This window comes from Chryseobacterium sp. SIMBA_028, assembly GCF_046535285.1.
Taxonomy (GTDB): Bacteria; Bacteroidota; Bacteroidia; order Flavobacteriales; family Weeksellaceae; genus Chryseobacterium.
In genome coordinates, this window is record NZ_JAWRWZ010000009.1 from 57,672 (window position 1) to 115,342 (window position 57,671).

The 57,671-nt window shown below is 35.0% G+C and carries 48 protein-coding genes and 1 pseudogene (2 of these 49 cut by a window edge); 7 read left to right on the forward strand and 42 right to left on the reverse strand.

Annotated elements, in window-relative coordinates; genetic code table 11:
- Positions 1-344 carry the end of a 30S ribosomal protein S2 gene (gene rpsB, locus SCA31_RS13190; protein WP_045501217.1) on the forward strand. The gene continues 418 nt to the left of window position 1, outside the view, so the window shows 344 of its 762 coding nt (coding positions 419-762); the start codon falls outside the window, past its left edge; the stop codon is at positions 342-344.
- Positions 345-492: 148 nt separating this feature from the next.
- Here rpsB and SCA31_RS13195 read toward each other — a convergent pair whose 3' ends face one another.
- The 9 genes from SCA31_RS13195 to tsf all read right to left on the reverse strand — a co-directional run bounded on the left by SCA31_RS13195 (position 493) and on the right by tsf (position 15,198).
- Positions 493-930 carry a DUF6759 domain-containing protein gene (locus tag SCA31_RS13195; RefSeq protein ID WP_410697459.1) on the reverse strand — a complete coding sequence of 146 codons (438 nt, stop codon included), beginning with the start codon at positions 928-930 and terminating at the stop codon, positions 493-495.
- Positions 931-937: 7 nt separating this feature from the next.
- Complete coding sequence (locus tag SCA31_RS13200; RefSeq protein ID WP_410697460.1) at positions 938-1,615, reverse strand: DUF6759 domain-containing protein; 678 nt, start codon at positions 1,613-1,615, stop codon at positions 938-940.
- An 18-nt stretch (positions 1,616-1,633) separates the two neighbouring features.
- The gene (trmB, locus tag SCA31_RS13205; protein ID WP_410697461.1) at positions 1,634-2,311 is read right to left on the reverse strand and encodes a tRNA (guanosine(46)-N7)-methyltransferase TrmB; all 678 of its coding nucleotides are present in this window, start codon (positions 2,309-2,311) and stop codon (positions 1,634-1,636) included.
- 98 nt (positions 2,312-2,409) lie between these two features.
- Positions 2,410-3,183: a DUF6759 domain-containing protein gene (locus tag SCA31_RS13210; RefSeq protein WP_410697462.1), complete on the reverse strand. Its 774-nt coding sequence runs from the start codon at positions 3,181-3,183 to the stop codon at positions 2,410-2,412.
- A 259-nt stretch (positions 3,184-3,442) separates the two neighbouring features.
- Positions 3,443-4,234, reverse strand: coding sequence for a hypothetical protein (locus tag SCA31_RS13215; protein WP_410697463.1), 792 nt, complete (start codon positions 4,232-4,234; stop codon positions 3,443-3,445).
- 195 nt (positions 4,235-4,429) lie between these two features.
- The gene (locus SCA31_RS13220) at positions 4,430-7,825 is read right to left on the reverse strand and encodes a T9SS type B sorting domain-containing protein (protein ID WP_410697464.1); all 3,396 of its coding nucleotides are present in this window, start codon (positions 7,823-7,825) and stop codon (positions 4,430-4,432) included.
- 113 nt (positions 7,826-7,938) lie between these two features.
- Positions 7,939-10,749, reverse strand: a complete 2,811-nt coding sequence (locus SCA31_RS13225) for a gliding motility-associated C-terminal domain-containing protein (RefSeq protein WP_410697465.1) — start codon at positions 10,747-10,749, stop codon at positions 7,939-7,941.
- Between the two features lie 78 nt (positions 10,750-10,827).
- Complete coding sequence (locus SCA31_RS13230) at positions 10,828-14,175, reverse strand: gliding motility-associated C-terminal domain-containing protein (RefSeq protein WP_410697466.1); 3,348 nt, start codon at positions 14,173-14,175, stop codon at positions 10,828-10,830.
- 195 nt (positions 14,176-14,370) lie between these two features.
- Positions 14,371-15,198 (reverse strand): translation elongation factor Ts, encoded by an 828-nt coding sequence (tsf, locus tag SCA31_RS13235; RefSeq protein ID WP_410697467.1) that lies wholly within the window; start codon positions 15,196-15,198, stop codon positions 14,371-14,373.
- A gap of 143 nt (positions 15,199-15,341) precedes the next feature.
- On the opposite strand from tsf, the gene SCA31_RS13240 reads away from it, so the two are divergent.
- Positions 15,342-16,127 carry a DUF6759 domain-containing protein gene (locus tag SCA31_RS13240; RefSeq protein ID WP_410697468.1) on the forward strand — a complete coding sequence of 262 codons (786 nt, stop codon included), beginning with the start codon at positions 15,342-15,344 and terminating at the stop codon, positions 16,125-16,127.
- A 54-nt stretch (positions 16,128-16,181) separates the two neighbouring features.
- Here SCA31_RS13240 and SCA31_RS13245 read toward each other — a convergent pair whose 3' ends face one another.
- The 15 genes from SCA31_RS13245 to pdxA form a co-directional block, all read right to left on the reverse strand.
- Positions 16,182-17,138 (reverse strand): acetyl-CoA carboxylase carboxyltransferase subunit alpha, encoded by a 957-nt coding sequence (locus SCA31_RS13245; RefSeq protein WP_109622416.1) that lies wholly within the window; start codon positions 17,136-17,138, stop codon positions 16,182-16,184.
- 49 nt (positions 17,139-17,187) lie between these two features.
- Positions 17,188-18,696: a glutamate--tRNA ligase gene (gene gltX / locus SCA31_RS13250; protein ID WP_410697469.1), complete on the reverse strand. Its 1,509-nt coding sequence runs from the start codon at positions 18,694-18,696 to the stop codon at positions 17,188-17,190.
- Between the two features lie 221 nt (positions 18,697-18,917).
- Complete coding sequence (locus SCA31_RS13255; RefSeq protein WP_410697470.1) at positions 18,918-20,798, reverse strand: glycosyltransferase family 2 protein; 1,881 nt, start codon at positions 20,796-20,798, stop codon at positions 18,918-18,920.
- A 5-nt stretch (positions 20,799-20,803) separates the two neighbouring features.
- Positions 20,804-21,841, reverse strand: coding sequence for a glycosyltransferase family 2 protein (locus tag SCA31_RS13260; protein WP_410697471.1), 1,038 nt, complete (start codon positions 21,839-21,841; stop codon positions 20,804-20,806).
- Between the two features lie 6 nt (positions 21,842-21,847).
- Positions 21,848-23,035, reverse strand: coding sequence for a glycosyltransferase (locus tag SCA31_RS13265; RefSeq protein ID WP_410697472.1), 1,188 nt, complete (start codon positions 23,033-23,035; stop codon positions 21,848-21,850).
- Between the two features lie 3 nt (positions 23,036-23,038).
- The gene (locus SCA31_RS13270; protein WP_410697473.1) at positions 23,039-24,025 is read right to left on the reverse strand and encodes a hypothetical protein; all 987 of its coding nucleotides are present in this window, start codon (positions 24,023-24,025) and stop codon (positions 23,039-23,041) included.
- 4 nt (positions 24,026-24,029) lie between these two features.
- Positions 24,030-24,776: a glycosyltransferase family 2 protein gene (locus SCA31_RS13275; RefSeq protein ID WP_410697474.1), complete on the reverse strand. Its 747-nt coding sequence runs from the start codon at positions 24,774-24,776 to the stop codon at positions 24,030-24,032.
- A gap of 385 nt (positions 24,777-25,161) precedes the next feature.
- The gene (rocD, locus tag SCA31_RS13280) at positions 25,162-26,412 is read right to left on the reverse strand and encodes an ornithine--oxo-acid transaminase (RefSeq protein WP_410697475.1); all 1,251 of its coding nucleotides are present in this window, start codon (positions 26,410-26,412) and stop codon (positions 25,162-25,164) included.
- A 201-nt stretch (positions 26,413-26,613) separates the two neighbouring features.
- Positions 26,614-27,504, reverse strand: coding sequence for a tyrosine-protein phosphatase (locus tag SCA31_RS13285; protein WP_410697476.1), 891 nt, complete (start codon positions 27,502-27,504; stop codon positions 26,614-26,616).
- A 543-nt stretch (positions 27,505-28,047) separates the two neighbouring features.
- Positions 28,048-29,079: an MAC/perforin domain-containing protein gene (locus SCA31_RS13290; protein ID WP_410697477.1), complete on the reverse strand. Its 1,032-nt coding sequence runs from the start codon at positions 29,077-29,079 to the stop codon at positions 28,048-28,050.
- A gap of 383 nt (positions 29,080-29,462) precedes the next feature.
- Positions 29,463-30,818 (reverse strand): acetyl-CoA carboxylase biotin carboxylase subunit, encoded by a 1,356-nt coding sequence (gene accC, locus SCA31_RS13295; RefSeq protein ID WP_410697478.1) that lies wholly within the window; start codon positions 30,816-30,818, stop codon positions 29,463-29,465.
- 91 nt (positions 30,819-30,909) lie between these two features.
- The gene (gene accB / locus SCA31_RS13300; RefSeq protein WP_410697479.1) at positions 30,910-31,389 is read right to left on the reverse strand and encodes an acetyl-CoA carboxylase biotin carboxyl carrier protein; all 480 of its coding nucleotides are present in this window, start codon (positions 31,387-31,389) and stop codon (positions 30,910-30,912) included.
- Between the two features lie 127 nt (positions 31,390-31,516).
- The gene (gene rpmF / locus SCA31_RS13305) at positions 31,517-31,720 is read right to left on the reverse strand and encodes a 50S ribosomal protein L32 (protein ID WP_007843326.1); all 204 of its coding nucleotides are present in this window, start codon (positions 31,718-31,720) and stop codon (positions 31,517-31,519) included.
- A gap of 67 nt (positions 31,721-31,787) precedes the next feature.
- On the reverse strand, positions 31,788-32,324 hold the full coding sequence (locus SCA31_RS13310) for a YceD family protein (RefSeq protein ID WP_410697480.1): 537 nt from the start codon (positions 32,322-32,324) through the stop codon (positions 31,788-31,790).
- An 84-nt stretch (positions 32,325-32,408) separates the two neighbouring features.
- Positions 32,409-33,500: a 4-hydroxythreonine-4-phosphate dehydrogenase PdxA gene (gene pdxA / locus SCA31_RS13315; RefSeq protein WP_410697481.1), complete on the reverse strand. Its 1,092-nt coding sequence runs from the start codon at positions 33,498-33,500 to the stop codon at positions 32,409-32,411.
- A 48-nt stretch (positions 33,501-33,548) separates the two neighbouring features.
- On the opposite strand from pdxA, the gene SCA31_RS13320 reads away from it, so the two are divergent.
- Genes SCA31_RS13320 through SCA31_RS13330 form a run of 3 tightly spaced genes read left to right on the forward strand, consistent with a single transcriptional unit; the run spans position 33,549 to position 36,296 of the window.
- A complete protein-coding gene (locus SCA31_RS13320) occupies positions 33,549-34,133 on the forward strand; it encodes a riboflavin synthase (protein WP_410697482.1) in 585 nt (194 codons plus the stop codon).
- A gap of 1 nt (position 34,134) precedes the next feature.
- Positions 34,135-35,589, forward strand: coding sequence for an ATP-binding protein (locus tag SCA31_RS13325; protein WP_410697483.1), 1,455 nt, complete (start codon positions 34,135-34,137; stop codon positions 35,587-35,589).
- Positions 35,589-36,296: a tRNA1(Val) (adenine(37)-N6)-methyltransferase gene (locus SCA31_RS13330; protein WP_410697484.1), complete on the forward strand. Its 708-nt coding sequence runs from the start codon at positions 35,589-35,591 to the stop codon at positions 36,294-36,296. Before SCA31_RS13325 ends, SCA31_RS13330 begins: the two co-directional genes overlap by 1 nt.
- A gap of 42 nt (positions 36,297-36,338) precedes the next feature.
- Here the strand turns inward: SCA31_RS13330 and SCA31_RS13335 are convergent, their stop codons facing one another.
- Positions 36,339-37,049, reverse strand: a complete 711-nt coding sequence (locus SCA31_RS13335) for a cell division ATP-binding protein FtsE (RefSeq protein WP_106914457.1) — start codon at positions 37,047-37,049, stop codon at positions 36,339-36,341.
- Between the two features lie 154 nt (positions 37,050-37,203).
- On the reverse strand, positions 37,204-37,362 hold the full coding sequence (gene rpmH / locus SCA31_RS13340) for a 50S ribosomal protein L34 (RefSeq protein ID WP_034701860.1): 159 nt from the start codon (positions 37,360-37,362) through the stop codon (positions 37,204-37,206).
- A 234-nt stretch (positions 37,363-37,596) separates the two neighbouring features.
- Between rpmH and SCA31_RS13345 the strand changes: the two genes are divergently transcribed.
- The gene (locus SCA31_RS13345; RefSeq protein WP_410697485.1) at positions 37,597-38,601 is read left to right on the forward strand and encodes a DHH family phosphoesterase; all 1,005 of its coding nucleotides are present in this window, start codon (positions 37,597-37,599) and stop codon (positions 38,599-38,601) included.
- 92 nt (positions 38,602-38,693) lie between these two features.
- Here the strand turns inward: SCA31_RS13345 and SCA31_RS13350 are convergent, their stop codons facing one another.
- The 15 genes and pseudogenes from SCA31_RS13350 to tilS all read right to left on the reverse strand — a co-directional run bounded on the left by SCA31_RS13350 (position 38,694) and on the right by tilS (position 56,575).
- Positions 38,694-39,506 carry a patatin-like phospholipase family protein gene (locus tag SCA31_RS13350; protein WP_410697486.1) on the reverse strand — a complete coding sequence of 271 codons (813 nt, stop codon included), beginning with the start codon at positions 39,504-39,506 and terminating at the stop codon, positions 38,694-38,696.
- Positions 39,507-39,569: 63 nt separating this feature from the next.
- A complete protein-coding gene (locus SCA31_RS13355) occupies positions 39,570-40,352 on the reverse strand; it encodes an alpha/beta fold hydrolase (RefSeq protein WP_410697487.1) in 783 nt (260 codons plus the stop codon).
- Positions 40,353-40,477: 125 nt separating this feature from the next.
- Complete coding sequence (locus SCA31_RS13360) at positions 40,478-41,002, reverse strand: ExbD/TolR family protein (RefSeq protein ID WP_410697488.1); 525 nt, start codon at positions 41,000-41,002, stop codon at positions 40,478-40,480.
- Positions 41,003-41,200: 198 nt separating this feature from the next.
- A pseudogene (locus SCA31_RS13365) lies at positions 41,201-41,371 on the reverse strand (T9SS type A sorting domain-containing protein); the annotation flags it as partial.
- Between the two features lie 18 nt (positions 41,372-41,389).
- Positions 41,390-42,730 (reverse strand): T9SS C-terminal target domain-containing protein, encoded by a 1,341-nt coding sequence (locus SCA31_RS13370; RefSeq protein ID WP_410697489.1) that lies wholly within the window; start codon positions 42,728-42,730, stop codon positions 41,390-41,392.
- 135 nt (positions 42,731-42,865) lie between these two features.
- Complete coding sequence (locus tag SCA31_RS13375) at positions 42,866-44,938, reverse strand: cytochrome c biogenesis protein CcdA (protein ID WP_410697490.1); 2,073 nt, start codon at positions 44,936-44,938, stop codon at positions 42,866-42,868.
- Positions 44,939-45,365: 427 nt separating this feature from the next.
- Complete coding sequence (locus SCA31_RS13380) at positions 45,366-47,771, reverse strand: TonB-dependent receptor domain-containing protein (protein WP_410697491.1); 2,406 nt, start codon at positions 47,769-47,771, stop codon at positions 45,366-45,368.
- A gap of 20 nt (positions 47,772-47,791) precedes the next feature.
- Positions 47,792-49,969, reverse strand: a complete 2,178-nt coding sequence (locus SCA31_RS13385) for a peptidase domain-containing ABC transporter (RefSeq protein WP_410697492.1) — start codon at positions 49,967-49,969, stop codon at positions 47,792-47,794.
- On the reverse strand, positions 49,962-50,771 hold the full coding sequence (locus SCA31_RS13390) for a glycosyltransferase family 9 protein (RefSeq protein ID WP_410697493.1): 810 nt from the start codon (positions 50,769-50,771) through the stop codon (positions 49,962-49,964). Before SCA31_RS13390 ends, SCA31_RS13385 begins: the two co-directional genes overlap by 8 nt.
- A gap of 143 nt (positions 50,772-50,914) precedes the next feature.
- Positions 50,915-51,697: a hypothetical protein gene (locus tag SCA31_RS13395; protein ID WP_410697494.1), complete on the reverse strand. Its 783-nt coding sequence runs from the start codon at positions 51,695-51,697 to the stop codon at positions 50,915-50,917.
- 7 nt (positions 51,698-51,704) lie between these two features.
- On the reverse strand, positions 51,705-52,904 hold the full coding sequence (locus SCA31_RS13400) for a radical SAM protein (protein WP_410697495.1): 1,200 nt from the start codon (positions 52,902-52,904) through the stop codon (positions 51,705-51,707).
- Between the two features lie 70 nt (positions 52,905-52,974).
- Positions 52,975-53,181 carry a hypothetical protein gene (locus tag SCA31_RS13405; protein WP_410697496.1) on the reverse strand — a complete coding sequence of 69 codons (207 nt, stop codon included), beginning with the start codon at positions 53,179-53,181 and terminating at the stop codon, positions 52,975-52,977.
- A gap of 315 nt (positions 53,182-53,496) precedes the next feature.
- The gene (locus SCA31_RS13410; protein WP_410697497.1) at positions 53,497-54,408 is read right to left on the reverse strand and encodes a helix-turn-helix transcriptional regulator; all 912 of its coding nucleotides are present in this window, start codon (positions 54,406-54,408) and stop codon (positions 53,497-53,499) included.
- Complete coding sequence (locus SCA31_RS13415) at positions 54,401-54,970, reverse strand: GNAT family N-acetyltransferase (RefSeq protein ID WP_410697498.1); 570 nt, start codon at positions 54,968-54,970, stop codon at positions 54,401-54,403. The genes SCA31_RS13410 and SCA31_RS13415 overlap by 8 nt, the downstream gene beginning before the upstream one ends.
- 273 nt (positions 54,971-55,243) lie before the next feature.
- The gene (tilS, locus tag SCA31_RS13420) at positions 55,244-56,575 is read right to left on the reverse strand and encodes a tRNA lysidine(34) synthetase TilS (protein WP_410697499.1); all 1,332 of its coding nucleotides are present in this window, start codon (positions 56,573-56,575) and stop codon (positions 55,244-55,246) included.
- Positions 56,576-56,662: 87 nt separating this feature from the next.
- On the opposite strand from tilS, the gene SCA31_RS13425 reads away from it, so the two are divergent.
- Entirely contained in the window at positions 56,663-57,496 is an 834-nt protein-coding gene (locus tag SCA31_RS13425) for an OmpA family protein (RefSeq protein WP_410697500.1), read from the forward strand.
- A gap of 51 nt (positions 57,497-57,547) precedes the next feature.
- Here the strand turns inward: SCA31_RS13425 and SCA31_RS13430 are convergent, their stop codons facing one another.
- A protein-coding gene (locus tag SCA31_RS13430; RefSeq protein ID WP_410697501.1) for a hypothetical protein crosses the window boundary here: on the reverse strand, positions 57,548-57,671 show its 3' end. The gene runs 125 nt beyond the window's last position; 124 of the gene's 249 nt are visible here — the last part of the coding sequence; the start codon falls outside the window, past its right edge; its stop codon occupies positions 57,548-57,550.

Genomic DNA, 57,671 nt, shown 5'->3' on the forward strand with positions numbered 1-57,671 from the left:
AAAGAGCTAACTTAGAGAAAAACTTAGGTTCTATCTCTGACATGGTTAGACTTCCTTCTGCAATCTTTGTAGTTGATATCTTAAGAGAACACATCGCGGTAACTGAAGCTAAGAAATTAGGTATTCCAGTTTTCGGTATCGTTGATACAAACTCTGACCCTAGAAAAGTTGACTTCGTTATCCCAGGAAACGATGATGCTTCTAAGTCTATTGATATGATCTTGAGCATTGTTTCTGATTCAATCAAAGAAGGTCAGTCTCAAAGAAAAGCTGATAAAGAAAAATCTAAAGAAGAAGGAGAAAAAGTGTCTGCTGATACAGATGCTGATTTCGATGCAGAATAATTAAAGATTTTCTTTAATATAGGAAAAACGCTGAACTTAGGTTCAGCGTTTTTTATTTTTATAGAGGTTTAAATAGTTAGGTTGTAGCTAGGTCAGCCTATTGAAAATAGAAATAAAAAGAAAGGCCACAGAATTCTGTGGCCTTATGTTAGTTTCTAAGTGTTATAGAATAGGAGCTTGTTATATACTTTGTCGATTGATAGGATGAATTACAAACCATTCCTGAAAGTCTGTAGTTTTGATTTTTAGGAACCATGGTATAGCCTATCTTTCCAGCCCCTATGGGAATCTTCTTAATGAAGCCGTTTCCACTTACCGTAAGGACCATATTACAAGAAGATTTATTCTCTACTGAAATGGAGGTTCTGGGATTGCCGGGATCGTCATTATTAAGAAGATCGCTGAGGACTTCTGCCGTTTCTGGTTTATAGGTTTTTATAAGCTCGTTATATTCTCTTACTGTATTGGCTACACTTCCGCCAGAGTTATTGGCAGGGTAGGGGTTTCTTATGGGATAACCGCCATAGTTGGCGCTACAGCTGGTAAGAATTAATGAAATTCCTGTGAGAACTAATAGCTTTTTCATACCTATTCTATTTTTTACTTTTCTTTTTTAGGGGTTTTTCCGGTTTGGCAGCAGGCTTTTGTTCAGCTACTGGCTTTTTCGGATTATCAATGGTTACAAAGATACTTTTTTTTACCTCTTTCTGGGAAAAGTACTTCATATCACAAACGTTACTGTTGAGAGTATAAGAGCCTTTGTTTATCACAATGAAACTTTCTCCATGTGCAGGAACGGCAAGATTATAGTAATCTTTTCCTTCTATTCGAAGAACAATGTTGCAGTCTGAGTTGTTTTTAAATAAAAGAACCACCTCCTTTTTGGTAATATCCTCATTTAGCATTGCATTCAGGAGTTTTTCTGTTTTCTCTTTATGCTCAATGGATGTTTCGGCAATTAACCGCTTAAATTCCTCCGCTTCTTTTGAACTGGGGTCTTTCATAGCATTCTTAGGAATATCAGCCAATACAGGCCTTGCTTCCATGGGTTTGGCCGTAAGTGCTCCTTTGGTCCACTCAGAATTTTTTAGAGCAATGAGTTTAGGTTTTAGTACACTCTTTTTCGGATCGTCAGGGTGTGCATTCTTTAGATATTCTTCAATTTCCTTGATATTTGTGCTTTTTAGGATGTCTTTACTGCTTTTTTGTGCGTAGGTAAAGGCTGGGGTAAGGAAAGTGAAAAATAAAATCGTTAAAAATTTTTTTTTCATCAAAAGTTATTTATTTCATCAGCTTATTCGAAATTTTATATATGTAATTGTTTTTCCTTTAGCCGAAAATAGTTCCTCATAATATGTTTTGATGTCTCTCAGATGTTCTGTATTAGGGTCATATTCAGGGGCTCCATAGATGTCATGGTGAGCAGAAATAATTTCATGTCCTGCACCTTGTAGGTAGCCCAAAGTATATCCGTGAAGAAATTCTGAATCTGTTTTTAAATGGATAATACCGCCGGGTTTAAGGAATTTTTTATATCGGCTTAAAAAGTCTGGATGAGTTAATCTGTGTTTGGTTCTTTTATATTTGATCTGTGGATCCGGAAAAGTAATCCAGATTTCATCTACTTCATTTTCAGCAAAGAAATGGTCAACAAGTTCAATTTGTGATCTTAAAAAAGCGACATTATTCATGTTATTTTCAACAGCTTCTTTAGCTCCAAACCAAAATCTGGCACCTTTAATATCAATTCCGATAAAGTTTTTTTCAGGAAATGTTTTTGCCAGTCCTACAGAATATTCTCCTTTTCCGCAACCTAATTCCAGAACTATCGGATTGTTGTTTTTAAAGAAGTTTTCTCTCCATTTTCCCTTAAGATCAAAGCCGTTTATAGCATCTTCTCTTGTTGGTTGGATTACATTTGGTAATATTTTGTTTTCTGCAAACCTTGCTAATTTATTTTTGCCCATTGAGATTTATAAAATGTTTGCAAAAATAGTAAAATTTGCATAGAATATGGCTCTTTTAAAGCTAAAAGACCTATGAAGAAACGATGATATTGTTTTGGTTACTTTGCTGTTGCGCTTCCCAGAGCTACCATAATTGGTTTTTGAATGGTTTTTTGTGAGGCATACTGAGCTCCGCAGACTAAGCTTGTGAAAAGATACTGTCCTTTTTCTATCACTATAGAGTTATCACCATGAGCAGGAATGGCAAGCCTATACTTGGTGGTTCCGACTCCTTCCATTCTTACAATGATATTACAGTCAGAATTATTTTGAATAAGAATAATGCACTCCTTAGCATTAGGGTCGTTATCAAATAAGGAATTAAGGATCTTTACGGTTTTATTTTGATGTTCAATAGGAGAGACGGTCATCAGCATATTGAATTCCTCAGCTTCAGCATTGGGTATGGCTGCATTAGCGGATGTATTTACAACAAAGGTATTTTGAGTTGTGCTTGGCGTATAAACGGTAGTAGATTGTTTTGCCGCAAGTTCAGCCTTGTACTTTGCGATTTGTTTCTGTTTGATGATGGCATTCATTTCATCAAAAGTAATCTTCGTAGAGGGTCTTCTTCTCAGTAGGGCAAGCATTTCCTGCATATCTTTTACTTTCTGATCTTCAGGGTGGGCATTTTTGATGTATTCTTTCATCAGTTCCATAACCCTTGGTTTCAGGACAGACCGTCTTGGATCATCAGGATGAGCATCTCTTAAGAAAGCATTGATTTCATAGATGTTATTGCTTTTTATAATTTCGCTGTAGTCTTTCCCTTTTTTTTGGGCAGACAGACTGAAAAACAAGACTGAGCTAATAAGTAAAAGTAATTTTTTCATTAATAAATATTAAGTTAAAAATGGTATACTTTCTCTTAATTTGTGTTTAGATCGATTAGTTTTTACTATGATAACGAGATCGTATTGTTTTTATTTTAAACACTTAATTGTGACATAAATTTAAGCATATTTTTGAATATTAAATACAAGTATTTGATAAATTTTGAATAGTCGGTATTGAATGGTAAAAAATAATCCATGTAAGGGATACATGGATTATGGTCTATATGAAATTTTGGTTTCTTTTTCAGATCAGATTTTATTTGGTGACTACCTCCTGAAGGTGAGAATTTCTTAATCTTTTTTGGTAGATAGGCACATATTTCTCAATAGGTATTTTTATTGCTTCGAAGTTTCCGGCTAATACATAAGGCTGTATATTTTCTGACGTATAAACAAACTGAAGGAAGTTGTCAATCAGGTTTTCAGGAATTTTGAATCTGGTGAAATAATCTTTACCTAGATAATTCTTTATCTGGGTAACAGAACTATTCATCTTTTCATAGGCCTGATAACGTTGTTTTTTCTTTCTTTCTCCTGAAAGCATATCATAGATGCTTCCCAGACTTAAAGTAAGTCCGCCATCTCTTAGTCCTGCAACCGGAAGTTCAGGGGGTGTACCGTCTCCTTTAGGTTCTGGAAGTCCGATTACTTTCTTAATTGCTAATCCTTTATCTTCTTTCCTTAATGAATTTACATCATAACGAAGATTTCCTGTAGGTTTGAATCTGTTGAGTACAATTTCCTGAATCTCATAATATGCAATCTTTAGTTCTATAAGATTTTTCTGACCCAGCAATTGTGGAGTCATCTTGATGTCTTTTCTTTCGGTAACAATAGAGGTAAAACGGATAACATCCCCCGGATTTGCGGGAACATTAAAATTACCATTATAATCCGTAAGAACAGTCTTTTGCGTGTTCAGATTGGTAACATATACCTGGTTAAGATACAAGATAGAATTATCCCTTAGAAATACTTCTCCGGAATACATTTGAGCATTGATTTTTGCCAGAAAAACCAATAGCAACAGAGTAAACAGTTTCTTCATATAATTGGCAAAATTACATAGAAATACAGCAATTTGTGTCTCATTAGATAAAGAATAGTGGTTAAAGTTATATTAAACTTTAGGATTAAATTGTTAATGAGTGTTATAAACCTCGTTTTAATTCAAATGAAGGCCTAAAAAGCAAGAGGCTGAAAGAAAGTTTTGGTGATTTGCTTTCTTTCAGCCTATGATTTTTTACCTGTGTTTTACCAGCAGCCAGCTTGAATATTTTATGGAAACTGTAGATCCGTATTCCGTCCAGGTGATAAAATACCAATAAGTAGCAGTAGGAACATATCTGCCTCCGACTCTTCCATCCCAGGTATATCTGTTTTCCGGGGTTCCTCTGAAGATTTCGGCTCCATATCGGTCAAAGATCCGGAATACAAGATTATCATTGGCCATTAAAGCAGAATAGTCAATGCCTTCGTTACGGCCATCACCATTAGGCGTAATGGTATTGATAAGATTAATGATGGCAAATTCCTTTTTAACTTCTCCACATACCTTAGAATCTCTTACCATCACATAGTGTGCTCCTCTTGGTACATTATAAAAGATATTTGAACTCTGCCAGACAACGCCATCCAGTGAATATTCATAAGGAGGTGTACCTCCGGTTACTCCAACTTTTACTGTAGTTCCATCAATTTCAATGGAAGTAATTTGAGGAAGCTGATATTCTGTAACGTTTACAAGCTGTTTATAAACACATCCATTGAAGGTAAGCTCTACCCAATAGCTTCCGGCAGGAACGTTGGTGATTGAGTGAGTGGTTGCACCGGTACTCCATAGGTATTTTTCAAATCCCGGGCCGGCATCCAGTGTTGTCGTTGCGTTTGGACAAATGGTCTGGTCTATCAGTATATCTGATTTTTTGGGGATCTTAATGGTGATTTTAATAGAAGCGACTTCCGGACAGACTCCATTTTTTTCAAAACGAATATAAAAAGTCTGGGGAGTTGTAATATTGATTGTTGCAGCAATTGGGTTGATGTCATTTTGAGCATCTGACAAACTTCCATGAAATGTATAAGTTACATTGGGATCTGTCGTGAACATAGGAATGAACTGAGCAAGGTTTACAGATTTTATTCCATCCAGATCATCATCACACACAGTATCTGTAACGGATCTGCTTGATAATGGTATTCTTGCTCCGATACTGAACTGTAAAGGTTTAATGACTGATGCACAACCATCAGGAGAATCTACTCTGATGTAGATGGTTGTTGTTGCTGTATAACTCCAGATATTAGGAAGTGTGTTGGCATTTCCTGCATTGGCATTGGCTAAGTTTGCATAATATCTTACTGTAAAATACGTCGGGTTATTAAGAACAATACCTGTGATATTGGATAGTATGATATTGACTGTTCCATCCATATTATCATCACAGAAAGTACCGTTGTAATTATCCACAACTACGGCCTTGTTGTAAAGAGAAAGAGTGATCTGTGCGATACTTTTACAACCCAGACTATTTTTTACCACCGCATATACGATGGTTCCGTTAGGTGTAGTATAGGAATTGGCTGTTGTAATCAATGCAGTAGGATTCTCCGTTTGAGCATCGAGTAGAGTGGGATAATAGGTGATATTGACAGGGGTATTTGCTGTTACATTGGCTGTCGTCAGATTAAATGTTCCTTGCCCATTGATATCACAGGCTTTCATGGTTACATTGGTAACGGTAATCGCTTTGATATTGATGGTTACTGTCACGGTTTCACAATCCGGGAAGTCCGGATCATTGCCACAGAAAGTATAGGTGAATGTATCTGTTCCGGCTGTACCCGGAGTATTAACTGTATAGGTAATGATTCCTGTAGCAGGGTTTATAACTGCTGTGCCAAGTGCGGGAGGAGTGGTTATGGCAACTGTAGCAGGGACAGGAATTTGGGTTGAGCTACTGAATGTAGGGGGGATAGTCTGGCTGGTACACACATCATAGGAGGTAGCGGTAAGTTTGGTACAGTTCAATACTTTAAACTGTTCAGTAACTAATGGAGCACAGCTGCCCATGGTCACAGAACAGGTATAATATCCGGACTGTGTGGGAGTAATGGAAGAACCGGTAGCACCAGAAACAGGATTTCCGTTTCTATACCATTGATAGGTGTCATAAATGATGGGATCTACAGTAAGTACAATTCCCGGGGCACAATTTCCTCCTGATTTTATAATAACAGGCTGTGTGGGAAAGCCTGCAAAGAATCCTCCATATCCTACCGCATCACTCCCTGCAGTAATACCTGCAGTGATTGCTTTGTTTGAAACTATAGTGATTGTTCCTGTAGTATTGGGTATTCCATAGGTCACCCAATTATTGGTTCCTGTCATATTGTAGGGGCCGGTTGAGGCTGGTGGATTTACACCATTTACGGTAACCGTTGCCCCTCTTTCTGTAATAAGATTCAGCTTTGTAGGAATGTTGAGAATTCCCAATGGATTTCCATTGGAATGAACAAAGTTTTCATCAATAAAACCAAGCTCATTGATCTGCTTTGGAAGATAGCAGTTTAGAGCAGGAATAAAATTAAAACCTCCGGTAGCTACTTCATTTCCTGTGTTGGAATCTCCTGATAAAATTTGGTAGACATAGGCATTTTTAGAAGTCTTAATATATAAGTTATAATGTCCTCCGCCTTGAAGCATATATTTGGTGTCAGGGATCACAAAGTATTTTCCGGTGTTGAGGGTCGCAATAGGAACCAGCTCATTATTTACATAAATTTGAGTATTATCTTGAGTTGCGACAATGATTGCACCTTCCATATTGGAGCCAATAGTTCCGTTGCCTTTTACAAGGGCAAATTCATTTCCGAGTCGGTCAACCGGTACAGCCTGATCCATTAAAATATCAGAGCTTGTAGAGAAATTTCCTGCATATTGTCCATTGAAGTTTCCATTGGTAACATTCACGGGTTTGTTTGAGGTGATTTTAGCACCGATAAATCCATCAAGATTTCCGGCCATGTCTCCAATTCCATCAATGATATAAGATTGTCCTTTGTTTAAGGTAATCGTCATTGTGGGGTTAGTAGCGCCTGTAGTTCCATTTGAAAACTGTACCTGTGGGCCGTAGCCGGTAATGGTAACAGTCGTGTTGTCTTCAGTTGCCAGAATACTGGTCATGAAGTTTAGAATGTTATTGCTTACGGTAATAGGAGCAAAAGCGGTAAAGAAATTTTTTCCGGTAGAAGGAATGCCTTTGGAAGTAATTATTTCTGCATGATTATGTACTGAAAACCTTAAGTTAGCGTAAAATGGGAATTCTGCTTTCAGGTATAACCCTTTTGTTGTGGGGGTGAATACATCTGATTGTTGGGTGGTAATAATATAATTCCTTAAAACATCAAATTTCTGTGGATTGTTTTTACTGATATTTACAGTTCCGATCAGAACATTATTGTTATAAATATTCACAGGGAAAGGTGTCGTTCTGCTGGTAGACAGATAAAGTTTCTGGTAGGGGCTGGGCGCTCCTGATCTATCTACCATTGGAGCAAACCAATGTTCTCGGTCCAATTGTGCAAAAACAGAGGTGAAAGTATAGAGTATAAATAAAAAAGATAGAATTTTCTTCATTCAGTAAGGGTATTTATCACAAATTTAATAATAAAAAGTGTTGGATTGTTGAAAATACAATAAAAAAACCGCGATTTTGAAGTCGCGGTTTTGAATGTTTTATTTTGAATTTATTATTCTCTGTTTTTTACTAAAATCCAGCCTGTGTATTTTACCTCAGTCTTTTCTTTATTAGCCTCATTCCAGGAAACGTGATACCAGTATGTACCAGTTACAAGCCTCTTGTCAAAATGCTTTCCATCCCACTTGTAATTGTTGAATTTAGTTCCGGTAAATATCATGTTACCATATCTGTCATATACTACAAAAGATAGGTTGTCTTTATAGGCAAGTTCACTGTAATCGATGAAGTCATTTACATTATCTCCGTTAGGGGTAATGGCATTCAATAGATTTGGAACTGTAATTTCTGTTGCAACAGGTGTACAGTTATAAGCATCTTTTACATAGAATGTGTGCTGGCCTCTGGTTAATCCTGTGAAAGTGTTAGAATCCTGCCAGTTTGCAGTTCCGTCCACAGCAAATTTATAAGGAGCTTTACCCCCCGCTACAATTACTGTTGCACTATTATTGTTGATTTCGATTTGTTGAATTACAGGATCTTCGGCTTTCTTCACTCTTACCACTTGAGTAAGGAAACATCCGTTTTTACCAAGTATTACAGAATATTCACCAACTCCAACATTTCTGATTCCAGATGTAGTAGCACCATTATCCCAAGAATAAGAATCATATCCAGGCCCAGCATCTAAATCTGTTTTAGCATCCATACAAATATATTTATCTACTAAAATCGGAGACTTTTTGATTGGAAGTGGAATAAGTTCAATTTTTGAAATAGCCGTACATCCTTCAGCAGTAGATACTTTTACATACACAAATCCGCCAGTTGAAGGGAAGTTGTCAGGTTCTGTTATTTCATTGATGCCTGCATTCAGGTCAGTTAATGAACGATAGTATTTTTTTATTGCTGCTCCGTAATCTGTAATCTTAGCCTTAGTTAAATCAAAATAAGCATAAGGAGCTACGTCATACCAACAAGCTTTAATAATATCGTCTTTTACAACAAAAGGAATAACATTAAGCTCTAGAGTAACTTCTTCACAGTCTGTAAACTCTACAGAGTCTCCACAGAATGTATAAACAATTTTATCTGGTCCCTCATAGTTAGCATTCGGAGTATAAGTAATTGTTCCGTTTGGATTTACTACTGCCGTACCTTTAGTAGGAGGGGTAAGTATTTTTACGGTAGTTGCTACCGGAGTCTGTGTTGAAGACGTGAAGGTAGGTGTAATAATTTTAGTAGCACAAACTGCGAGGTTTTGTTTTGTAATTTTTAAACAGTTTTGTACTATATAGACAGGTGTAGTAACAGGAGGACATGTTCCCATTGTTACTTTTACAGTGTAATTTCCAGATTGTGTAGGAGTATAGCTATAAGATGTTGCCCCTGGGATAGCCACTCCATTTCTGAACCACTGGTAGGTTTCATATCCATCATCTACTTCCAGAATAATACCCGGAACGCAGTCTCCTGTTTTTTTAGCAATTACAGGAATTGAAGAGAATCCGGCAAAGTAACCTCCATATCCAGCAGAGCTGTATCCTCCGTTAATACCAGCTGTTACAGCTTTTGTAGAGGTTATAGTAAGGTTGTCAACCACTCCAGATATTGCATAAGTTACCCACTGTGTATTTCCCGTAAGAGGATATGGACCTTCAGCCGCAGTAGGGGGAGTGCCATTTACCAATACAGTGGCTCCTGTTTCAGTTAGAATATTGAGTTTTAATGTAATGTCATCTATAACACCGGGCATTTCATTGATCTTACCAATTTCATCAATTTTTCTTGGTAGGAAACAGTTCAATGGCGGTATATAGTTGAATCCATTGGTGGCTGCATTATTATCTATTCCTATGAATTGATATAGATATACATTCTTGGATGTTGAAATAAGCATGTTAGAATGATTTCCAGCCCCAGGTTGTGTTACATAGCTGGTTTCATTAATTCTGTACCAACCTCCTGCGTTAATAGTTTCAACAGGTGTTGTAGATCCATTCAGATAGATTTCAGTATTGTCTTCAGTAGCAACAATAAGTCCACCTTCCATATTCAATGAAGGATTGGTAGATCTTGTTTTTACCATGGCAAAAGTGTTCCCCAGTCTATCAACGGGAACAGACTGGTCAAGAATAGGGTCAGAACCACTTGTAGGTGTTGAAAAGTTACCGTTGCAACTTCCATTAGTAAGGGTTACTGGTTTGTCAGCAACTACCTTGGCACCTATAAATCCGTTTTTATTGGCTGCAGTAGCTCCACTTCCGGTAAAAATAAAAGATTCTCCTTTGTTTAAAACAAATGAATGCGAGTTTCCAGGAGGTGTTCCGTTAGTGAATACTAGCCCTGGAGTATTCCATGATACTGTTACGCTGGTATTATTTTCAGTAGCCAGAATTCCTGCTGTAAAGTTGTAAAGACTATTAAGGTCTGTATTAGGGCTGGCAGCCACATAAAACTGCTTACCAATTCCGGCTTTTCCTTTACTGGTAATAATTTCACCGTGTACAGATTGTGCCAATCTTAAACTACAATAAAAAGGCTTTTCCCCTTTTAGGTAAAGCCCTTTACTACCTACATTAAAAGCTTGGGTAGTCCCATTGGCAGATATAATGGATGCATCTACATCAACAGTTTGTGGGTTTCCTTTACTGATGGTAACCGTTGTAAGAACGTTATTGTTATTGAGTATTTGTACGGGAAAGGGAGTTGTGGAATCTGTGGATAGATACAACCTGTTTTCAAATTCCCCTACAGAGGGACTTGTGTAATAAGGTGCAATCCAATGTTCAGTATCCCTTTGCGCAAAGAGGGTATTAATTGTTAAAAAAAGTAATACCAAACTGAGTAGAAATCTTTTCATGTGTATGGAATTAGGATTTCTACAAAATTAAAATAAAAAATCAAATACCTTTAATAAATTATAAACAAATGTTAAAAATTACTCACGATTTTTAATTAAAAGCCATCCTGAGTATGAAACTTGTAATTTTGAATCTGGCTCAATCCATCTTATTACATACCAATAGGTTCCTGTAGGAAGATTTCTTCCATTTGATCTTCCATCCCAAATATAATTTTTATCTGAAGACTTATAAACAGAGGATCCGTAGCGGTCTGCTACTTCTATGGATACGTCTTGTTTTATTCTTAATTCAGAATAATTAAGGACATCATTGATGCCATCTCCATTAGGCGTAATTGTATTGATAAGATTAATAACTAAAAACTCCTTGGTAATATAACGACATCCGTCTGAACCTATTACATATACCGTATGAAGCCCCCTTGATAATCCTGTAAAAACGTTAGATGACTGATAATCTAAACCATTTAATGAATATTTATAGGGAGGAGTTCCTCCGGTTACATGAACTGTTGCTGTAGTACCGGAGACATCTATTCTTGTAATCGTTGGAGATTGTGCTGTAGTTACATTTACCTGTTGGCGATACACGCACCCATTGAATCCAAGGTCTACATAGTGACTTCCTGCATTGGCAATAATAGTTTGGGTATTTGCTCCATTACTCCATAAATAAGATGAAAATCCAGGTCCTGCATCCAATAGAATCTTTTCGTTGGAACAGATGATCTGATCATGAAGCGTGTTAGATTTTTTAGGAGCTTTTAAAGTAAGTGTTAATACACCAGTATCAGGACATCCTGTGCTACTTTGAAATCTCATATAAAATATACCTGTAGAAGTAATAGTTTGTGAAGCTGCAATAGGGTTGGTTCCTGCCTGAGCATTGGTAAGTGAAGCATGAAATGATAAGACTACTGCCGGATCTATTGTAAATAAAGCCTTGTAGTCATTAAGGTTTACAGATTCTGAACCATTAAGATCATTGTCACAGATATCTGTTTTCGCGTTGTTTGTTATTAAAGGAATCTTATTACCAATGGTGAAGTTAATTTGCCCCAAAGCTGGCGGGCAGTCTCCTATATTAGCTGTTACTCTTACATATACTGTAGTACTGGAAGTATAGGTCCAGTTGGCAGGAAGAGTATTGTTATTTCCTGCATTGGCATCAGCTTGGGTAGGATAATATTTGACAGTAAAGTTGGCTGAGTTCACTACAATTTGTGGGGTTACATTATTGAAATTAACATTCACTATTCCATCTAGATTTTCATCACAAATATTAGCATTGAAGCTACTGGTGTTAATGTTAGGAGTAGGGTAGGTGTTTAATGTAATGGTAGACACTTTAGAACATCCATAGATAGACGTTACATTAGCATAGACAGTTCCTGACGGCCCTGAATAAGCCGTCGGAGTAGCTATTGGTCCTGTTAAATTGGCATTTGTAAAGTAAGTTACCGTTGCACTTGTATCCGGAGTTACATTGGCATTCTTCAGGTTAAAAGTTCCGTTCCCATTGGCAGCGGCACAAGAAAACAGACTATCATTAGTTGCCTGAAGAACATGGGTATTTACTACAATTTTAAAATATTCAAATGCTGCCGGAGTTCCATTTCCCTGGATATAATAAGTAAAAGTATCCGTAATATCAGCAGTAATACCTGCATTGGGAGTATAAGTAATTTGTCCTGTTGCTGGGTGTATTGCCACGGTTCCATTAGCAGGCGGTACTATAATACTTGTATTAGCCGGAACCACTGTCTGGCTAGAGCTTGTAAATACCGGAGTAATTACTTTCGTATTACATGATCCGATATCATAAGTTGTGGTTGTAATAGGAGGACATACCGTATAATCATACTCTGCAGTCATTCTGGACTCACAACCGGTCTTAGTAATATAGCAGGTATATATTCCGGATCCGTATACATCAGGGTTGATGGTAGGTGTTGTAGCACCCGGAATTTCAACTCCGTTAAGATACCATTTATAGGCATCATGTCCCGGATCTACTTCCAGAAGTACCCCATTGTAGCAATCACCGGTTTTGGAAATCACCGGAATAGAGGAAAATCCAGCAAAATATCCTCCATATCCTACGGCTCCATTTCCTGCAGCAATTCCTGCAGTAACAGGTTTTGTGGAAGTTATAGTAACATTTCCTGTTACATTTGACATGGAGTAGGTTACCCAATTTAGATTGCCATTTACTGAAGCAAATCCTGTAATGGGGTTTCCGTTAACTGTTACTGTTGCTCCCGTTTGAGTAATGATATTAAGTTTTGTATTATAAGCAGTACTGCCTATCATATTAATGAGCCCTATCTCATTGATTTCTTTAGGCAAAAAACAGCTTAAAGGTGGTATAAAATTCATCCCTCCTGTCTGATACACTGTGTTTCCTGACGCACCGGCAAGAAGTTGATATACATACACATTTTTGCTCGCTGAAATATTCATGTTATAATTTCCATTACCTTGGTTGATGTAGCTTGTAGCCTCAATCATGCGATACTCTCCGGCATTAAGGTTAACACCGGGTAATATATTTCCGTTAATGGTAAGGGTAGTATTATTTTCTGTAGCAATAATTAAGGCTTTTTCCATCCCTACAGTATTGGGACCATTTCCTTTTACCATTACAAAATCTTTTCCAAGCCTCTCCGTAGGAACAGCCTGGTCCATCAATATATCTACATTGGTACTGTTTTGGGTTGTATAGAGGCCGTTGAAGTTTCCATTAGTTACAGATACAGGTTTATTGGCGACCAGTTTTGCACCGAGTAATCCTTTTCTGTTATTCATGCCGCCCATATCACTATTTACATCAAGGATATAAGATTTCCCTTTATTGATCGTAAATGTTCTGGAAGGCATTACGCTGCCATCAGCAAAAACAATGTTAGAACTATATCCAGATAAAGTTACGGTGGTGTCGTCTTCTGTAGCAGTAACTCCTACGGTGGAATTTACATGATCTTTTGGAGAAGTAGTGGGAGCAGTCCCTATGAAAAAAGTTTTCCCGACTCCGGCCATTCCTTTAGAGGTAATAATTTCAGCTTGTTGAGGAACTGAAAATCTAAAGTTAGCAAAGAATTTTTTAGATCCTTTTACATGCAGTCCCATAGTATTCTGGGTAAATAGATTGCTCATGGTGGAAGCAATCATATAAGTGCTTGGAACTGTAAGTTGTACGGGATTTCCTTTACTTACCTGTACGGTAGAAAATACAATGTTATTATTAGAGACCTGTACAGAAAACGGAGTCGTCTCGTTGGTTGAGAGATATAAATAACATTGCGGGGGAATATTTCCCTGAAGAGAACTTGCAGACATGGGAGCAAACCAGTGCTCAGTATCCAATTGCGCATTAACAATTAAGCAAATAAAAGTGAAAATAGCTAGTAGAAATTTTTTCATGCGTTATTATAAGGGGCCGCAAATCTAAGCATTAATAATCACATTTTTATGCAAAAAAAACTTTGAAATTTAGATTATACTACAATTGTTGAATATTTAAAATTCACTTCATTTTACGTTCATACTGATTGAAGTTATGTCATAAAAAATCCCGATGAAACTCATCGGGATTAAGTATTTTCTTTGAAAGAAAGATTAAGCTAAGCTTATTCTTACAAATCCTGTTACTTTAAGATCTGCGTTTACAGATTTTACATAGTCAGCTACAGAAATAGAGCTGTCTTTGATGAAATCCTGGTGTACCAAAGTGTTGTCTTTGTAGAATCTCTGCATTTTACCTTTCAAAATATTGTCGATAATGTTTGCAGGCTTCCCTTCTTCAACAAGTTTGTGTCTTTCGATCTCTAATTCTTTATCAATAGTTTCCTGAGAAACAGAAGTCTCATCAAGAGCAATTGGGTTCATAGCAGCAGCCTGCATAGAAACAGCTTTAGCAGCTTCGTCAGCTCCTTCTACTTTAGCAGAAAGTGAAGTGATAGCAGCAATTTTGTTTCCAGCGTGGATGTAAGCTCCTAAGAAAGGTCCTGTAATTCTTTCGAATGCACCGATCTCAATTTTCTCACCGATCACTCCTGTCTGCTCGATTAACTTCTCAGCAACAGTCATTCCGTGGAAATCTGTAGCCAATAATTCTTCTTTAGTAGCAGCGAAAATAGCCATTTCAGCTAATTCATAAGCAAGCTCGATGAAAGCTTCGTTTTTAGCAACGAAGTCAGTTTCACAGTTTAAAGAAATTACAACACCTAACGTGTTATCTTCGTTTACTCTTGCGATTACTGCACCTTCACTTGAATCTCTGTCAGCTCTGTTAGCAGCAACTTTTTGTCCTTTTTTTCTAAGGATATCTACCGCTTTTTCGAAGTCTCCTTCAGCTTCAACTAGAGCTTTCTTGCAGTCCATCATACCTGCACCTGTTTGGTTTCTTAATTTAGCTACGTCTGCAGCAACTGGTGTATAAGACATAATATCTATTATTTTTTATTTAAGATTAGTATTAATTTTTAGCTTAATTTTAGAGCAGTGCAAAGATAATGATTTTAATGATAAACTAAAAAATGACTTTTCACGTTATTAATATATTTAATACTATTTTAAAGATTTGATTAATGAAAAAAATCTTCCTTCTCCTATTTATATGCGTTTTTTCTCTTGGATTTTCTCAAAAAAAGAAAAAATCAAAATCTAAAGCTGTTGTAGAAAAAGAAACTGTGATTATTTATACAGAGCAGGAAGCCGAGACTTCTAAAGAGGCGAGAGTGATTGCCGGCTTCATAAAGCAGAATCCCGGTCATGCGAAAACAGATTACTTGAAAAAAAGATTGATGGATATTATTATGGCTGATAATTCTCCGGAAGCCAAGCCTACAATAAAGCCAATCAGTAAAGAGAAAATTGAAAAGATTGTAAAAAACAATGAGTTAAACAGTGGTAAGGTGCTTGCCAGTAATAATACATCAGGTAATACTACTAAGGCTGCTACCACAAGTAATACCAAGAATACGGATAAAATTAATGATGCTATTAATGCTTTGAAAGAAGAAAGACGAGTAACTTATGCATCAGCAGGATCTGCTAAGAGTGCCGGAACAGCAAAGTCTGAACCAAGTAATGATGCTAAAAGAACGGCAGCAATGTTGACCCATATTTTTAATACCGATATAAGTTCTAAAGAAGCTTATATTAATATTAAAAACAGATCCAGTTGTAATTTAATTGTAAAAATCAGTGGTAAGAAATACTACAATCTAACAGTTCCTGCAAAAGGACAAAACTTTATTTTGATAGATAAAGGAGAATATGTGCTGACAACAATGGTGTGTGATGCAAAATATTCTTCATTAAAGAAAATTACTCAGGATATTGAGATTGCACTCAATGTTGCTGAGGATTAAAGAAGAAGGCTAAAGTAAAAAAGGTTAAGAAATTTTCTTAACCTTTTATTATTTTTATCCTTTAAACTGTCCCATCGCAATGAACTTGTCCTGTCTCTGGGTTTCAAGCTCCTGTCCTGTAAATTTGGAAAAAGCTTTGATATTTTGTAAAATAGAATTTTTCAAGTTTAAATAAGTGGTCTCCTGATCGTAGTGAGCGCCTCCAAGTGGTTCTTCAACGATTCCGTCAATGAACTTTTCTCTTAAGGCATCCTGAGGAGTAAGGTTTAATGCATTGGCTGCATCTTCCTTATGATCCCAGTTTCTCCATAGAATAGAAGAACAGCTTTCTGGTGCAATCACAGTATACCACGTATTTTCCAACATATATACCTTATTACCTACACCTATTCCTAAAGCTCCACCACTTGCTCCTTCACCAATGATGTAAGTGAAGATTGGAGTCTTTAGCTGAACCATTTCAAAAATATTTCTTGCAATAGCTTCACCTTGTCCTCTCTCTTCAGCTTCTAATCCTGGATAAGCTCCCGGTGTATCTACCAATGTAACGATAGGAATGTTGAATTTTTCAGCAAGCTTCATTAGTCTTAAAGCTTTTCTGTATCCTTCAGGATTTGGCATTCCAAATCTTCTATGCTGTCTTTCCTTAGTCGTTCTTCCTTTTTGAGTCCCAATGATCATTACTTTCTGACCATCCAGGGTAATCAATCCTCCAATCATTGCCGGATCATCAGCGAAATTTCTGTCTCCGTGAAGTTCTAAGAAACTGCCTTTGTCTGCCATTCCGTTAATGTAGTCCAGTGTATAAGGACGGTCCGGATGACGGGACAGTTGTACTCTTTGCCAAGGTGTAAGATTTCCATAGATTTCTTTTTTCTTTTCTAAAATCTTATCCTCAATCTGGCTGCATGCTAATTTTACATCAACACCACTTTCTTCTCCTACTAAAGAACACGTCTGGTATTGGTCCATCAATTCTTTGATAGGAAGTTCGAAACTTAAATATTCCATTTCTTGAAGTAAATTAAATCTTTCAAATGTATGAAAAATTATGTTAATTCTATTTAAAATTATTTATAGCATTGCTTATTCTAGAGGTACTTTCCTCTTTACCAATGATTTCCAGAATATCCGGAACATCTGGTCCTTTCAATTCTCCTACCAAAGATAAACGTAGAGGCATCATTACCTTACCCATTCCCAAGCCTTTGTTTTCCGCGAAATCATGCATAGCCTGCTTTAAGGTTTCTGCAACAAAGTCTGTAGATTCAAATATCGTGGATAATTCTCCCAAAATAGCAGATGTTTCGTCATTCCATGCTTTTTTAGATGCCTTTTCATCGTAAGAAGTCGGAGCTTCAAAGAAGAACTTTCCATTTTCATAGATATCCTTAGGGAAAGTAGCTCTTTCTTTCATCAGGTGAATCACTTTTAAAAGCTTTTCATCAGAAACAGCAGAAAGATCAAGATCTGTATTTTTAAGGATCTGAAGAAGCTCTTCATCAGACTTCATCTGAATATACTGGTGGTTAAACCATTCTGATTTTTCCTTACTGAATCTTGCTCCAGCCTTGTGTACTTTATGAAGATCAAATTCCTTAATCATCTCTTCTAAAGGAAGAATTTCCTTATCATCAGCAGGAGACCAGCCCAATAACGCAACCATGTTGATAAATGCGTCTGGAAGATAGCCGTTTTCTCTATACCCTTTAGAAATTACACCTGTTTCAGGATCCTTAAAGTCAAGAGGGAATACAGGGAATCCGAACTTATCACCATCTCTCTTGCTTAGTTTTCCTTTTCCTTCTGGTTTTAGAATTAGGGAAAGGTGTGCAAACTGTGGAGCTTCCCACTGCATTGCTTCATATAATAAAGTATGTAATCCTAAAGAGGGTAACCATTCCTCACCTCGAATTACGTGAGAAATTTCCATTTCGTGATCATCAATGATGTTGGCGAAGTGGTAAGTAGGCATCCCGTCATTTTTTACAAGAACCTTGTCATCCAATGTATTGGTATTTACTGAAGATTTTCCACGGATAATATCCTCAAGATTCAATATTCTGTCTACAGGCATTTTAAATCTTACTACATACGGCGTTTTTGCATCCAGTAATCCTTGAACTTCCTCTTCAGAAAGAGCAAGACTGTTTCTTAAACGGTTTCTTGTTTTGTTGTCATAAGAGAAAACATCACCTTTCGCTTCGAATTCTGCGCGGATGGCATCCAGCTCTTCTGGAGTATCAAAAGCGATGTAAGCATAATCTGTTTTTAGGATCTGCTCTGTATATCTGTCGTAGATGTCTCTTCTTTCAGACTGTCTGTAAGGGGCAAATTTTCCTCCTTTCTTAGGACTTTCATCAGGGATGATTCCACACCATTCTAAAGCTTCTTCAATGTATTCTTCAGCTCCTTCTACATATCGTGCGGTGTCTGTATCTTCAATTCTTAATACAAACTCTCCTCCTTGATTTTTAGCAAAAAGATAATCATATAATGCGGTTCTTACGCCTCCCAAGTGCAAAGGTCCTGTAGGACTTGGAGCAAAACGGACTCTTACTTTCTCCATTTTCAATTTAAATTTTTGCAAATTTACTTAAAATTATGCGTTTATAGAGATGATTTATCAATTCGTCTTGGCTTTTTTGTTTTTAAGTTCTACATCTAAAAAAGAAAAAAGGGTGGTCAATGACTTGTCAAAAATGATATAGGAATATGATTGAATTTAATTGAAATCATGAAAAAGGCTGTCTGAATAATTCGGACAGCCTTTTTTGTATTGTTGTAATATTACTTCTTTTTTATTCCTATGATTTTTAAAACCTTGTTGATTTTATACTTCATAGTTCTTTTATAACCCAGCAGCTTGATTCTTTCCATCAACTGTAGGTTTTCTTTCATGGTAGCCAAAAGATCCTGTTTGAAGAATTCTCTTAATAAATCTTTATCTACAATTACCTGTTCCAGCTTATCAAGGGCTTTTATTCTATTTTCCTGCATGAAAAACAAATTGTGTGTCATGCCAGCAGAATTCATTCTATAGGCCAAAAGATATTCTGGAACAAAATGAGTCTCCGGTGTATTTTCATAAGCCTGAAGCCAGAAAAACCAATCTTCTTTAGCTTTAAGTTCTTCGTTGAACTTGTATTTTTCTACAATATCCCTGGAAAAAATAGCACAGTGAATAGGAATTGAAAAGGTATTATCCCACTTCAGCAAAATTTCTTTTTGGTTGAAATATTCTGTCTTCAAAATGCAATGGGGAGGAAGAACCGTTTGAGTAGCGCTATCAAATCGCTGGAAATCTGTGATCACAATGGTATTTGTTTGATTATTGATCTCTTTAACAGATTTCTCAAATTTTTCATTGTATAAATAATCATCACAATCCAAAAACTGAACAAAGTCACCTGTAATATTTTGAATCCCTGTATTTCTTGCAGAGCTTAAGCCACCATTTACTTTTTTGATGTACTTTATTCTGTTGTCCTTTTTCTGCCAGTTCAGGGCTATATTTTCAGTATTATCTGTACTTCCGTCATTCACCAAAATACATTCCCAGTTTGAATAAGTCTGGTTGACTAAGGAATTGATGCAATCATCCAGAAAAATAGCCTGATTATAGCAAGGAACGATGACAGATATCTTGATGGAATTATTCATGTTTACTGGTTCTTTTATATTTTTTTTGTCCTGGATTATTTCTCTGATCCAATTACTGAAACCATATTGTTTTACAATTTCCTCAGGTAATTCGTGATAAGGAGTGTGTAAAAACTGATCAATATTGCTGTAATTGTTATTTTCTACAACAAAGATATTATCAGGATGGTAGAAATTGTATTTCTTTACCATTATATTATCAGTGATCACTTTTTTCTTGTAGTACATTCCCTCAAAAAAACGAATGGAAAGTCCATTATGTAAAGGATCTACAAAATCTAAAAGCACATCGGAATCCTTTACCAGTTCCAGGTTTTCTTGAAAGCTTATCCTGTTCTGGATGTATTTGATCTTTTCATTTCTTTTTTCAGGTTCCTTAAAGTATTGGATGAAAATGGATAGTTCTACGTGCAGATCAGAAACTTCTGCAATGAACCTATCTATCTTTTCCTCACGGCTTTTCCAATATAATCCCACGAAATACAGTCTAGGTTTCTCTGTGTTGTATTCCTTATGTGCAGGAGGGAGATGATCAAAATAAAAATTAGTAATAGACTTAATATTGGGTTGGGAGTCTACATTTTCAAAACAGAAGAATGAGTCAAACAGATTGAAGTAATTTTTAATTTCAGGGAATTTCTCAATGCCATCCCATTGATAAGCAATAAGCTTTTTTGTTTTCTTTTTTAAATTTTGGATAAAAGAAATAGGAAAAATATCCGGACGAATTACTAAAATATAATCTAATTCTCCTTCAATGGCTGAAATACTTTTGTTAAGGTCTTCAAGAAAGTGTCTGTTGATAAGATCCTGCTTGTATTTCTTGTTTCTCAGAATGTTTTTAATAAAAAAATTTTTTATACTTTCAGAGCCTTTGTATCTAAATTTTGAAACCTTATCTGTAATTAAATAGGGGGCAAACCCCTCTTTTTCCAAATTATCTAAAAATAGTTTGGGAAAATCAGAATAATCCGGCATTACCAAAAGAAATTTTTCTTTCTTTATCACGTTACTTATTTTGAATTAAAGATACTGAATAATACTATTTTATAATGTTTTCTGATACTATTGACAGGGGAATTAAAATATTCTCTTTTTATAGTGTCAGAATCTTTTAAACTTACATGATTGAGAAATCTAAAATATTTTTTTTCAGTATTACTTAGCTTAATATTATCCTTAAATTTAGGATTTACTTCTCGGAATGTCCTTTCCATTTCCTGAATCGCTTCTGCTGAGTAATTTCCATGGTGCTTATAATTTCCAATGATGATCTTTTTCAAATAAACAATATAATAAGCAATAATACTCTGATCAGGAAACTTCAGGTAATATTTCTCGTAAATAGTTTTGATCACGCTAAGATACCCAAGCAGATTTTTGTCACTGTTTTTTTTGGTAATCGACTGAGAGTTATCTGCTGTGTAGTGGTAAGTAACCTCCGGTATAAAAGTAACATTTTCTGCAGCAAACATGACCTCAAAAAACCAAAGTTCATCCTCATGATAAATTTTGCTCAGGAATTGTAAACTATTTTTCTTCAGAAATTCTGTTTTGTAAAGTTTATTTTGAGCCATTGGACTTAATCCTTCGGTTATGTTTTTAATAAGAACCTCAGAGTGCTTATTTTCAATAGCCTGTTTTTTTTCCAGATGGGGTAAGTAGGAAAGGATCTTTTTTTCTTCCCAGGATACAAGTGCTGTTTTTCCTACAATAATATCCTCTTTGCCGGTATAGGCGGATAGCAGAGATGCTATGGCATTGGAAGGAAGGAAGTCATCACTGTCACAAAAAAATATAAAATCTCCGGTAGCTTTTTCCATTCCAAAGTTACGAGTGTCAGACAGGCCTTTATTCTCCTGGCTGTAAACCTTGAATCTTGTGTCAGAAAAAGTATTAATTATATCTAAAGTATCATCTGTGCTCCCATCATTAATGATGATACATTCAATATTTTTATAAGATTGGCTTTGAAGGCTTTCAAGAACCTCTTTTACATAATAGGATGCATTATAGCAAGGAACAATGATGCTTACTAGAAAGTTGCTCATGGGTGGTTATAGTTTTTTTAACGTAGTACTTACAGCCTCTATTGAAAAAGGTTTTAAACTATCGACAGAATTCTGGCTTAATGTATTCCAAAGTTCTTCATTATTATTCAATTGAATAATAGCTTCTGCAAAGCTGTTTTCTTCATTGGCAATCAATACATTTTTTTTGTCAATCAACTGCATTCCTTCAGCTCCTATATCTGTGGTAACCACTGGAAAAAAGTATTCAAAAGCCTGTCCTATCTTTCCTTTTACACCAGCTCCAAATCTTAAAGGAGCAACCATAATTCGGGAATTCATAAAATACTCTTCCACACTTTCTACAAACCCCAGAAATTTAAACTTAGGATATTGATTGATGTCCAGCTTATCAGCAACATTACCAATGACGCTTACTTCTAGTTCCGGATTGGTCTTCCAGACGATGGGCATTATTTTTTCGTATAAAAATTTTACCGCATCAATATTAGGCTCATGGATAGATCCAATGAAAATAATTCCCTTGCTTTCATGAAAACCTTTTCTGTCTGAAATATCAATCTTAGGGTAGTGGATATTGGAAATCGTAATGATTTTATTTTTATCCGCATATTGGCTCATAATTTCCTTTTCCTTGTCAGAAATAGCGATGATGTAATCTAATTGTGGAGCCAAAACAGTTTCCAAATGGAAAAAGTGTTTATAGTTTTTCTTTAAAGAAATACGAGTGGGCTCTATTTCAATGGCTCTTTTATATCTTAAAAAATGAATATCCACCATGTCATACATAAACTTTGTATGGGGCAGAATATTTTTCATTTTTTTGTAGAACAAATTCAGGGCAAGAGGCCCATTAAACCAAACGTAGTCAATATTTTTAGAAGAAGAAAGAAAAGCGTAGATGTTTTTATACTTGTTGTTCTCTACAAAAACAATGATACCCTGCTGCTGGTAAAACTTTACATAGCTACTGTCCTCAAACATATGAGGAGCAAACAAAATACAGTTATACCCTAATTCCTTATAAATCAGAATGATTTCTTTCAGTCTGTTGGAGCCGGAATCCTTATCATGAGTGGGGAAGTCCCTTGAGGTAAAAAGAATTGTCTTTTTCGATTCATCATACAGATGAATATTGATGATATCCTGAGTTTGAAGATCTTTAAGCCTCTTCTTTCTTTTAAAATGTTTTTTTATATCCTTTAAGATTCCCATCCGTTAGCTTTTATTTTCTAATCCAAAAACCTTGTTTACCCAGCTGTCCAATGTATATCTTTCATAGATATCCTCCGGAATTCTTTGATAAGGGCTTTCAAAAAAAGATCTGTCAAGATTAGTGATATTTTTATTTAAAATCAAAATGTTATTCGGATTGTAAAAATCATAGGTTTTAATAGATTCATTATCTGTGATGATTTTCTTTTCCAAAGACATGGCTTCAAATACCCTGAAGCTTAAGCCATATTGGCCCTCGCGCATCAGATCAAGCAAAACCCTGGAGTTTTTATAATATTTTGGAAGATCGTTATGCGGAATCTTTTTGATGCTGAAGATCAGGAAAAGGTTTTTGGGGATCTTGATAAATATATTGGTCAACTGATGTCTCCATGATTTCTTTCCAATTACCATAATCTGGAATTTTAACTCCAGATCTATGAGTTTTTTTGCCAATAATTTTACCAATGAAACCCTTCTGCTATCATAAGATGTGATGTAGAAAAGATCCATTTCAGGATTTTGGTTTTCCGTTGGAGTATAGGGTAGATAAATGTAATTGGTTATTTTTTCAAAACCATGTTGCTTTACATCTGCAATATCAAAGGAGAATATCTTATCAAAAAGATATAATTTGTCTTCTACAGGTACTCTTTCAAGATTATCATAAAGATAAGTGATCAGTCTGTCTGTATATTTTCTGATCTTTTCAAGAGTGGAAAGATCAAAGGTATCCGGATTTAAAACCAATATCTGGTCCTGATGTCCTAGTTTTGCTAGGGAATCAAGAACATATTTTTGTCTTTTTTCTGTCTTAAGGTTCTTGTTTAAAAAAGTCTTGCTTAAGGCATTTACAGCCCTTTCGTTAAAGTTGGAATGGGTTACGGTACTTATTTTTATATGATGGGACTCAATACCTCGTTTGCATAGTGCTTCAACAATATACTTATCATAATCCCAGAAGTCATAACTAATGATACAAATCTTCATTCAACTAATTTTGCTCTTTTTTTAATGATTCATAGGTTTCAAACACACTTAAGGATTGCAGATAGGAAAGCTGATAGCCCTCTTTTCCGTCTAGAATACCAAGTCTCATTATATAGGCTTTAAAAAATTTAAAAACAGTTTTAAGATATTGAACCAAAACACTGTACTTTTTCCCTTTTGCAGCCAGTTCTTTACCCTTTAATATTCCGTAATGAATCATTTTCTTTTTGTAGGATTCATAATCTGAAACGGAGTAATGTAATAATTTATTTTTTAAAATCCCAATGCTTCCGTTTACCTCAAGTGTTTCATGCACCTTTTTGCCGGCCATATATCTTGCCTTCGATTTTCTGAAAAGTCTGAAGTTTTTATCAGATTGAGTTCCTGAGAAATGTATCGGTTTTTGGGCAAAAAAGAATTTCCTGTAAAAATAATAAGCATCTTTTTGCTCGGGTTTGTTCAATTCATCTATAATCTCTTGCTTCAGAGCGGGAGTAATTCTTTCATCTCCGTCCAGAAACAAAACCCAATCATGAGTTGCAGCATCCAGGGCAAGATTTCTTTGCTTTGTAAAGTCCTCAAATTTGTTTTGAATGACCTTTACATTAGGGGATTTTTTTGCAATATCTACAGTTTTGTCCGTACTGAATGAGTCTATTATGATTATCTCATCACAGAAATCGAAACATTCCAGGACTTCCTGTACATTTTTTTCTTCATTGTATGTTATGATTAAACCACTTATTTTCATCACAACGTATTGTTAGACAGAGATGTAATTACAATCTCGTTTAATATCATTTTTAGTCAATTTTTATCTGTCAAAGATAAGTTTTAATTTGAATTTTATAGACGGGTTCTAGCCATTTATATCCATTCTATATATCCTTTATAAATATAATATAGGGAAATAAATCCAATTTATTATAATTTATAATGCAAATTCGAGTCCTAAATTTCGTTATAGTAAGAATATCATTTTTTTAACATGAGTTTAACGTAATTCAATCGGGATTTTATATTCTTGCGTTGGATATATAAAGTATGGGTATGATCTTTAGCAAACCATACCCATATTTTTTATGATTCAACAATTAAAATGTTGTTGCCCATTTTATGTTTTGAGAAGAAAATTCTTATTTATTATATTCAAGAATAGTCTTTTCGATAATTTTTACACAATCTAGTAATTGCTCTTCAGTAATTACCAATGGTGGTGCCAATCGGATGATGTTACCATGGGTTGGTTTTGCCAATAATCCATTTTCCTTTAATTGTAAGCAAAGATTCCATGCCGTGGAACTGTCCGGGGTATCGTTGATCAAAATGGCATTTAAAAGTCCCTTTCCTCTTACCTTTGTGATAAGATCTGTTTTTTCAATTAGCTTTTCAATTTCAGCTCTGAATAATTGTCCAAGTTGTTCTGCTCTTTCGGAAAGTTTTTCATCTGCAACAACATCTAATGCTGCTACAGCTACAGCGCAGGCAATTGGGTTTCCGCCAAATGTAGAACCATGTTGTCCAGGCTTGATGACATTCATGATTTCATCATTTGCCAATACTGCTGATACGGGATACATTCCCCCTGAAAGAGCTTTTCCTAGAATTAAGATATCAGGTTGTACATTTTCATGATGACAAGCAATGAGTTTACCTGTTCTTGCAATACCTGTCTGAACTTCATCAGCAATGAAAAGAACGTTGTACTTTTTACACAGTTCAGAAGCATTTTTAAGGAAATTTTCATCAGGAACATATACTCCGGCTTCTCCTTGAATAGGTTCTACTAAGAATGCTGCAATATTTCCAGCTTCTCTGCTTAGAACTTCTTCCAATGCTGCAATATCATTGTATGGAATTTTAATAAATCCTGGAGTAAAAGGCCCATAGTTTTGATTAGCATCAGGATCATTGGAAAAAGAAACAATAGTTGTGGTTCTTCCGTGGAAGTTATTTTCACAAACGATGATCTTTGCGGCATTTTCTGAAATACCCTTTACTTCGTAGCTCCATTTTCTGGCAAGTTTTACAGCCGTTTCTACTGCCTCAGCTCCGGAATTCATTGGTAAAACCTTATCAAACCCGAAAAGAGTCGTTATTTTTTGCTCATATTCTCCTAACTTGGAGTTGTAGAATGCTCTTGAAGTTAAAGCTAGCTTCTGAGCCTGCTCTACCAATGCTCCTACAATTCTAGGATGAGAGTGGCCCTGGTTCACAGCAGAATATGCTGAAAGAAAATCATAGTACCTGTTGCCCTCTACATCCCAAACGAAAACACCTTCGCCACGGTCCAGAACTACTGGAAGAGGGTGGTAGTTGTGTGCTCCATGTTTGTCTTCAAGGTCAATAAAATACTGTGAGTTTTTTGTTTGTTCTGCTGTTGACATATGTTTGGTTTTTTACAAATTTAAGCATTATTAATGAGATGCAGGAACAAAAACGTAATGCAGTACACGGGTGTAATTAAAGTGTATTTTAAGGTTGTGCTATGCCGTTTTAGAAAATATTTCTTGAGCATCTCAGCAGTTGCAGGTTTTATATCTTTAGAACTTGAATTTTTTTGTTTTGCTGTTTTTAAAGTAAATTTTTTATTGAGGAAGAAGATTCTTTTTAATTTTCTCCTGTGTGGCTTTGTCAATATTCAGTCCTTTTTCAAAATAATTTTCTATTGAACCATAATTGTTTTGAACGGCCGTAAAAGCAGCATCAAGGTACTCTTTTTTCACGCCCAAAATATCGAGGATAATATTTTTTTCTCCGCCAGCGGATACAAAGCTTTCGATTTCTTTTTTGTATGCAGGAACTAAGTAGGTATTTGAATCTAGATAATTGCTGTAAATCTGATCTTTAGGAGTTCCTAGCAAGCTCAAAAGAGAGGCGGCAGCCCAGCCTGTTCTGTCTTTTCCAGCCGTGCAGTGAAAAAGAGCGGGTAGATTTTTCTCATCGGCTAGGGAGAGGAAAAAATCATGATAGGCTTTTTTAGCACTTGGCAATACTATAAGGTCCACATAAATTTGTTTAAATAGTTCAACGGCTTTACCGTTGCCCAGGGCCTTATTAACTTCTATAGGATTTTGTAATGTTTTTCCTAATGTGGCAGCACCTACAGTACTGGCATCTGCTAAGACATTCAGCCAGACTTCTTTTACGTTTCCAGGAATTTGATCCGGAAATTCTGATCTTTCTGCGGCTGTCCTTAAATCGTAAACGGTTTTTAAATGCAGAGCATCTATTTTCGATTCATCTTTTGTAGAAATTGGATTCAGCTGGTTGGAGCGGTATAGCAGATCTGTTTTTATTTTTTGGCCGTCTGCTGTATCGTAGCCGCCCAAATCTCTGAGATTAGGGATAGACGGGATGTTAAGATTAGCTCCTGCAATGATTGTATGTGTGGGTTCTGTTTTTACTGTTTTGTTGCAACCTGAAATTGGGATCATCATTAATAATATAATAGTTTTTTTAATACGGTTTTTTTTCATCATATTGTTTTTAAAAGCAGAGTTTACTTCGTTTACTCACATTCCGTTTTTCTCTTCTATGCCTACGAATTTACAATATTATGGGCGGGTATTAAGTGTTTCTAAATCATTTACATTATATTGTTTAAAGAGATTGATAATTTACTTTTATTGTTTTAAAAAGAAAAAAGAAAAAAATGTAAATTGATTCTTTTTTTTCATCGTTGCTTCAGATCAAAGCAGAGAATCTCCATTTTATTACGCGGATTATTTAGATAGTAGAGCATCAAACGTTGAAGTTTTATATGATAGCATTTAAAATTTTGGAAGAGATTATTCAATTGTATTTTTTTAACTGCAATTTCGCCTACAATATTCCTCAAGGATGTTTTCTCAGTGAGGTAAACTAAAATATAGAAAACTGAAGACCTTACAAAGTGTTTTCCCTGTTTTGAAGATGAAACGGGGAAAGTAGTGAAAAATGGTGTAAAATTTTTTGATATAATAAATAGGGCTGTTTCACATGTGAAACAGCCCTATTTATTATATCAAAATTGATTAATCTTAATGAGATGCTAAAAGTACCTGGTTGCTTGTTAAGTACTGATCAACATATGATTTTATTTGAGCCTTTTTTGACGGATCTTTTATTAAATCATAAATCAATACCAAACCATTAGTTCCGAAATCTACCAGTACAGAATTGTCTTTTGTAGAAGTACTTTGCCAGTCGGAAATATTAATTTTAGAATTGGGCTGATCAAGATTGAACATTTTTGCAAAACCTTTCGATTTGTCTCCACCTCTTGTAACACAATATAACTTTTTAGAATAATTTTTAGAAGCCTCCTGTAGATCTGTATCATTTGATACATTTGAGTTCAAAGTGTTAATAACTGTCATTACCCCTGCTCTGGCAGCACGTTCACGATCAGGATTGGTTGTTTGAGCCTGAAAGATCATATCTATTTTAGCACCTGTGTAAATATCTACTGTAACGTGTGTTCCGTAATCACGAACAATTTGTTCCGGGGTTTTAGACTGGATGTCTTGTAAGAAACCTTGAGTCACATAATTACTAAGCATATCCGGGGTAGCATTTAGACGATATCTTTTTTGCTTAATAAGAAGATTGTAATTTCCATAAATATATTTAGCATCAAAAAGGGTAGAGCTACTTGTCGTAGCAGAGTTGATTATACTAGATAATGTTTTTCCATAAAGCTGCATTTGCTCTGTAGCGCCTACTTTGTTTGAAATCACTTTTGAGAAAGCGGCAGCATCCGCACCATATTCCTCTGAATACTCCTGAGATAATGTATTTTCATCTAGTAATCTTGCTCCTTGTTCTGCTTTGAATAGATCAATGTTGATTACTTTAGAACCTGTAGCATTAGCGTTTGCATACTCTCCAGTTACATTGTAGCCATATCCAAGGGCATTATAGGCTCCGAATTCTTTATTACTTTCAGGTAATTTTAGATTCTCACTGGCAGGGTTTTGAGTTTGTGTTTCAACAAGGGTTTCATCATTTGAACATGATGATGTAGACAGCATAAGTAAAGCACTCATGCATAATAAAATTTGCTTTTTCATAGTTATCAAAATAATTTTTACCAAAAATAGAAGTAAATCAAAAATGCGGGAAATAATACGGTGTGATAAAAGTCATGATTAGTGATTTTACAGGCAATATTTAAGGTAAAAGAGTGTTCCCAAAAAATTAATTTCAAACCTTTCTTTAAAATAAGTTTAGTAGCAGGTATTTTTCTAAGAGAGAAAGTGATATATAATTACGGAAAGATCAGCTTTTCGCTTTGTTTAGATAAGGTTATCATAGTAGATATATAGATAAGCACAGTTTTGCAATCAGGATGTACGTCAAAATATTTTCAGCATACTATTTCATGATTAGGTATATAGAAAAATAAAAAACTGCCTCAAAAGAGGCAGTTTAAAGTCTTTATTTTAAAATAATCTTAGTGATTATCATATTTTCTATCCATTACAAAATCCTCCATGAACTTTGTCGTATAGTTTCCTGCAAGATAATCCTCATTATCCATCAGTTGTCTGTGGAAAGGAATAGTAGTTTTTACCCCCTCAATATAGAACTCCTCCAGAGCACGTCTCATTTTTGCAATAGCTTCCTCACGGGTTTGAGCCGTAGTAATAAGTTTAGCAATCATAGAGTCGTAGTTGGAAGGGATTGTATATCCGGAGTAAACGTGAGTGTCTACTCTGATTCCGTGTCCACCAGGAATGTTTAATCCTGTAATTTTCCCTGGAGATGGTCTGAAGTCTGCGTACGGATCTTCTGCGTTGATTCTACATTCAATTGAATGTAATTTCGGGTAATAGTTGATTCCTGAAATAGGAGTTCCTGCAGCAAGAAGAATCTGTTCTCTGATAAGGTCATAATCAATTACCTGTTCAGTAATAGGGTGTTCTACCTGGATTCTTGTATTCATTTCCATGAAATAGAAATTTCTGTGCTTGTCTACAAGGAATTCAATAGTTCCTACACCTTCATATCCAATGAATTCAGCAGCTTTTACAGCGGCATTTCCCATTTTCTCACGAAGTTCATCTGTCATGAATGGAGATGGAGTTTCTTCAGTTAGTTTCTGGTTTCTTCTTTGTACAGAGCAGTCTCTTTCAGAAAGGTGGCAAGCTTTACCAAATTGGTCACCTGCAACCTGAATTTCAATGTGTCTAGGCTCTTCAATCAGTTTTTCCATGTACATACCTCCGTTTCCAAAAGCAGCCACAGCTTCCTGAATTGCAGATTCCCAGTGATCTTTAAGGTCTTCAGCTTTCCATACAGCTCTCATCCCTTTACCACCACCACCTGCAGTTGCCTTAATCATTACCGGATATCCGGTTTCTTCAGCAACTTTTACAGCGTGTTCGTAAGATTCGATCAGACCGTCAGAACCAGGTACGCATGGTACACCAGCAGCTTTCATGGTAGCTTTAGCGTTTGCTTTATCTCCCATTTTCTCAATCTGTTCAGGAGAAGCACCAATAAATTTGATACCGTTCTTTTCGCAGATTCTTGAGAAGTTAGCGTTTTCAGATAAGAATCCATAACCTGGGTGAATTGCATCAGCATTGGTAATTTCCGCAGCAGCAATAATGTTAGGGATTTTAAGGTATGAGTCTTTGCTCATTGCAGGACCAATACAAACAGCTTCATCAGCAAATCTCACGTGAAGACTGTCTTTATCAGCAGTAGAGTATACCGCTACGGTTTTGATCCCCATTTCTTTACAAGTACGTAAAATACGCATTGCAATTTCGCCACGATTGGCTATTAATATTTTTTTGAACATCTTTTTAGATTTTAGGTAATAGGTAGTAGGTACTAGAAAATTAAGTCTGCAAAACATTTTTTATTCTGCAACCTAAAAACTGCAACCTAAATTAAGATGGATCTACTAGGAATAAAGGTTGGTCATATTCTACCGGAGTAGCATCATCAACTAGGATCTTAACGATTTTTCCGCTGATTTCAGACTCAATCTGGTTGAATAACTTCATTGCTTCAATAACGCAAACTACTTTACCTACAGAAACTTCATCACCTACATTTACAAATACATCTTTATCTGGAGATGGCTTTCTGTAGAAAGTACCGATCATTGGAGACTTGATTGTTACATATTTGCTATCATCAGATGCAGCTTCAGCTTTTTCAGATGGAGCAGCAGGAGTAGCAACAGGTGCGGGAGCAGCTACTGCTTGTGGAGCAGTGTGGTATACTGCAGGTTGTGCATAAACAGCATCGCTTCCAGCTAATGGAGTTTTAATAGTGATTTCGAAATCTTTAGTCTTGTACTTTACTTCTGAAACTTCAGCCTTAGATACAAACTTAATAAGATTCTGTATGTCTTTAATGTCCATAAATTTGATATTTGATTTTGCTTCAAAGATACCAAAAAAACGTAAAAAACAACAAAAAACCGCCAAATTTTATCAAAATTGGGCGGTTTTTGTATTAAAATGAGGCTTTTTCAATGAAAAGCGACTCTTAGTTTTCTTCAGTAGTAGCTACTTCTTTTTCCAATACTACTTTACCTCTGTAGTAAAGTTTTCCTTCATGCCAGTGAGCTCTGTGGTATAGGTGAAGCTCTCCTGTTGTTGCATCTTTAGCTAATTGAGGAACTACAGCTTTGTAGTGAGTTCTTCTCTTATCTCTTCTTGTGGACGACTGTCTTCTCTTTGGATGTGCCATTTTCTAATAACTTTTTTAATTGATGAGCGATGAGATTCATCATCTCATCATATTTAAATTATTCTATTTAATTATTGTCTCTTAATTTTCTTAATGCGTCCCATCTTGGATCGCTCTCATGTTCTTTTTCTTCCTCCTCAGCTTCCTCAATTTCTTTTGGGCTGAACTGATCAAGAATTTTTAGATCTTCTTCATTTATATTTGGTGATATTTTTTTCATCGGGATAGATAGCATTACATTTTCATATATCAAATGTGCTACATTGAAAGCATGATCCCCTGTAGGGATGGTAATGACATCTTCATTGCTGTCATCATACTCTTCTCCGAAATTCACCAAAATTTTGATTTCATTCTCAATAGGATAGTCAAAGTCTTCATTTGTGATGTCACAAACCAACTCGACCAAACCGTTTATTTTAATCTCAAATTCTAGAAAAGTAGTATGCTTATCGAGTAATACATTTACTATTATTCTAGGATTTGTAAAATCCTGTTCAGTGTCAAATAATTGAAAGAACGTTTTATCTATCTCAAACTTGAACTCGTGTTTTCCGTTTTTAAGTCCGGAAAAGCTTACGTCGTAGTTTCTTAACTTGTCCATAAAATGAGTGTGCAAAAATATGCATTTTTTTTATAATAACAAATAAAATCTAAAACAAATTACTTTAAAATTTGTTTCAACGATTTATGCTTCAGTTTCCTCAGGCAGATCTTCATCTATTCCATTATCTACAGCTACTTTTCTTGGCTGAAGACGGGTACTCATTAGTTCGCTGTATTCACTTCTGTTCTTGAAAATCTTAATAGCGGTGAAAATAGCTTCTGTAAAGCTCTGTTCATCGGCGATATTTTTCCCTGCAATGTCATAAGCTACTCCATGATCCGGAGATGTTCTGATAAAAGGAAGTCCTGCCGTATAATTTACTCCTTCCTCATAAGCCAGTGTTTTGAAAGGGGCTAATCCCTGATCATGGTACATGGCTAAAACGGCATCGAAGTTCTTGTATTTGTTCGGTTGGAAAAAACTATCTGCAGGAAAAGGGCCAAATGCCAATATTCCGTTGTCTGATAATTCCTGAATTGCTGGACTAATGATTTCAATTTCTTCATTTCCGATTACGCCACCGTCGCCTGCATGAGGGTTTAATCCCAATACGGCAATCTTAGGCTTCTGAACGCAGAAATCTTCGATCAAAGTTTGGTTAAGTGCCCTGATCTGTTTTTTTATTTTTTCCTTTGAAATATTCTCAGCAATCTGAGAAATAGGAATGTGGTGGGTGGAAACTGCTACTTTCAGATCTTCAGTTACCAGGAACATTAATCCTTTTTTGCTGAATTTTTCTTCAAAATATCCGGTATGTCCAGCATGCTTAAAGCCCATTTTCACCATTTCATCTTTGTTGATAGGAGCGGTTACAAGAACATCAATGTCTCCTTTCATCAAGGCTTCAGTAGCTGCTTCTAAAGAATCAATAGCCATTTTGGTAGACTCTTCAGTTGGAACACCAAGCTCTACGTTTACGTTTTCCTTTGTCAGGTTTACCATATTAAGTTTTCCTCCCTGGGCCTGCGAAGCTTCATTAACGTAGTTGAAATTAAGATTCAGCTTGAAAATATTTTTCTGATAAGTGAATAATTTCCCCGAACCAAAAATTACAGGTGTGAAAAAATCTGTAATGGTTTTGTCTTTCAGAGACTTCATGATGATCTCCGGACCGATGCCGTTGAAATCACCGATTGAAATTCCTACTCGTACTTTATGGTTTTTTGGGCTCATTTTGATTATCTTTGAAGATTATAATTTACAAATTTAGCAAAAAATAATATGTTCACAGGAATTATTGAAGCAGTTGGTGTTATTGAAAAGATTGAAGAAAAAGGAAGTAACATAGATTTCACCCTGACATGCCCTTTTACAAGCGAACTTAAAATTGATCAGAGCCTGGCACACAACGGATGCTGCCTTACTGTGGTTGAGATTAAAGACAAACAATATGTAGTAACAGCGATCAACGAAACATTGGAAAAAACCAATCTTGGAAAGTGGGAGTTGGGAACTGTTGTTAATCTTGAGCGTTGCATGAAGATGGATGGACGGTTAGATGGGCATATTGTTCAGGGGCACGTTGATAAAACCGGAGAGGTTGTGGGGATTGAAAACAAAGACGGAAGTTATTTCATTACAATGAAGTATGAGGAGGACGGAAGTTTTGTAACGGTACCTCAAGGCTCTATCACTGTAAACGGAATCAGTCTGACTGTTGCAAAAAGTGAAGATACACAGTTTTCCGTAGCCATTATTCCTTACACATGGGAATTTACCAATATGCAACACTTGAAAATTGGTGATAAAGTTAACCTTGAATTTGACATCATTGGTAAGTATATTGCTAGGTTAATTAAAAAGTAGGATGTCGATTAATAAATATAAAGGATATAGCTTAAGGAATCGGGTGTTTTTCGGTTTCTTACTGGTATGTTTTTTAAGTGTTGTGGCAACTTCACTTGTTCCTTATTTTGTTTTAAGGAATAACTCTCTGCAGCAGAGTAATATCGATATGCAGGAGAAAACCAATGCCGTCATGAGGTATCTGGATTACGCGGTAAGCCGAACGCTTGTAGAAACAAAAGATCTTCCGAAAGTCTTAGGGAATAAAATCTTTGAAATAGCAGATATCAATCAGCATGATATTGTTATTTATGATCTGAAAGGTAATTATGTCCTTTCCAATAAAGATGAAAGCCTGATTGACCAGAAGAGACTGCCAATAGAAATTATCAACAAGATTCTGGCTACAGATGCAAGAGTTGATATGACAAGGTATGATGCTGCTAAAGACGCTAAGCTTACCTCTTCCTATCTTCTGTTGAAAAACAATGAACTTGAGCCCATTGGTGTAGTCTATATTCCTTTATATCATAATGAATCTGCCTATCTTGATGTTCTTCATCAATATGTAAAATATATTCTTTTAGTAGATATCTTCCTTATTTTATTCAGTATCTGGATCAGCTGGGTGACTTCCAATAGTCTGGCAAAAACCATTACTAAGTTCTCTGATATGATTACCCGTATTACATTGTTTGAAAATGAAATGCGCCCTATCAGGTATTATAAAAATGATGAGTTGAATGCTTTGGCAAGGGCTTATAACAGAATGATTCTTCAGATTCAGGATCAAAAAGAGAGGTTGCGTTTCAAGGCTTCGGAAGAAGCATGGAGAGAAATGGCAAAACAAGTTGCCCATGAGGTGAAAAACCCATTGACTCCAATGAAGCTTACCATTCAGAATTTTGAAAGAAAATTTGATCCTGAAGATCCGAATATTAAAGAAAGAGTGAAGCAGATGAGTAAGACAATGGTGGATCAGATTGATCTGATTGCCACGGTGGCATCAGCTTTCTCAGAATTTGCTAAACTTCCTGAAAAAAATAATGAAGTCATCAATCTCAATACAGAGGTTGAAGATATTCTTCGCGTATTCAATGATGATAGTATCTTCATGCATGCGAATAAGAGTAATATTATGATTAATATGGATAGAATTTATCTTTCCAGAATCATTACAAATCTTGTTACCAATGCTAAGCAGGCAGAAAGTGATGAAAGAAAACTAATCATTAATGTAGATGTAGAGCAGCATCAGAGAAGAGTCATTGTTTCCGTTCAGGATAATGGAATCGGAATTCCTGAAAATATGTACGAAAGAATCTTTGAACCCAATTTTACTTCCAAAAATAGTGGAATGGGACTTGGCTTATCCATGGTAAGAAAGATGATTGAGGATTATAAAGGAGAAATTTCTGTGAAATCTGAGGTAGGAAAAGGATCAACATTTATTATTACATTACCTACTAACTTATAGTGAAGTCTTTTAAGTTTAAACAATTCGAAATTCTGCAGTCTAAAAACGTCTTCCGTGTAGGAACAGACGGGGTTTTGCTTGGTGCTTTAGCTGATGTTGAACATGCTTCCCGTGTTTTGGAGGTGGGAACGGGAACGGGATTAATTTCCTTAATGCTGGCACAAAGAAATGTACACGCCAGTTTTTTAGGTTTGGATATTAATGAAGAAGCTGCGATTCTTACCAGGATAAATTTTGAAAACTCACCTTTTTATGTAAGGTTGAATGTTGTTCATCAGGATTTTAAATCTTTTGATGCAGATAAAAAATTTGATCTGATCATCTCTAACCCACCTTATTTTGAAGAATCTGGATCTGAAAAAGATAAGATCGCGCGTCAGACGGTAGAGTTAAACTTTAGACAGCTAATTGAAAAGTCAGCAAAGCTTTTATCTGAAAATGGACTTTTCTCAGTGATTATTCCTGTTGAGGCAGGTGAGGTCTTTATTCTAATTGCAGAAGAAAACAATCTGTTTTTGAATCGTAGAGTGAATATCAAAGGTATTGAAAGTTCAAAGACAAAAAGGCTTATTCTGGAATTTTCTCCTACAGAAAAAAATCTTGAGGAGTCTGAATTTATTATAGAAAAAAGTCCGAGAATATACTCGGACCAATATTTTGAACTCACTAAGGAGTTTCATGTCTTTAAAAAAGAAAGTAGAAGCTAGAACGGTTGCTGTAGAACTTTCTAATCTCTATATCTTTAATTCTTATTCAAACAATTCTGCGGTATCCAATACAGATACTTTTCCGTCTTCACATCTGATCGCTTCACCAGGGAAGTTTTGAATCATATGGTAGTCATGCGTTGCCATTACTACTGCAGCTCCGTTTTCAAGGGCTACTTGCTTCAATAGCGTCATAATTTCATTGGAAGTTTCCGGGTCAAGGTTTCCTGTTGGCTCATCAGCTAAGATAAGATCTGGGTGATTAAGTAGTGCTCTTGCGATGGCGATACGCTGTTGCTCACCTCCGGAAAGCTCGTGTGGCATTTTGTGCTTTTTGCTTTTCATGTTCACACTTCCCAATACTTCATTGATGCGGTCTTCTATTTTTACCTTATCGTTCCATCCTGTAGCTTCCAGAACGAACTTCAGGTTTTTCTCAACCGTTCTGTCAGAAAGCAACTGGAAATCCTGGAATACAATTCCTAGTTTTCTTCTAAGGTTAGGAATGTCAGATGGCTTTAGCTTTGCCAGTTCGAATCCTACCACAGCCCCGTGTCCTGATGCCAATGGAATGTGACCATAAAGCGTTTTCAAAAGCGAGCTTTTCCCAGAACCTGTTTTTCCGATAAGATAACAGAATCTCCCTTTTTTAATGTTAAGATTTACATCAGTAAGGACCGTAAAGTTTTTCTGTGCAATTTTTGCATGTTGCAAACTTATAATATTGTCTCCGGAGATATTTGTATGTGGCATAATTTAATTTTAAAGGCTGTTTCTAATAAAAATATTTCAACTTTTAAAAATAGAAAAAATAAGTCATTTTGACTTAAATTTTAGTAAATTTTAACAACAAAAAATGCCTGAAAAGCAACTTTTCAAGCATTTTTTGTATATGATAATAAAAAGATTATCTCTTAGCGCGTGCTGCACTTACAGTTAAACTCTTTCTGCCTTTAGCTCTTCTCGCAGCCAAAACTCTTCTTCCATTTGGCGTAGACATTCTTTCTCTGAAACCGTGTTTGTTTCTCTTTTTTCTTTCTGATGGCTGGAATGTTCTTTTACTCATTACTATATGTTTAAATCGTAATTAATCTATTAATTTTCAGGTTGCAAAGATATAGAAATTTTTATAAGATACAAACTTTGGTTATCTTTTTTTGAAAATATTTGAAATGTTTTTTAATCAAACATTTCCAAACCCTGATAAGAAACGAATTTCTGCCTGCAAAAATAATATTAAAATGATTTATATAAAAGCTCTATCTTTGAAAACTTAAATTTTAACGAAAATAAACACAAGATGTTTACACCAGCAGAACTTTTAGAGATCAATACTTTACTTACGCCTGAAAACAAAATAGTTATCCTTACCCATTATAATCCGGATGGAGATGCTATTGGGTCCAGTCTTGGATTGAAGCATTATTTAGCCGCTAAAGGAATTCATGCTGAGGTTATTGTTCCGAATGATTTTCCTAAGTTCCTGAAATGGATGCCAGAATCTAAGAAAGTAATTATTGCAGAATACAAAAGAAAATTAGCTTCTGATATGATTTTCGGGGCAGATGTGATTTTCTGTCTTGATTTTAATTCCCCATCAAGAATAGGGTTATTAGGAGACTGGTTGGTAAAGGCTCAGGGAAAGAAAGTTCTTATTGACCACCACCAACAGCCGGAGCCATTTGACTTCGTGTATTCAGATACTGTAATTCCTGCTACTTCACAGATGATTTATCATTTCATTGAAGCAATGGAAGATGAAAAATTAGTGAATCAGGATGTGGCGGAATGTTTATATACAGGGATTATGACTGATACAGGAGGTTTCCGTTTTCGTTCTACCAGTGCTACTACCCACAGAATTATTGCTAACCTGATTGAAAAAGGAGCAGATCCTGCCATGATTACTTCCAATACATGGGATACAAATACTGTTTCCCGTCTTCATTTGTTGGCTTTGGTATTAGGAAGAATAGAAGTAGTAAACGAGGGTAGAGTAGCTATCTTAAGTCTTACGAGAAATGAACTTAAGGAATTTGGATTCCAGAAAGGAGATACAGAAGGTTTTGTAAACTATGGTTTAAGCATTGCCGGAGTAAAGATGTCTGCTTTTTTTATGGAGGATCTATATGAAGATTTTATTAAGATTTCTTTCAGAAGTAAGGATGATGTAGATGTAAACCAGTTCTCCAGAAAATATTTCAACGGTGGAGGTCATATTAATGCAGCAGGAGGAAAATCTGATGATTCTTTATCAGGAACCATAGAAATTTTCAAAAACAGATTGATTGAAGAAAATTTGTAATGGATAAAAAGTAATTAACCTATTTTAGGTTTGAAATATTGAGTGTTATAGATTTCTATAGCACTTTTTTATTTCAATAAGTTTTCCTTTTATTAGATTGTCAAGCCTTTTCTATAGCCTTTTTCTTCCAATTCCATACAGGTATATTCATAGACCTGCTGAAACATTTCATCCAGATATTTCTTGTTAAAAAGACTGTACTTTGTCATTTTTGGCGGATCTAAGAATATGTTGCAGTATTTGGTTTTAGAATAGACTGATTTTGCAATAGCTAAGTGAAGGATCCTGTCAAACTCTTTCATTAGACTCATTTTATTGAGTTCATCATAGCTTATTGAATTCACATGAGAAGCTATCAGAAAGTCACATTTGTCCATGATGGGTTCAATAGGAAGGTTGTCCAGAACCCCGCCATCTACATATATTTTATCACCCATTCTTACAGGGGGAAGAATAAATGGAACACTTGATGAGGCCAGAAGAGGGGTAAAAAGTTCTCCTTCGGAAAAGAAATCGATAATTCCATGAGTCATTTCTGTAGCAGCAACGTACACAGGAATTTTTAAGATATTAAAATTATCCTCAGGAAAATAGTCCTTGAATAGTTTTAAAATAAAACTCGAACTAAAGATTCCGTTTTTTGATAATTTCAAAGAAGACCGGGAGAAAAAAGAAGTATGTTTTACGATTTCCATCATTTCATCAGGAGTCTTCCCAAAAGAATAAAAAGCACCAATGATAGAGCCAGCGCTTGTTCCTGAAATAATGTGTGGTTTCAGATTATATTCTTCCAGTGCCTTTAGGACAGCAATATGGGCAATTCCACGCATTCCTCCGCCTGAAAGTGTAAGTCCGATAACCGGTGGTTTCGGTGGTTTCTTTTTTTTGAACGAGAATAAACCCATTTCGAAAAATTATTCTTTACTAATATACGGGATTCTTTTATGAACAATTCTTTGTGGTGAACCTTATAAAACCAGTTTTTTAGGAAGATTATGAAGCAGCTCTGTATTGATAATTTCTGCACAAATTCCCGGCTTTTCCCAATGGCCGTTGTGACCACAATCTAGGATGTAGGATTTTATATTTGTTCTATCCGGAAGATTTTTGATGGTTACATCTGTTTTTACAGCGTTGTCGTGTTTTCCTGCCAATACTAAAATTTTGGCTTCCAGATTTTCCATGATATGCTTTTTATCGGTTCTCTCTACCATTCCTTTTACACAGGCAAGAGCTCCCATATTGTTCGTGGAAAGTGCTGTTTCAAGTGCTATTTCAATTTTACCCTCCAGGATGTCTCTTTCATTGGGATTGAATAAATTGGGGATTCCTGCTCTGACATAATGAGCAAACGCATCCTTAATAATCCTGTAACTTTTTATACGCTGTTGTTTTTTCTCTTCATCATCTGCAAAATAGGTGGAGAAAAACAAGGTTAGACTTTTTAACGTATTGGGGTATTTTTCAGCAAAAGCTAATGAAGTATAGCCCCCCATAGAGTGTCCCAATAAATGTACTTTTTCTAGATTCTGATCATTCAGAACTTTTTTAACTTCATCAGCCATCAGTTCCATGGTGTGAATTTCTCCAATGGTTTCAGATTGTCCATGCCCAGGAAGATCAATTTTTAACAGTGAAAAATCCTTGGAAAGATGCGATTCCATATCACTCCAGATAGATAGGTTTTCCATAAAACCATGAAGGAGGACTAATGTTTCTTTTCCGTTTCCTTTTCTTTCAAAGTTCAGCATGATTTCAAAATTATAAAAGTTAAAATAATACAACTTGCCTTATGTAGTTTCAAAGGTTTGTTGCTGATAGGTTTCACTTTCAAATGTAAACAAAAAAAGAGCATTTTAAAAACGCCCTTTATTTTTTATTGAGTTACTTCCTTGTAAATTTTTGTTTCCCAAGGTTTGATGTCTGTAACGCCATATCGTTCTTTTTTAGAAATAGCCAGATTATCCAGCATATCTACAAAGTTTTTATAATTGGCCTCATCAGTTGGTTTCACTATAACCGTGAATTTGTCTGGTTTAGGAGCGTTTTTATAAGCTTCAGCAATGATCTTGGAGATTTTTATTCCACTGAAATCAGTTTCCTTGAGATTTGTGGAATTTAGATCTTTCTCATTACTTTGGTGATAAAATACCCGGTTGTCTTTTCCAAGAATGAATGTGACCTGGTTTTGATCTCCAATGACAGGTGTGTTAATAGGATTTGCATTTGGATCTTTTGCGGGGAGGCCTAAATCCATTACATTGGGTTTTGTAAAATTTGAGGTCAACATAAAAAATGTAATCAATAGAAATCCCAGGTCTACCATAGGAGTCATATCTACTCTGATCATTTTTTTCTTCTGTTTGCTGCCCTGCTTCTCTTGTGCAATTACTTCAGCCATAATTAATATTTTAAAATGTTAAACGGTATTTGATGAAAACTTTAAAAACCCGATCGTGATTTTGATGAATTGATACAAAGTTTGTACCTAAAATTAATAAATGGCAATAAAATTTAAAATTTATACAATTAGTGATATTAAAAAATATTACAAGGTTTTATATTGGTAATGTTTTGTGATTTTTTAAGATAATGGTTGTTATTTATTTATAAGAAGTTTCTCAGATAAAATGATTTTTCCGTGGTTTTCTATTTGAATAAGGTATAGTCCATTGGCAAGCTGGGAAATGTTTATTACAGCTTGTGTATTATTGTATTTTTCGGAGAATAATTTTCTTCCGGATGTATCGGTAATACTGATTGTTGTCTTATCCGGTAAAGAACTGACCTATACAAAATCTTTGGCCGGATTTGGATACAGACGTGGTTTATTCTTTTGGCTACTCTCTGAAACACCCAGTTGTTCTGGGCTTAATTTGACTACCCAAACGTCTGTTGAACCATGATTTCCTATGATATCTCCAGTTGTAGAAAAGGTAGTTCCGGAAATAATATAACCATTATCAGCAGTCGTTTCAATAGAGTTGAAAATATCAAAACTTGGGCCTCCTAATGTTTTCTGCCATTTCAGATTTCCCGAACTATCTAATCTTACTATCCAATAGTCCTGTTCTCCATGGTTTTCGGTAACATCTCCATTGTTAGAGACTGTCCAGCCTCCTATAATGTAACCCCAGTCTGGGGTCTGGCGGATAACTTGTCCATTATCATGAGCACTTCCACCCAGATACTTATCCCATTGTATATTCCCTGCATTGCTTAATTTTACGACCCAATAATTAGGAAGCCCGGTTTCTCCACCTGTTAAAGCTGTTCCTGCAACAATGTATCCTCCATCAAAAGTCTGTTGGGCAGAATAACCAATATCACTACTGGTGCCACCTATTGATTTTTCCCACTGTATATTTCCGTTATAATCCAATTTTACAATCCAATAATCACTATCTCCATGGTTTCCGGTAACATCTCCATCTGTAGAAGTTGACCAGCCAGCAATAATATAGCCGCTATCAAAAGTTTGTTGAATAGAATTTGCATAATCTCCACTGCTTCCCCCGAGTGATTTTTGCCACAATATATTTCCGTTGGTATCAAGCTTTACTACCCAATAATCAAGGCCTCCATGGTTTCCAATAATATCGCCGTCTGTAGAGCTTGATGTTCCTGCTACTATATAGCCGCCATCAGAAGTCTGCTGGATAGATTGTGCATCATCATTGTTACTGCCACCTATTGATTTCTGCCACTGTACATTCCCATCTGTATCTAATTTTACCACCCAATAATCTAGGCCTCCATGGTTTGTAGTAAGGTCTCCATCATTGGACATAGATGATCCGGCTACGATGTATCCGCCATCTGTAGTTTGTCGGATACATTGTGGAGTTTCACCATTACTTCCTCCGAGCGACTTTTGCCATTGTATATTTCCATTGGAACTCATTTTTACGATCCAAAAGTCAGAAGTTCCATGATTTCCGCTCACATCTCCATCATTAGATGAAGTAGATCCTGCTGAAATATATCCATTATCTGAGGTTTGTTGAATAGAGTATCCCCAATCATAATTGCTGCCACCTAATGCTTTTTGCCATTCTATAGAAAGGGCAGTCTGGGCAGTAAATATTGAATAGGTTAGTAATAAAAAAGTAAATATAAAATATTTCATATGTATTTGAATTGGTGTTGGTTAATCAAATGTAGTCAATTTTGTATTTTGATAAATATTTTATTATTCATTTTAATTTTAGCAATAAAAAAACTCACACTGATAAGTGTGAGTTTAAAGATTTATGTAAATGATTTACTTACTTTTTTTATAAAAATTTACTCCGCATTCAAGGAATTTCTTAAAGTCCTCTTTGGGCATATAGCCTGAAACGGGAGTGTTGATTACTTTTCCGTCAGGAGTTATTAAGACGTAGTGAGGCTGAGAGTTATTATTAAAGTTAACCTGTTGGAATAGGCTCCATCTGTCTCCAATTGTTTTTACCTTTTTGATTTGCCCTTCTCCAAGGTCAATCTTTGTTTTTTGATCCTCAGGAAGTTCTTCTTTATCGTCTACATATAGAGAAGCTAAAACAACATCATTTTGTAGGACTGGTAAAATATCCGGTTCGCTCCATACAAATTCTTCCATTTTTCTACAGTTTTCACAGCCATAGCCCGTGAAGTCGATTAAGATAGGTTTATTTTCCTTTTTAGCAATTTCAATAGCCTTGAAAAAGTCATGTTCAGGATGCATTCCTAAAATTCCGTCTTTTTCATCATGGAAGTAGCTAACATTCAAGGGAGGCAAGATTCCGCTTAATAGCTGAAGCTTTGGACGGTCAGATGGAATCAATCCCTGGATCAGGTAGATCACAAATCCGATTCCTAATGCCCCTAATATTTTTCTTGTAATTGATATTTTAGGTTTTTTATCATCGTGTGGGAACTTGATTAATCCAAATAAATATAAAGCTAATCCTAAAGCAATGATAATCCATATGGCGATGAAAAGTTCTCTTTTTAAGAAGAACGTTTTAGATACTAAATCTGCCTTAGATAAGAATTTTAAAGCTAAAGCTAATTCTACGAAACCTAAAACCACTTTTACTGTATTCATCCATCCTCCCGATTTTGGAAGACTTTGTAAAGCTTGTGGAAATAAAGCCAATAGACCGAAAACAATAGCCCATGCTAATCCAAATCCTGCCAATGCAAATGTTAATAACATCGGAACATTGGACGATCCTGTTACTGCACTTCCCAATAAACTTCCTAGAATAGGACCTGTACAAGAGAAAGAAACAATCACCAGAGTCAGTGCCATGAAGAAAATACCGATGATTCCTCCAGCTTCTTCAGCTCTTGATGATTTATTGGCAATTGAACTAGGTAATGTAATATCATAATACCCGAAGAAACTTCCGGCAAAGAATATAAATATAATAAAGAAAGCAATATTCAGCCATACACTCGTTGAAATCTCATTGAAGATATTCCCTGCAATTCCATCAATAATATGGAACGGAATACTTAATAAAACGAAAATAAGAAGAATGAAAAATCCATAGATTATAGCATCCCTTTTACCTTTTGCTTTGTCCTTGCTTCCCTTAGTGAAGAATGAAACAGTTAAAGGAATCATCGGAAAAACACAAGGTGTTAATAAAGCAATTAATCCTCCAATGAAACCAAGGAATAAATAAGTCCAGTAGTTTTCCTCAACTTGGGTAGTAGCTGTTCCACAATCTGTTAATGGATTTTTGAAATCCAATGTTTCAATTTTTAATTGCTTTGGATCTAATTTTGAAGCCTCAGAAATAGTTACGTCTGCTTTTGTTGGGCTTGTAGTAACGGTTTCTAAAGTTTTTACAGAATCTTTTGCTGCTGCTGTGTTTTCTTCAGTCGTAGCCTCTTCTTCAGTGGCTCCTTTGGGAGTGACTTTCTGATTGAATTCTAATGTATTTGGAGCAAGACACACTCTGTCATCACAAGTTTGATAGGTGATTTCAGAAGTAACATCTGCTGGTTTTGTAGGATCTTTTAGCTTGAATTTCTGTTTAAACCCAGCCGAGTTGGAGTAATAAACAATGGTTCCGCCAAAAGCTTCAGAAAATTCTTCATGCTTTTTACCAACCTCTGTAAACTTTCCTATAAGTTCAATATTCTTTCCTGAAACCTTGTACTCAGTCGGGATTCCTGTATCTTCAGGAAGATCCTTGGAGTAAATATGCCAGCCGCTTTCCATGGTGGCATTCAGAACAGCTTCGTACTGATTGTTACCCAGATCATTGACTGTGAATTTAAACTTTACAGGATTCTTAATCTGTGCATTGACTCCTGTTGCTAAAAATAGTAGAATTAATAAAAACCAATTTCTAAATTTCATTTTTCGTTTCATTAAAAATTTTGAGAATACATTTTGTTTTCTCATCCTTTGCATATCTTCTATCCTGTCTGAAAGGTAATACTCCAAGTATGGGATTGTTACCATCAGTCAGTATCCAAATTTTTTGCCTCGCTAAAATAGATAATTTTTCGTCCCTAAAAAACTTAGAAACTTTCTTTTCCCCAAAAAAATTGCCAGAAAAAATTCATAACCATTCTGCTATTTTCTTAAATGCAGTGGAATGTGAAGTTTTTCAGCATCAAAGATCCAGTCGAAATTTTATAGATTTCATCAATGTCTTCAATTTTTAGGTGCAGCCAATACTTCTGCTTGGGCTTAGATTCCCTTTTACCCATAAAGTTAAATGAGGCTGGAGGTTTTTATTTTTTTGATAATCCTTGAATGCATGGAAATAATAACTGAGAGTTTATTTGAATACTGCCCTATCTTTTTCATCAGAATTTTTAACTTCTCTTGAAACATCCTTGATTGATTTGTTTCCGAAATTATAAATGACAGAAAGTCTGATAAATCTAAGGTCTTCATAATTTCTGTATGTTGTCTGATTATTATTTGAAAATCCTGTGTAAGATATCTTATTGGATTTGAAAATATCATTAACATAACAGACCATCTGCAGCTTTTTATCCATCAGAAATAATTTTAATGAGGCGTCAATCTGATAACCAGATGAGCTTCTGTCAAGATTGTTTACACCTTTGGAAACCTGCCAGGTATTAAGCCCGAAAAAGAAAGTTTTCTTTTTGTTTAAAATGAAATTTAGGTCAGCTTTTGTTTCAAAATTCCATCCGTTCAAGTAAGATAACGTAACCGGAGAAGAAGATTTTGACTGACTGTTAAAAAGATTGATATTAAGATTAGCGTTCAGCCATGGGAATAATTTCAGATAGAAATACTGATTAACCCCATAAGATCGGTTTGAAATAAAATTGAGAGGGGTTGTAGTTTGAATCTTCGTATCTGTATTCATAATGGTTAGCATTTCAAATCCATCCTTTAAATCTGAATAATACAAAGAGGTAATCATAAAATCTTTGTAATTATAAGTAAGTTCAATATTGTTTGTAAATTCAGGAAGCAGGTAAGGATTTCCTTCAGACGTCGAATAAGGAGAAAAAGTATATTTGAACGGGTTCAGTAAACTAAATTCCGGGCGGTGTATTCTTCTTCCATAGTTGGCTGAAAGCTGATTGTTCGTATTTATTTTATAAAGAACATAAGCGGTAGGAAAAAGTTTTGTATACTTAATTTCCGACTTTTGGTTTAATGTTTCCGACACCCCTTTTGTTTGGGTACTTTCCATCCGTAGACCTGTCTGAAATTCCCATTTTTCTCCCAGTTCCTTATTCATTGAGAAATATAAAGACTGATTTTTTTCTCTGAATGAAAATTGATTGCTCCGGTTAAAATCCAGATATTCATTGCCTGTGGAAAGATCATAAAAATTGATGTCATTTGACGTATTTACAAACGATATCCGGGTTCCGTAATTAAGGATGGCCCATGGGGTAGGATGCTCTACATCAAGATTCAAAGAATAGTTGTTGATATTTTGGAAGCCTTCATTTTTGCCTGATTCAAAGCCGGGGATATCCGGGAACGGGGACATTTTATCAAAGGTTTTGGAAATGTAATTCTGGCGGGATCTGCTTTTGCTGTTAAAATAGTCAAAATCAAAAGAAATCTTCTTTCCGATAGTGTCTATTTGGTAAATGATATGATAATTCAAAGAATTGAATCTGTTATTTTTAGAATCAACAGATGATGTATTGATTAAAGACTTCTCATTACCAATTGGTTTTCCAAATATTTTTGAATCAATATTGGACTCCACTTTCGGCGAAGAGAAACTGCCTATATACTGGATTCCTGTGGTTATTTTTTTGTTTAATTTATAGTCAAGTGAAAGTCTGGCAGAAAGATTATCTGTTAAAGCCGTCTGTTTGTTGTCTTCAATCCAGGTGATATCCGGATACTCGATTCGGGAATAATTGACAGGGGCATTGTATCCACCAGTATAATTGACGCTGGAAGATAGGGTAATATCTTTGTAATTTAAATTATAATTGGCGCCATTTTTATACATGAATTTTGAGGCAGCCTGTGCAGTTGTATTCAGGCTTAGGTTCCAATAATCTTTTTTTGATTTGCGTGTCACTATATTGATAATGCCGCTGTTTCCTTCTGCTGTATACTTTGCCGGAGGATTAGTGATGACCTCAATGCTGCTGATCTCATCAGATTTTATAGATTTCAGATAGCTGGGGAGGTCTTCTTTTTGAATGTTAATCGGGCGGCCATCCATCATAACTAGGATTTTTCCTTTTCCGGTTATTTTGATGTCATCATTCTGAACGGAGATTCTTGGTGCCAAACGTATGGCATCCATTACATCTCCACCGCTTGCTATGATGGAGTTTTCAATATTGAAAATTATTCTGTCTGCTTTCTGCTGAATGATCTTTTTTTTCTTAACAATAAGATCTACAGACTTTATTTCGATTTCTTTGTTCTCCACATAGAGATCTTCTGTTGCATTTCCGTCTAAATAAATATTTTTGCTGATGATTAATTTTTTTTCAGAAAAGGCTTTCACTGTATAATTCTTTTTGCCGGGAAGGTCTATGCTGAATTCTCCGGTTTCTCCGGTAACGGTGAAATATTTTTTTTGTTCTTGGTCTGTAATGAGTATTTCTGCAGAATTAACAGGTCTTCTATTAACATAGACATGTCCTCTTAATGTCTGTCCTGCAAGTTGTCCTAAGCAGAACAGAATACCGAGAAATGTATATATCTTTTCTTTGTACATCATAATTATTCTGTGTTGATAAGTTAATCTAATTCAAGCTGATTTTTTATAAGTTCGTAATATTTATTTTTTTTACCTAATAATTCTTTGTGCTCACCTTGCTCTATAATCTTCCCGTTATCCATGACAATAATATTATCGGCATTTCTTACCGTGCTCAGTCTGTGAGCGATAATCAGGACTGTTTTATTTTCAAAGAATATCTTCAAATTATTATGAATAATTTTTTCATTTTTGGTGTCTAGAGCTGAGGTTGCTTCATCTAGAATTAAAAAGTCCGGATTTTTGAAGACAGCTCTTGCTATGATAAGCCTTTGTTCTTGCCCCCCTGACAGATTAATACCATATGCGCCCACTTTTGTCTGGTCTTTCATAGGGAGTTTTTCGATAAACTCTTCAGAATTGGATAACCTGTATGCTGCTTTTTTAAGGTAGGTATACTCATCACTCTGTATGGTGTTTTCACCTGTAATGTTTCTTTCTATGGTGTCTGAAAATAGATAGCCATCCTGCATTACAGTACCTATGTTTTTTCTGATACTTGAGGAAGTAATGTTTTTGATATTTACTCCTTTTATGTAAATGTCGCCTTGGTAACGCTCATAAAATTTAAGGATAAGTTTTACAAGTGTAGTTTTTCCGCTGCCGCTTGCCCCTACGATGGCTGTTACTTTATTTTCAGGAATTTCAATGTTGATAGTGTCCAATACTTTATCTATATTGTTATAGCTGAAGCTTACATTTTTAAATACAATGGAATTTTTTTCCTGTATGTTTTTAAGATCAGAAGCTTTTTCATCATCTTCGTCTTTCTGCTCTTCTATTTCGCTGATTCTTTCCATGCTCAGTTTAGAATCCTGAACATTTCTGAAAAATGAGATTAGTTGATCAATGGGTGAATTGAGCTGTCCTACAATAAAAGATATGGTCAGAAGCTCACCTAATGAGAGTTTGTTGTTGATAACCAAAAGAGATGAAACAAGTGTTATGGAAAGATTTTTAACCTGATTCAACGCACTGAAAAAAATATACTGCTGCTGTCCAATCTTAGAAAGTCCAAGATTGAGCTTTAATGCCAATTTTTGGTAGGTTTTCCATTGTTCCAGTTTTACGTCTTCAAGACCATTTAATTTCACCTCTGTGATCCCGTTAAGGATTTCGAAAGTTAGGTTTTGAATATTTGCTTTTTCCTTAAATATCAGATAGTCATACAGTCTTCTTTTCTTCAGGAAATACAAAGAACCCAGAACAGAAATTACTGTAATGGAGATGTAGAGAAGAAACAACTGTGTATTATAAATGGACATTACGATTAGATAGACAATAATTGTAACCATTGAAAATAATGAAGTAATGCTTTGTGAAGTCATGAATGCTTCAATCTTTTCGCTGTCCTGAATTCGCTGGTTATAATCTCCAACTACTTTGGTTTCTAGAAAATGAATAGGTAGTTTAATGAGTTTTTTGAAGAAATTGTGAATAATTTCAATGCTAATTTGGCCACCTAGCTTGACCGTGATCCAGTTTCTGTATATTTCTGATAAATAGATCCCTATGTACAGGAATAATTGGGAAAGGATCAGATAATAAATAATCTTTTTGTCTCCAAGGGCTATCCCATCATCAAAAATTTTCTGTGTGATGAAAGGCAATAAAAACGTGAGTACATTGATGACAAATAATGTACAGAATATTTTGAAGATTTCCTTTTTGTATTTTTTTAGATATTGTGCAGTATACCCGAATAAAGATGAACGTTGAGGTTCATTGCTAACCATTAGGGTAGAAGGATTGAGGACAACGGCAACTCCCTTATCATCCTTATACCAGTTTTTTTTGAAAACGTCTGTAGTTACGGTTAATATGCCATAGCCTGGATCGGCAATAATGACATTTCTTTTATTGATTTTAAGAACGACAACATAATGATCATTTCCCCAGTGCAATATGTAGGGGAATAAATCCAGATTATTGATGTCATTAATATCGGCTTTTATGATATGGGTGTCAAAGCCAATCTTTTCAGCCGCATTTTTTAAAGAATTTATGGTAACTCCCTGTTTGCCATAATTACATATTTCCCTTAAAAAATGGATGTCATATTTTTTTCCATAAAATTCGCTGATCATTTGTATACAGACCGGACCGCAGTCCATTCTGTCTTTTTGATAACGAAAATTAAATTTATTTTTTTTAAACATCTATGAGTTCGTTGAATCTTTTATATACATTATCTGTACTGATATCTTTCAAATCCTTTGTTGCGGAACGCAAGTGTAAATGCTTTTTATTGAATCTAAATCCAAACTCCACTTCTGAAGTAGGTCCGAATATACCGATGGATGGTATCGCATATAAATCTGAAATATGCAGAAAGCATGAATCTACTCCAATAAAAAAATCTGCGGTTTCCAGATAGGCTGTTGCTATTAAAAATGGTAGTGGCTGTCCGAAGCTTAAGATTCTATGCTGATATTTTTCCTGAAGATCTATGTTGTCGAGACCAATGGGTACCAGGCAAATATTTGCATAAGTATCTAATATTTTTTCTAAAAATTCTTTATATATATTACTCTTTAAAGACTTTTCAGGTTCACTATCAAAATGAACAGCTAAATATTTAATGCCTGTCATCTTATTTTTCCTGACTTGCGGGGCTATTCTTTTATAATTTTCATCAAGCAGTGGCGGATAAGAAAAATCCTTTATCAACAGGTTTTTATCAAATAAATGCACCATCCTAAAATACAGGTCGAAGTTATGAATGCGCGTACTATATGCTATCTGATCTGTAAAACATGAATAATATCCAGCCGATTTTTTCAAATGAGGCAGTTGGTTCAGTAGTGCTTGTATATCATTTTCATAGATCCAAGTGTTAAGATATAAAAATAGATCACATTTTTGTATTTGTTCCGCTAGCGCATGAGGGTCAAATCTTCTTTCTTCACCAATATTGGTAAACTCAATTTCAATTGTTTTTTTGAAATTAAATTCATTCATAATATGGCTGTTTATTTTACTTTTGTTATGAATGATGGTGAGGCTACCATTAAATATCTTGTTAAGAGCTCTTAAGGTAGGAAGTGCCATGATATAGTCTCCGATCGCATTGCAAAAAAATAAACAAGGATTTTTATATTCCATTACTGAAAATAACTTCTTATGGTGAATGTAATGTCTTTGAATAGGTTACCGGAAGTAGAACCGTCATGAATGATATATTCCGTAGGTGCAATATAACCTTCGAAGGGATTTATTCTAATACGTAATACAGGATATTCTGGATTGCTGACTAAAAAATGAGTCACAATTTCATCAATTTCTGCATCTGAGCTTTCGGTGCTCAATTGATTAGCAGGAATGTTGATAAAGTAAAGATATCTTGCTTCTTTGCCAATATTGAAGCAGATCCTGTTTTTAGATTTTTCCCTTTCGGAAATAGGTTGTTTGTCCCAAGAGTCAATGTGAAGGCCTATGTACTGATCATTCTGTTTGGTAGTTGTATATTCATTTCCTGGTTCTATCTGGATTCCAAGGTTATGGATTTCTGAATTTATTGTTTTGGAAAGTATATAGGTCATTAAATCTTTTGCAAGGACTTTAAAGTCATCTAGGGCTGTAGTTTGTTCAAGCTCTTCATAAGATTCAACCATATTGAGGTTTATTTTTTTTATATCATTCTGAATATTTTCAGGAAGCGTTACTACTTTTATGATCTCATTATAACCGAAATTCAAAGTATTTTCCTTTGCTGCAAATACGATATTTTTTTCAGAATCTGATAGGCTTCTAAACGTGTTTTTAGGAATCAGTGCCCCTTGGGCATAATTGCCTGTTTGGGGCGATTCCGTTCCGTTATTAATTGAAACTAAACGATCATCACTGCTTGAAAGCTCCGCTAAAATTTTAATACCTTCTTTTAACATATTTTTTCTAATTGTAGACGGTGTCTAGTACCGACTTGATTTTTTTTGTATCCAGATATTCCATTTTCTCTTTTTCTTTGATATCCAATTGATTCAAAAGAGTATTTTGAATGTATGAGAACAATTTGATGAGATCAGAACAATAGATAGAGGGATTGTCAAACCCATTGCCAGAGTGATACCTGTGCGGAATAAAACCACCTCCACAAATTTCAAAAATTGGACATTTCTGGCATTGGACACATTGCTTGTCTTTATTTTTACTATGAATATAAAGATCTATAATAGGTGTTTTTGTAGCGTCAATAAAAGAGGTTTGATTGATATTTCTGTTGGTTTTGGTGAAGCTTTCTCCACAAATTTTTAACGAATCTACGGGTTCAATATCCCCATTAGTTTCAATGACAAATACGTCATTGGTATCAGTTCCGATATAATCAAATGAAATATTTCCTCCTAAAAAAACAATCAATGAATATCTGAAAAGTCTGATATCAATAGGTTTTTCTTCCATAAACCAAAGGTCAAATATCTTGAGGAGCCAGTCGGCATAGGGAGTTGCTTCCCTTTTGTATGATAAGTCGTGTTTTATGACTGCAGGTGCATTATCATAATTATGATCTGGTATTAAGAAATCAACAGAGTCTATTCCTAAATACTTCAGATGATTATAGGTCGCTATAGGATCAGAATTAATATTAATTACTGACAAAATACTTACACTGATATCATGCTCTTTCAGAACATTGATTCCTTTAATTACTCTGTCATAGGTGCCTTGTCCCCGGTGGTCAACTCTGTTTTCATCATTTACATTTTTGTCACCGTCCAGACTTATGCCAATATTTATTTTATTTTTTTTTATAAAAAAAGCCCATTCTTCAGTTATTAAAGTTGCATTGGTCTGAATTGAAAAGACAGGATATATTTCAGGATATAAATGTTCTTTTATCGTATCGATGATCTTCTGGAAATATTCAATTTTTGTTAACAAAGGTTCACCACCATGGAAAATGAAGTGGAAAGCTTTAGCCTCTTTTAAAGTACAGTATTCCTTGGCCTTGATCGCTAGATTTTTAACGGTCTCCAAGGTCATGTATTTTGGCTGCATTCTGTAAGAAGAATCCCCCATATTATACATGTAGCAATATTTGCAGTTAATATTGCATCTGCTGGCGATTTTTATAACACTATCTATACTTTTCATGGTTGTTTTTAGAAAAGGGAACGATAATAAATTGCTTTATCATCATTCCCTGTTATTTGAAAATGAAATATTAATTCTCTTGTTCCAGACCTGTTCCAGTAGATGGATCTAATGTTCCACCTTTAGAAAATTTAGTTTTGATTTTTACCCATTCTCCACCGGATAATGAATCTCCATCTTTAAAATCTTCAGCAAGAGATTTTAAAATTTCATTTTTTGAATTTTCAAGAGCGTGTTGTACTTCTTTAGCGTCATGTGTTACTTTAATGTTTTTCATGTTTTGTAAATTAAATATTAATATCCTGTGACAGTTTATAGTCGTTTCACTTTTGGGACTCACTATATAGTTGTTGGACCGGTTTTGAACTTTTAATAATAAAATTGATCACTTTCTCAAAACTAGAATATTACTTTAATCTGACAATAAAATGAATGACAATAAAACCCTTAAATTTACCCTTATTTTTTTTAAGGGGTATCCTTAATGAGTTTATATTGTTGATTTTCAGTATTTTGTAAAATAGATTAATTTAATAGAACGACTCAGTGAGGGGTGTGGATATGTACCTTATCGGATAAAATATGGCTTTATTTAATTTTCATATTGAGTAATGAGAAGCTCGCGTGAAGAGCTGCTTAATTTTTCGATCTCTTTTTTATTTCGAAGTCCTGTCTTTTTATAAATATTAGAGAGATGAGATGAAAGAGCTTTTTCGGAAATATTTAATTTTTGACTTATTTCTGAATATTTTAATAAGGGATTTTTTAATAATATTGTCAATATTTCTGATTCTCGGGTAGAAAGTTCATCAAATAATTTTTTATATTTTATGACTTTTCTTTTCGGATATAAAAAAAAGTCTAGGGTAATAATAAAAAAACCAAAGCTGAAACCGGTTTGCTCAATGAGCTGGTTGTCGCCAAAAAGTAAAATGCTAGTAGGAAGAGAAACCAGTCCCATAAAAGCCAAAAACCCATTGATCTCATGAAGTTTGAACACTGTACTGTCATGTTTCATGAATTTTTCATATTGCTGTCTGAAAATGCCTAGCAAAATCAGACTTAGTATGGCTAGGAAAAAGCCCAGAAAAATAATTCTGGAATGTTCCAAAGATTGTGTGATGGTATATGGAAGAATGAAAAGAATGATGAGCATAATGAGTAGAAAAATACCTATTGTTTCAAAAGATATTTTTTTTTTGAACAGAATCAGATCGTACTCATTTTTAATATACATGAGATAGTAGTATGCGGTGAGAACTCCAATGGTCCAGGCTAGAATATTTTGTGCTATAATGTTGATTCCGAATTTATGATCTGGTAACATTCCTTCTACCAAATTATAGAGCACCCCGGAGCACATGACTGCAATATATTTTAAGTAATAACCCTTGCCTTTTTTCTTTTTATGATCGGTAAATAGCTGTATTGTAGCAATGCCGATAAAAAGTAAAAAAAGGAGAATATAAACGGCGGTCGTAGGGTAGATTTCAGTATTAAACATAACTCAAAAAATATAGTGGATAATCAAGTTTGTGAGTTTCATGAAAAATAGAGAATCCATTTTTTTTGTAAAATTCCAGATTCTCAGGTGTTGTTGTTTCTACATAAATAAGATCTTCTGCATACTTTTTAATTGTTTCCTGGAGAAGAAATGTTCCAATTCCCAAACCCTGTGCCTCAGGAATTATTCCCATAAGCCATAAGTGGACAAATTTTTCTTTGGGATGGTATGCTTTTATCAGTTTTTCACGGGCTAATACATTAGGTATTCGTTTTATTCCGATGCAATGAATGACCAACTGAATTTCCAGCCAGAGTTTTTTTAAACTGAATTTCATTTCTTCAAGATACAGAATACAGCCTTTGCCGTCATTGCTTAGGAAAACACTGCCATAGAGCAGCGCTATATCAAATTGGTAATACATGAGAGCTTTTAATCTTTTTTCCCGGCTTCCGCTTTTATTAACTACAAAATTGATGGAATTAGGTATAAGTATGTTGATAAAGGCTCTGTATAATATATCTACAGCCATTTCTCGATCTCTGTAAGTTGCCTTATGCATTATCTTAATTTTATAAATATTTTAATATTTTTTTATTTATATCACTATTTGGTGATTTCATGATTACGAATATTGCTTTCTAAATGGGGTAAAAATAAATTATTGTTATTATTTAAATTATTTGAATGTTATAAATGTAAAGAAAAAATATGTCAGTAACAAATTCTGTATTTTTGATGTAAGATGTTTTAATGAAATTATAGCGGAAATAACAGAGCTTTATTCAGGAGAAAAAGCTAGGAATATATTTTAATCAAGTCAAAAACTACATATCTATTCCTTTGAAAAGAAAATTTTGATGAATTTTTTGCTGCTGTCATAAATTAGAAAACGCCTGTCCTGCCTGAATGGAATGACCCCAAGTACAGAATGGCTTCCATCGGAAAGCAACCAGGTTTGCTGTCTGTCAACAGTAGATAGTTTTTCGTCTCTGAAAAATTTAGAAATTTTCTTTTTCCCTGAAAGTCCAACAGGGTAAAACTCATCACCCTCCCGATGTCTTCTTAAAAATAAAGGAAATTGGATTTTTGCCGGATCAATAATCCACTCAAAATCTTTAATATTTTCCTTAATAAATCCTTTGAGATTAATATTTAAATTGTTTTCTGAAGAAATGAAACAGTCAGTTAATAAAATTTCGTTGATAGTTTCTTCATCTTTGTTTCTTTCCAGAAAGATCAATTCATTTCTGTTGACAATCAACTGATATTCCTTAGAGAAAAAAGAACTGTTATTTTCCGCCTTGAAAATCTTAGGAATTTCTTCTTCCTGATTGAATCCATATTTTTTTAAAATTTCAAACTTAACAAAATCACTTTCCTGATTCAGCTTTTCCTTTGAAAATATTTTATGGCCTTGGTTAAATATGGTAAGCTTATTTTCTATTTCCTGAATCTGTTTTTGAACAAAATCATTGGCCTGATTCAGATAAAAAGAACTTTTTTTGAAGTTTTCCAGAAAGTGATCATTAGTTTCCTGTAGTTTTGGAACGATTTCATTCCTGATTTTATTCCTAAGGTAATCATTTTTTTTATTGGAAAGATCTTCCCGGAATTCAATATCATTTTGTTCAGCAAATTGATAAATTTCCTTTTTTGAAAAACTTAAAAGTGGACGGAGTATACAGTTTGCATTGGTGGGAATACCGCTTAAGCCTTTAATACCTGCTGCCTTTGACAGATTAATAATAAATGTTTCCAGTTGATCGTTCAAATGATGGGCTGTAACGAGAAATTCCAGTTCTTCCCTTTGCCGGATTTCTTTGAAAAATGCATAACGGAGTTCCCTTGCCCAAAGCTGAATAGAATTTTCCGGTTTTTGATCCTTTTCAGAAACTTCATACAAATGGAATTTAATATGATTTTTCTCACAAAAACGTTGTACTACATTTTGATCAAGGTCTGAATCTTTTCCGCGAAGTTTATAATTGATGTGAGCAATTTGAAATAAGTGCTCTTTACCTTGTATATTGTCTCTCAAATCCCGAAATAAAGAGGCCAGAACCATGGAGTCGGCTCCTCCGCTCACAGCCAAAAGATAGGTGTGGTTTTCAGGGTTGTGAACAAGATTTTCTAATTGATTTTTAAGGCTTATTTTTTTCAACATATATGTTGAGAATTTCTTTTATACAAAGATAAACCATATAATTCAATTGAATTTCCCTAACTTTGAGTAGTCTAAAAATGATTACTTATGAAGATTTTTAAAGTTTTAGCGGTTTCTGCAATGGCGCTGGGAATGACCTCTTGTGTGAGCAAGAAGCAATATGATGCCTTGAGTACCAACTACAAACAGTGTATTGAAAATATCGGAGAAAGACAGAGAGAAATTCAGGATCTAAAATCCCAAAACTCTGCATTGACAGGTGAAAACAATTTGTTAAAAAGCCAACACGATGCTTTAAAGTCATCTCTTGATGCATGTCTTTCAAATACAGGGAAAAGTTCTGCTAATATTGATAAACTGGTAGGGGAGATTAATGCTTCTAACACCTATATCAAGCAGCTGATTTCAAGTAATGCTAAAAATGACAGTTTAAACCTTGCGTTGTCTAACAAACTGAAGAGATCTTTGGATAATGTATCAGATGAGGATGTACAAGTGAAAGTATTGAAAGGTGTAGTAATGATTTCCCTTTCAGATAAAATGTTATACAAAACGGGAGATTACAACATCTTGCCTGAAGCTCAGGAAGTGCTAGGTAAAGTTGCGAAAGTAATCAATGATTACGATAAATATTCTGTATTAATTGAAGGAAATACAGATAATGCGGCATTAAATTCTCCAAACCTGCCAAGAGACAACTGGGATCTTTCTGCATTAAGAGGTACTTCTGTTGCTAAAGTTCTTCAGACTCAGTTTGGTGTAGATCCGGCAAGGATTACAGCAGGAGGACGTTCTGAATACAATCCTAAAGCGACCAATATGAGTGTTTCCGGTAGAGCTGAAAACAGAAGAACAGAAATTATCATCATGCCTAAGCTGGATGAGTTTATGAAACTGATGGATATTGCTCCAAAGAAATAATCAAATCTTAAGATAAAAAAAATCCCGAAGTAATTCGGGATTTTTTTTTAATCAAATTAATTCTTCCTTTTTTAAATGAGAAATAATTCGCTGTAAAAATGAATTGGATATTTCAGTCTTGGTTTTTTTTGCAGAAGACCTCGTATTGCCTTTCGGTGATACGATTTTTTGATTC

Coding starts and splice junctions, on each gene's coding strand:
- SCA31_RS13195 (WP_410697459.1), bottom strand. CDS start 930: ATGAAAAAGCTATTAGTTCTCACAGGAATTTCATTAATTCTTACCAGC.
- SCA31_RS13200 (WP_410697460.1), bottom strand. CDS start 1,615: ATGAAAAAAAAATTTTTAACGATTTTATTTTTCACTTTCCTTACCCCA.
- trmB (WP_410697461.1), bottom strand. CDS start 2,311: ATGGGCAAAAATAAATTAGCAAGGTTTGCAGAAAACAAAATATTACCA.
- SCA31_RS13210 (WP_410697462.1), bottom strand. CDS start 3,183: ATGAAAAAATTACTTTTACTTATTAGCTCAGTCTTGTTTTTCAGTCTG.
- SCA31_RS13215 (WP_410697463.1), bottom strand. CDS start 4,234: ATGAAGAAACTGTTTACTCTGTTGCTATTGGTTTTTCTGGCAAAAATC.
- SCA31_RS13220 (WP_410697464.1), bottom strand. CDS start 7,825: ATGAAGAAAATTCTATCTTTTTTATTTATACTCTATACTTTCACCTCT.
- SCA31_RS13225 (WP_410697465.1), bottom strand. CDS start 10,749: ATGAAAAGATTTCTACTCAGTTTGGTATTACTTTTTTTAACAATTAAT.
- SCA31_RS13230 (WP_410697466.1), bottom strand. CDS start 14,175: ATGAAAAAATTTCTACTAGCTATTTTCACTTTTATTTGCTTAATTGTT.
- tsf (WP_410697467.1), bottom strand. CDS start 15,198: ATGTCTTATACACCAGTTGCTGCAGACGTAGCTAAATTAAGAAACCAA.
- SCA31_RS13240 (WP_410697468.1), top strand. CDS start 15,342: ATGAAAAAAATCTTCCTTCTCCTATTTATATGCGTTTTTTCTCTTGGA.
- SCA31_RS13245 (WP_109622416.1), bottom strand. CDS start 17,138: ATGGAATATTTAAGTTTCGAACTTCCTATCAAAGAATTGATGGACCAA.
- gltX (WP_410697469.1), bottom strand. CDS start 18,696: ATGGAGAAAGTAAGAGTCCGTTTTGCTCCAAGTCCTACAGGACCTTTG.
- SCA31_RS13260 (WP_410697471.1), bottom strand. CDS start 21,841: ATGAGCAACTTTCTAGTAAGCATCATTGTTCCTTGCTATAATGCATCC.
- SCA31_RS13265 (WP_410697472.1), bottom strand. CDS start 23,035: ATGGGAATCTTAAAGGATATAAAAAAACATTTTAAAAGAAAGAAGAGG.
- SCA31_RS13270 (WP_410697473.1), bottom strand. CDS start 24,025: ATGAAGATTTGTATCATTAGTTATGACTTCTGGGATTATGATAAGTAT.
- SCA31_RS13275 (WP_410697474.1), bottom strand. CDS start 24,776: ATGAAAATAAGTGGTTTAATCATAACATACAATGAAGAAAAAAATGTA.
- rocD (WP_410697475.1), bottom strand. CDS start 26,412: ATGTCAACAGCAGAACAAACAAAAAACTCACAGTATTTTATTGACCTT.
- SCA31_RS13285 (WP_410697476.1), bottom strand. CDS start 27,504: ATGAAAAAAAACCGTATTAAAAAAACTATTATATTATTAATGATGATC.
- SCA31_RS13290 (WP_410697477.1), bottom strand. CDS start 29,079: ATGAAAAAGCAAATTTTATTATGCATGAGTGCTTTACTTATGCTGTCT.
- accC (WP_410697478.1), bottom strand. CDS start 30,818: ATGTTCAAAAAAATATTAATAGCCAATCGTGGCGAAATTGCAATGCGT.
- accB (WP_410697479.1), bottom strand. CDS start 31,389: ATGGACATTAAAGACATACAGAATCTTATTAAGTTTGTATCTAAGGCT.
- rpmF (WP_007843326.1), bottom strand. CDS start 31,720: ATGGCACATCCAAAGAGAAGACAGTCGTCCACAAGAAGAGATAAGAGA.
- SCA31_RS13310 (WP_410697480.1), bottom strand. CDS start 32,324: ATGGACAAGTTAAGAAACTACGACGTAAGCTTTTCCGGACTTAAAAAC.
- pdxA (WP_410697481.1), bottom strand. CDS start 33,500: ATGAGCCCAAAAAACCATAAAGTACGAGTAGGAATTTCAATCGGTGAT.
- SCA31_RS13320 (WP_410697482.1), top strand. CDS start 33,549: ATGTTCACAGGAATTATTGAAGCAGTTGGTGTTATTGAAAAGATTGAA.
- SCA31_RS13325 (WP_410697483.1), top strand. CDS start 34,135: ATGTCGATTAATAAATATAAAGGATATAGCTTAAGGAATCGGGTGTTT.
- SCA31_RS13335 (WP_106914457.1), bottom strand. CDS start 37,049: ATGCCACATACAAATATCTCCGGAGACAATATTATAAGTTTGCAACAT.
- rpmH (WP_034701860.1), bottom strand. CDS start 37,362: ATGAGTAAAAGAACATTCCAGCCATCAGAAAGAAAAAAGAGAAACAAA.
- SCA31_RS13345 (WP_410697485.1), top strand. CDS start 37,597: ATGTTTACACCAGCAGAACTTTTAGAGATCAATACTTTACTTACGCCT.
- SCA31_RS13350 (WP_410697486.1), bottom strand. CDS start 39,506: ATGGGTTTATTCTCGTTCAAAAAAAAGAAACCACCGAAACCACCGGTT.
- SCA31_RS13355 (WP_410697487.1), bottom strand. CDS start 40,352: ATGCTGAACTTTGAAAGAAAAGGAAACGGAAAAGAAACATTAGTCCTC.
- SCA31_RS13360 (WP_410697488.1), bottom strand. CDS start 41,002: ATGGCTGAAGTAATTGCACAAGAGAAGCAGGGCAGCAAACAGAAGAAA.
- SCA31_RS13370 (WP_410697489.1), bottom strand. CDS start 42,730: ATGAAATATTTTATATTTACTTTTTTATTACTAACCTATTCAATATTT.
- SCA31_RS13375 (WP_410697490.1), bottom strand. CDS start 44,938: ATGAAATTTAGAAATTGGTTTTTATTAATTCTACTATTTTTAGCAACA.
- SCA31_RS13380 (WP_410697491.1), bottom strand. CDS start 47,771: ATGATGTACAAAGAAAAGATATATACATTTCTCGGTATTCTGTTCTGC.
- SCA31_RS13385 (WP_410697492.1), bottom strand. CDS start 49,969: ATGTTTAAAAAAAATAAATTTAATTTTCGTTATCAAAAAGACAGAATG.
- SCA31_RS13390 (WP_410697493.1), bottom strand. CDS start 50,771: ATGAATGAATTTAATTTCAAAAAAACAATTGAAATTGAGTTTACCAAT.
- SCA31_RS13395 (WP_410697494.1), bottom strand. CDS start 51,697: ATGTTAAAAGAAGGTATTAAAATTTTAGCGGAGCTTTCAAGCAGTGAT.
- SCA31_RS13400 (WP_410697495.1), bottom strand. CDS start 52,904: ATGAAAAGTATAGATAGTGTTATAAAAATCGCCAGCAGATGCAATATT.
- SCA31_RS13405 (WP_410697496.1), bottom strand. CDS start 53,181: ATGAAAAACATTAAAGTAACACATGACGCTAAAGAAGTACAACACGCT.
- SCA31_RS13410 (WP_410697497.1), bottom strand. CDS start 54,408: ATGTTTAATACTGAAATCTACCCTACGACCGCCGTTTATATTCTCCTT.
- SCA31_RS13415 (WP_410697498.1), bottom strand. CDS start 54,970: ATGCATAAGGCAACTTACAGAGATCGAGAAATGGCTGTAGATATATTA.
- tilS (WP_410697499.1), bottom strand. CDS start 56,575: ATGTTGAAAAAAATAAGCCTTAAAAATCAATTAGAAAATCTTGTTCAC.
- SCA31_RS13425 (WP_410697500.1), top strand. CDS start 56,663: ATGAAGATTTTTAAAGTTTTAGCGGTTTCTGCAATGGCGCTGGGAATG.